Source organism: Micromonospora sp. NBC_01655 (genome assembly GCF_026339755.1).
Taxonomy (GTDB): Bacteria; Actinomycetota; Actinomycetes; order Mycobacteriales; family Micromonosporaceae; genus Micromonospora.
This window is the reverse complement of record NZ_JAPEQF010000001.1, coordinates 4,352,844-4,410,514: the sequence shown is the minus strand read 5'-3', so window position 1 is coordinate 4,410,514 and position 57,671 is coordinate 4,352,844. Positions and strand designations below refer to the sequence as shown.

General features: G+C 74.0%; 43 protein-coding genes (2 of these 43 cut by a window edge). 31 read left to right on the top strand and 12 right to left on the bottom strand.

Annotated elements, in window-relative coordinates; all coding sequences use genetic code 11:
• The 6 genes in view from OOK41_RS20200 to OOK41_RS20175 are tightly spaced (at most 36 nt apart) and all read left to right on the top strand, a layout consistent with a single transcriptional unit that may run on beyond the window.
• Positions 1-924, top strand: partial view of an amidohydrolase family protein gene (locus OOK41_RS20200; RefSeq protein WP_266266309.1) — the 3' portion only. 348 nt of this gene lie to the left of the window's left edge; the window shows 924 of its 1,272 coding nt (coding positions 349-1,272); its start codon lies beyond the left edge, outside the window; its stop codon occupies positions 922-924.
• Positions 921-1,331, top strand: a complete 411-nt coding sequence (locus OOK41_RS20195; RefSeq protein WP_266266308.1) for a DUF4440 domain-containing protein — start codon at positions 921-923, stop codon at positions 1,329-1,331. The genes OOK41_RS20200 and OOK41_RS20195 overlap by 4 nt, the downstream gene beginning before the upstream one ends.
• Positions 1,328-2,332 (top strand): NADPH:quinone oxidoreductase family protein, encoded by a 1,005-nt coding sequence (locus OOK41_RS20190; protein ID WP_266266307.1) that lies wholly within the window; start codon positions 1,328-1,330, stop codon positions 2,330-2,332. Before OOK41_RS20195 ends, OOK41_RS20190 begins: the two co-directional genes overlap by 4 nt.
• Complete coding sequence (locus tag OOK41_RS20185; RefSeq protein ID WP_117667253.1) at positions 2,329-2,658, top strand: TIGR04076 family protein; 330 nt, start codon at positions 2,329-2,331, stop codon at positions 2,656-2,658. The genes OOK41_RS20190 and OOK41_RS20185 overlap by 4 nt, the downstream gene beginning before the upstream one ends.
• Positions 2,658-3,656 carry an LLM class flavin-dependent oxidoreductase gene (locus OOK41_RS20180; RefSeq protein ID WP_266266306.1) on the top strand — a complete coding sequence of 333 codons (999 nt, stop codon included), beginning with the start codon at positions 2,658-2,660 and terminating at the stop codon, positions 3,654-3,656. The genes OOK41_RS20185 and OOK41_RS20180 overlap by 1 nt, the downstream gene beginning before the upstream one ends.
• 36 nt (positions 3,657-3,692) lie before the next feature.
• Positions 3,693-4,823 carry an alpha/beta hydrolase gene (locus tag OOK41_RS20175; protein WP_266266305.1) on the top strand — a complete coding sequence of 377 codons (1,131 nt, stop codon included), beginning with the start codon at positions 3,693-3,695 and terminating at the stop codon, positions 4,821-4,823.
• Between the two features lie 114 nt (positions 4,824-4,937).
• Here OOK41_RS20175 and OOK41_RS20170 read toward each other — a convergent pair whose 3' ends face one another.
• Positions 4,938-5,573 carry a helix-turn-helix domain-containing protein gene (locus OOK41_RS20170; protein WP_266267907.1) on the bottom strand — a complete coding sequence of 212 codons (636 nt, stop codon included), beginning with the start codon at positions 5,571-5,573 and terminating at the stop codon, positions 4,938-4,940.
• Positions 5,574-5,811: 238 nt separating this feature from the next.
• Between OOK41_RS20170 and OOK41_RS20165 the strand changes: the two genes are divergently transcribed.
• Positions 5,812-6,702, top strand: a complete 891-nt coding sequence (locus OOK41_RS20165; protein WP_266267906.1) for a helix-turn-helix domain-containing GNAT family N-acetyltransferase — start codon at positions 5,812-5,814, stop codon at positions 6,700-6,702.
• A gap of 55 nt (positions 6,703-6,757) precedes the next feature.
• On the opposite strand, the gene OOK41_RS20160 is transcribed toward OOK41_RS20165, so the two are convergent.
• A complete protein-coding gene (locus tag OOK41_RS20160) occupies positions 6,758-8,341 on the bottom strand; it encodes a DHA2 family efflux MFS transporter permease subunit (protein ID WP_266266304.1) in 1,584 nt (527 codons plus the stop codon).
• A gap of 511 nt (positions 8,342-8,852) precedes the next feature.
• Between OOK41_RS20160 and pruA the strand changes: the two genes are divergently transcribed.
• The 10 genes from pruA to OOK41_RS20110 all read left to right on the top strand — a co-directional run bounded on the left by pruA (position 8,853) and on the right by OOK41_RS20110 (position 27,854).
• Positions 8,853-10,487, top strand: a complete 1,635-nt coding sequence (gene pruA / locus OOK41_RS20155) for an L-glutamate gamma-semialdehyde dehydrogenase (RefSeq protein ID WP_117667245.1) — start codon at positions 8,853-8,855, stop codon at positions 10,485-10,487.
• A gap of 137 nt (positions 10,488-10,624) precedes the next feature.
• Entirely contained in the window at positions 10,625-11,494 is an 870-nt protein-coding gene (locus OOK41_RS20150; protein ID WP_117667243.1) for an ABC transporter substrate-binding protein, read from the top strand.
• A gap of 2 nt (positions 11,495-11,496) precedes the next feature.
• Positions 11,497-12,594 (top strand): amino acid ABC transporter permease, encoded by a 1,098-nt coding sequence (locus OOK41_RS20145; protein WP_117667241.1) that lies wholly within the window; start codon positions 11,497-11,499, stop codon positions 12,592-12,594.
• A gap of 3 nt (positions 12,595-12,597) precedes the next feature.
• On the top strand, positions 12,598-13,347 hold the full coding sequence (locus tag OOK41_RS20140) for an amino acid ABC transporter ATP-binding protein (protein WP_117667239.1): 750 nt from the start codon (positions 12,598-12,600) through the stop codon (positions 13,345-13,347).
• A gap of 40 nt (positions 13,348-13,387) precedes the next feature.
• Positions 13,388-14,167, top strand: a complete 780-nt coding sequence (locus OOK41_RS20135) for an acetoacetate decarboxylase family protein (RefSeq protein WP_117667237.1) — start codon at positions 13,388-13,390, stop codon at positions 14,165-14,167.
• A gap of 67 nt (positions 14,168-14,234) precedes the next feature.
• The gene (locus OOK41_RS20130) at positions 14,235-14,924 is read left to right on the top strand and encodes a GntR family transcriptional regulator (RefSeq protein WP_266266303.1); all 690 of its coding nucleotides are present in this window, start codon (positions 14,235-14,237) and stop codon (positions 14,922-14,924) included.
• A gap of 43 nt (positions 14,925-14,967) precedes the next feature.
• Complete coding sequence (locus OOK41_RS20125; RefSeq protein ID WP_266266302.1) at positions 14,968-15,753, top strand: SDR family NAD(P)-dependent oxidoreductase; 786 nt, start codon at positions 14,968-14,970, stop codon at positions 15,751-15,753.
• Positions 15,754-16,135: 382 nt separating this feature from the next.
• Positions 16,136-25,864, top strand: a complete 9,729-nt coding sequence (locus tag OOK41_RS20120; RefSeq protein WP_266266301.1) for an RHS repeat-associated core domain-containing protein — start codon at positions 16,136-16,138, stop codon at positions 25,862-25,864.
• A gap of 58 nt (positions 25,865-25,922) precedes the next feature.
• A complete protein-coding gene (locus tag OOK41_RS20115; protein ID WP_266266300.1) occupies positions 25,923-26,363 on the top strand; it encodes a hypothetical protein in 441 nt (146 codons plus the stop codon).
• Positions 26,364-26,366: 3 nt separating this feature from the next.
• Entirely contained in the window at positions 26,367-27,854 is a 1,488-nt protein-coding gene (locus OOK41_RS20110) for a hypothetical protein (protein WP_266266299.1), read from the top strand.
• A 40-nt stretch (positions 27,855-27,894) separates the two neighbouring features.
• Here OOK41_RS20110 and OOK41_RS20105 read toward each other — a convergent pair whose 3' ends face one another.
• The 5 genes from OOK41_RS20105 to OOK41_RS20085 all read right to left on the bottom strand — a co-directional run bounded on the left by OOK41_RS20105 (position 27,895) and on the right by OOK41_RS20085 (position 31,458).
• Positions 27,895-28,659, bottom strand: a complete 765-nt coding sequence (locus tag OOK41_RS20105) for a DUF427 domain-containing protein (RefSeq protein WP_266266298.1) — start codon at positions 28,657-28,659, stop codon at positions 27,895-27,897.
• Positions 28,660-28,824: 165 nt separating this feature from the next.
• Positions 28,825-28,962 carry a hypothetical protein gene (locus tag OOK41_RS20100; protein ID WP_266266297.1) on the bottom strand — a complete coding sequence of 46 codons (138 nt, stop codon included), beginning with the start codon at positions 28,960-28,962 and terminating at the stop codon, positions 28,825-28,827.
• A gap of 17 nt (positions 28,963-28,979) precedes the next feature.
• Complete coding sequence (locus tag OOK41_RS20095) at positions 28,980-29,756, bottom strand: NAD-dependent deacylase (RefSeq protein WP_266266296.1); 777 nt, start codon at positions 29,754-29,756, stop codon at positions 28,980-28,982.
• A gap of 204 nt (positions 29,757-29,960) precedes the next feature.
• Positions 29,961-30,923: a hypothetical protein gene (locus tag OOK41_RS20090; protein WP_266266295.1), complete on the bottom strand. Its 963-nt coding sequence runs from the start codon at positions 30,921-30,923 to the stop codon at positions 29,961-29,963.
• Positions 30,907-31,458: a hypothetical protein gene (locus tag OOK41_RS20085; protein ID WP_266266294.1), complete on the bottom strand. Its 552-nt coding sequence runs from the start codon at positions 31,456-31,458 to the stop codon at positions 30,907-30,909. Before OOK41_RS20085 ends, OOK41_RS20090 begins: the two co-directional genes overlap by 17 nt.
• 290 nt (positions 31,459-31,748) lie before the next feature.
• On the opposite strand from OOK41_RS20085, the gene OOK41_RS20080 reads away from it, so the two are divergent.
• The 3 genes from OOK41_RS20080 (at position 31,749) to OOK41_RS20070 (ending at position 34,433) form a co-directional block, all read left to right on the top strand.
• Positions 31,749-32,858, top strand: a complete 1,110-nt coding sequence (locus OOK41_RS20080) for a hypothetical protein (RefSeq protein WP_266266293.1) — start codon at positions 31,749-31,751, stop codon at positions 32,856-32,858.
• Between the two features lie 208 nt (positions 32,859-33,066).
• On the top strand, positions 33,067-34,110 hold the full coding sequence (locus OOK41_RS20075) for a sporulation protein (protein ID WP_266266292.1): 1,044 nt from the start codon (positions 33,067-33,069) through the stop codon (positions 34,108-34,110).
• 101 nt (positions 34,111-34,211) lie between these two features.
• The gene (locus tag OOK41_RS20070) at positions 34,212-34,433 is read left to right on the top strand and encodes a hypothetical protein (protein WP_117667213.1); all 222 of its coding nucleotides are present in this window, start codon (positions 34,212-34,214) and stop codon (positions 34,431-34,433) included.
• A 126-nt stretch (positions 34,434-34,559) separates the two neighbouring features.
• Here OOK41_RS20070 and fmdA read toward each other — a convergent pair whose 3' ends face one another.
• From fmdA to OOK41_RS20055, 3 genes are all read right to left on the bottom strand, one after another.
• Positions 34,560-35,816, bottom strand: coding sequence for a formamidase (gene fmdA / locus OOK41_RS20065; protein WP_266266291.1), 1,257 nt, complete (start codon positions 35,814-35,816; stop codon positions 34,560-34,562).
• Positions 35,817-35,865: 49 nt separating this feature from the next.
• A complete protein-coding gene (locus tag OOK41_RS20060) occupies positions 35,866-36,144 on the bottom strand; it encodes an FmdB family zinc ribbon protein (RefSeq protein WP_117667209.1) in 279 nt (92 codons plus the stop codon).
• A gap of 184 nt (positions 36,145-36,328) precedes the next feature.
• Positions 36,329-36,709: a YccF domain-containing protein gene (locus OOK41_RS20055; protein ID WP_266266290.1), complete on the bottom strand. Its 381-nt coding sequence runs from the start codon at positions 36,707-36,709 to the stop codon at positions 36,329-36,331.
• A 200-nt stretch (positions 36,710-36,909) separates the two neighbouring features.
• On the opposite strand from OOK41_RS20055, the gene OOK41_RS20050 reads away from it, so the two are divergent.
• Together OOK41_RS20050 and OOK41_RS20045 are read left to right on the top strand one after the other, a co-directional pair.
• Positions 36,910-38,226 carry a family 43 glycosylhydrolase gene (locus OOK41_RS20050; RefSeq protein ID WP_266266289.1) on the top strand — a complete coding sequence of 439 codons (1,317 nt, stop codon included), beginning with the start codon at positions 36,910-36,912 and terminating at the stop codon, positions 38,224-38,226.
• 474 nt (positions 38,227-38,700) lie between these two features.
• On the top strand, positions 38,701-41,136 hold the full coding sequence (locus tag OOK41_RS20045; RefSeq protein ID WP_266266288.1) for a M14 family metallopeptidase: 2,436 nt from the start codon (positions 38,701-38,703) through the stop codon (positions 41,134-41,136).
• Between the two features lie 69 nt (positions 41,137-41,205).
• On the opposite strand, the gene OOK41_RS20040 is transcribed toward OOK41_RS20045, so the two are convergent.
• A complete protein-coding gene (locus OOK41_RS20040; RefSeq protein ID WP_266266287.1) occupies positions 41,206-42,288 on the bottom strand; it encodes an SRPBCC domain-containing protein in 1,083 nt (360 codons plus the stop codon).
• A 451-nt stretch (positions 42,289-42,739) separates the two neighbouring features.
• Between OOK41_RS20040 and kdpF the strand changes: the two genes are divergently transcribed.
• The 6 genes from kdpF (at position 42,740) to OOK41_RS20010 (ending at position 50,926) form a co-directional block, all read left to right on the top strand.
• On the top strand, positions 42,740-42,829 hold the full coding sequence (gene kdpF / locus OOK41_RS20035) for a K(+)-transporting ATPase subunit F (protein WP_036343797.1): 90 nt from the start codon (positions 42,740-42,742) through the stop codon (positions 42,827-42,829).
• Complete coding sequence (gene kdpA, locus OOK41_RS20030; protein WP_266266286.1) at positions 42,829-44,484, top strand: potassium-transporting ATPase subunit KdpA; 1,656 nt, start codon at positions 42,829-42,831, stop codon at positions 44,482-44,484. Before kdpF ends, kdpA begins: the two co-directional genes overlap by 1 nt.
• 20 nt (positions 44,485-44,504) lie before the next feature.
• Positions 44,505-46,712 (top strand): potassium-transporting ATPase subunit KdpB, encoded by a 2,208-nt coding sequence (kdpB, locus tag OOK41_RS20025; RefSeq protein WP_266266285.1) that lies wholly within the window; start codon positions 44,505-44,507, stop codon positions 46,710-46,712.
• Complete coding sequence (locus OOK41_RS20020) at positions 46,712-47,593, top strand: potassium-transporting ATPase subunit C (protein ID WP_266266284.1); 882 nt, start codon at positions 46,712-46,714, stop codon at positions 47,591-47,593. The genes kdpB and OOK41_RS20020 overlap by 1 nt, the downstream gene beginning before the upstream one ends.
• 97 nt (positions 47,594-47,690) lie before the next feature.
• Positions 47,691-50,243: a DUF4118 domain-containing protein gene (locus OOK41_RS20015; protein ID WP_266266283.1), complete on the top strand. Its 2,553-nt coding sequence runs from the start codon at positions 47,691-47,693 to the stop codon at positions 50,241-50,243.
• Positions 50,240-50,926, top strand: coding sequence for a response regulator (locus tag OOK41_RS20010; protein WP_117667193.1), 687 nt, complete (start codon positions 50,240-50,242; stop codon positions 50,924-50,926). The genes OOK41_RS20015 and OOK41_RS20010 overlap by 4 nt, the downstream gene beginning before the upstream one ends.
• Before the next feature lie 15 nt (positions 50,927-50,941).
• Here OOK41_RS20010 and OOK41_RS20005 read toward each other — a convergent pair whose 3' ends face one another.
• The gene (locus OOK41_RS20005; RefSeq protein ID WP_266266282.1) at positions 50,942-52,141 is read right to left on the bottom strand and encodes a S8 family peptidase; all 1,200 of its coding nucleotides are present in this window, start codon (positions 52,139-52,141) and stop codon (positions 50,942-50,944) included.
• Positions 52,142-53,019: 878 nt separating this feature from the next.
• Here OOK41_RS20005 and OOK41_RS20000 point away from each other — a divergent pair.
• The 3 genes from OOK41_RS20000 to OOK41_RS19990 all read left to right on the top strand — a co-directional run.
• Positions 53,020-54,354, top strand: coding sequence for an SWIM zinc finger family protein (locus OOK41_RS20000; protein WP_266266281.1), 1,335 nt, complete (start codon positions 53,020-53,022; stop codon positions 54,352-54,354).
• Positions 54,351-56,984: a DUF6493 family protein gene (locus OOK41_RS19995; RefSeq protein WP_266266280.1), complete on the top strand. Its 2,634-nt coding sequence runs from the start codon at positions 54,351-54,353 to the stop codon at positions 56,982-56,984. The genes OOK41_RS20000 and OOK41_RS19995 overlap by 4 nt, the downstream gene beginning before the upstream one ends.
• An 85-nt stretch (positions 56,985-57,069) precedes the next feature.
• A protein-coding gene (locus OOK41_RS19990; protein WP_266266279.1) for a bifunctional 3-(3-hydroxy-phenyl)propionate/3-hydroxycinnamic acid hydroxylase crosses the window boundary here: on the top strand, positions 57,070-57,671 show its 5' portion. 937 nt of this gene lie beyond the right edge of the window; the window shows 602 of its 1,539 coding nt (coding positions 1-602); the start codon lies at positions 57,070-57,072; the stop codon falls past the right edge of the window.

Genomic DNA, 57,671 nt, shown 5'->3' with positions numbered 1-57,671 from the left:
TGTGGCGTCACCACCGTGCGCTGCGTCGCCGAGAAGGACCACGCCGACTTCGCGCTGCGCCGCGCCATCACCGCCGGCCGCACCGAGGGTCCCCGCATCCACACCGCCGGCCGCGCCCTGGTCTGCACCGGCGGGCACGGCCACGAGAGCAGCGACACCCTCGAATGCGACGGGCCCGTCGGCTTCCGCCACGGCGCGCGCAGCCAGATCCGGGCCGGCGCGGACCTGATCAAGGTGATGGTCTCCGGCGGCATCGCCGGTGAACACGAGCGCATCCACACTCCCCAGCTCTTCGCCGACGAACTCGCCGCCGTGATCGAGACCGCGCACGCCTGGGGACGCAAGGTCACCGCGCACGCCGGACCGGCGGAGGTGATCGGCGCGGCCGTGGACCTCGGCCTGGACTGCGTGGAGCACGGCTACCAGCTCACCCCGCAGGTCGCCGCGCGGATGGCCGAGCGCGGCACGGCCCTGGTGCCGACCCTGCTGGTGACCCGGTGCAAGGAGTTCTTCGACGAGTTGGGCGTGCCGGAATGGATGCAGTGCCGTTCGCTCGGCGCCGGCCCCCGGCACCTGGACAGCTTCGCGACGGCCGTCGCCGCCGGGGTGCAGGTGCTGCTCGGCAGCGACATGCCGCCGTTCTGGGACTTCGAGGGCACCAACGCCACCGTGCGGGAGCTGGAGTACATGGCCGAGGTGATCGGGCCCGCCCGGGCCCTGCACGCCGGCACCCTCGGACCCGTCCGGTGGCTGGGCGTCGAGGACGACCGCGGCACCGTGCAGGACGGCAGGCTGGCCGACCTGATCGCCATGGACGACGACCCGCTCGACGGCGCCGCCGCGTTCCGGGGCGTGCGCTGGGTGATGAAGGGCGGCCGGGTCGTCCGCGACGACCGGGCCGCCGCGCCGGGAGGTGCGTGGTGACGTTCGCCGAAGCCGGGTCGGCGGCCATCGCCGCCGGGATCGACGACATGTACGAGGCGTTCCTGGCCGGGGACCGCCCCCGGTTCGACGCCCACCTGCACGCCGAGGTGACCACCTGGGAGAGCCACCTGCCCGGCCCGCTGCGCACCCGTTCGCAGCTCGACGCGTACCGAGAGCAGCGCGACGCCGCCGGGCGGCCCCGGCTGGCGGTGCTCGCCGCCCGGGACAAGCACATCGACGTCTGGGGCGACTTCGGCGTCGCCCGCTACGTCCTCGTCGCCCAGGCCCAGGCCCAGGCCCCGCCCGCGCTCACCCGCGTCACCGACGTGCTGCGCCGGGTCGGCGGCCGGTGGCTGATCGTGCACCACCACGCCGAGCTGGTGCGCGAACCGGAGGAGGCTTCGTGATCCGGCGACTGGTCGCCCACCGCACGGGCGAGCCGGCCGACGTGCTGTCGGTGGCGGAACTGCCCGACGACCCGCCGCCCGGCCCCGGCGAGGTACGCCTCGCCGTCCGCGCGGTCGGCCTGAACTTCCTCGACGTGTCGCTGTGCCGGGGCGAGTACCCGGTGCGGCCGGACCCGCCGATGACCCCCGGCGTCGAGGCCGCCGGGCGGGTCGTCGCCGCGGGCGAGGGTGCCGCGCACCTGCTCGGCCAGGAGGTCGTCGCCTGCCCGGCGCTGCCCCGCGGCGCGCTCGGCTCCACGGTGACGGTGGACGCAGCCGTGGTCGTGCCCCGCCCGTCCACCGTCGACCCGGTGACCGCGGCGGCGCTGCCGGTCACCTACCAGACCGCGTGGTTCGCCCTGGAACGCGCCGGCGTCACCGCCGGGCAGACGGTGCTGGTGCACGCCGGAGCCGGCGGTGTCGGCATCGCCGTCACCCAGCTCGCCGTCGCCCGGGGCGCGCGGGTCCTCGCCACCGCCGGCGGCCCCGCCAAGACCGCCGTCTGCCGGGACCAGGGCGCGGCGGTGGCCATCGACTACACCACCGAGGACTTCGTGGCCGCCGTGCGGGACGCCACCGGCGGCGACGGCGCCGACGTCGTCGTCGACCCGGTCGGCGGCGACATCCTCGCCCGGTCGCTGGACTGCCTGGCCTTCGAGGGCCGGCTCGTCACCGTCGGCGCCGCCGGCGGCCCACCTCCGCCGGTCGACCCGGCCCGGCTGATCGCCGCCAACGCCACCCTGGTCGGCCTGTCCTGGGGCTCCCGGTATCCGTGGCGCCGCGCCCCCGAGGTGCGTGCCGCCTACCAGGCCCTGTTCGACCTGCACGCCACCGGCGCGGTCCGGCCGCCGGTCAGCCGGGTGGTGTCCCTGGAACAGACCCCGGCGGCGCTGGCCGAGTTGGCCGCCCGCCGGACCACCGGAAAGATCATCGTACGGGTCGAGGAGAGGGAGCCGGCATGACGGAAACCCCGGACGGCGACATGGACATCTACGACCTGCGGGTCACCGTCGACCGCATCGAGGGGCGGTCAGTCTGCGGCATGGCGGTCGGCGACCACTTCGAGCTGACCGACAGCGCCCACCTGAAGCTGCCCGATGGCCAGCACTTCTGCGTGTACGCGCTGGCCTCCGTGCTGCCGTTCCTCGCCGCGAAGCAGCGCGACCTCGCCGCCGGGGACTGGCTGGCCCAGGACTCGCACTTCGCCTGCCCCGATCCGGAGGAGCGGCTCGTCATGAAGGTGGAACGGACCTGTCGGCGGCGGATGAACTCGGCGGACCTGACCTGATGGCCGTCGAGATCGGACTCGGGCTGCAGAGCGACAAGCCCGCCGGCGCGTACGCCGCGCTGGCGGCGGCGGCCGAGGCCCACGGCTTCGACGTGCTGACCGTCTTCGGTGACCTGATGTACCAACCGCCCATCTTCCCGCTGCTGGAGATGGCCGCAGCGACCAGCCGGGTCCGGCTCGGGGCGGCCTGCCTCAACCCGTACTCGCTGGCCCCGTACGAGATCGCCGGCCAGCTCGCGGCCCTGGACCTGGCCTCGCACGGCCGGGCCTACCTGGGGCTGGCCCGCGGCACCTGGCTCGGGGCGGTCGGCCTGGCCCAGCCCCGGGCGCTGACCACGATCGAGGAGGCGGCGGCCGTCGTCTACCGCCTGTTGCGCGGCGACCGGGACGGCTACCCCGGTCGGGTGTTCACCCTGGCGCCCGGCACCGCGCTGCGTTACGCCGTGCACCGGCCCGACCCGCCGCTGCTGCTCGGCGCCTGGGGCCCGCAGGGCGCGGCCCTGGCCGGCCGGATCGCCGACGAGATCAAGGTGGGCGGCAGCGCCAACCCCGACATGGTGCCGGTGATCCGCGACCGGGTGCGGGTGGGCACCGACCGGGCCGGTCGCGACGTCGCGGACGTCGGCATCGTGTTCGGTGCCGTGACGGTGGTCGACACCGACGGCGAGGCGGCCCGGGCGAAGGCCCGCACCGAGGTCGCCATGTACCTCGCCGTCGTCGCGGAACTCGATCCGACCGTAGCGCTGCCCGACGGCCTGGTGCAGCGGGTCGGCGCCCTGGTGGACGAGGGCGCGCACGAGGCCGCCGGCCGCCTCATCCCTGACGACGTGCTCGACCGGTTCGCGTTCTCCGGCACCCCGGCGCAGGTGGCCGCGCAGGCCCAGGCGCTGATCGACGCCGGGGTCCGCCGGGTCGAGTTCGGCACCCCGCACGGGCTGACCGACGACCGTGGCGTGGACCTGCTCGGCTCCGCCGTACTGCCCCTGCTGCGCAGGTAACCCCGCCGTCCCGCCCGCGAGAGAGGAGCCCCGTCGGTGCGGATCGTCGTCGTGGCCGGCCCCGGACTGGTGGCCGACACCGCCCTGCTGGAGTCGCTGACCGCCACCACCTGCGCCGAACTCGGCGTCACCGGCGGGCTCGTGACCGCCACCTCCGCCGAGGAGGTGCGGGCCCTGGTCACGGGGGCCGGCCCGCTGGTCGTGGCGCTGCCCGGTCCGACCCCCGAGGTGCGGGCCCTCATCCCCACCGCGCCGCGCACCGTGGTCTGGTACGACCTCACCGTCGAGCCACCCGTCGACGGGGCCGCGCACCTGTCCGGCCGCGGCGCCTGGGGCCTGGTCTGGGCCGTCCGGCACGCCGTGCACCGCCACCGGTCCCCGGCCACCCGGATCGGCTACGGTCCGCACCCGCAGCAGTGGGGCGAGCTGCGGCTGCCGGTCGGGACGGCGGGGCCCGTCCCGGTCGCGGTGCTCCTGCACGGCGGGTTCTGGCGGTCGGTGTGGGCGGCCGACCTGATGGACGCCCTCGCCGTCGACCTCGTCGACCGCGGCTACGCGTCGTGGAACGTGGAGTACCGGCGTCCCGACCGGCACGGCTGGGACGCCACCACCGGCGACGTGGCGGCCGGCGTCGCGGCGCTGGGCGGCCTCGCCGCGGACGCCGGGCTGGACCTGGGGCGGGTCGCCGTCGTCGGCCACTCGGCCGGCGGCCAACTGGCCCTGCGGGTCGCGGCGGACCTGGCCGCCGGCACCGAACCCGGCCCGGCCCCGGCCGGCGGGGCGGCGGCCGGGGCACCGGCGGTGCGGGTCGCGCTGGCGGTGTCGCTGGCCGGCGTCCTCGACCTGGCGGAGGGCGAGCGGCGGTATCTCGGTGACGGCGCCATCCCCGCGGCCCTCGGCGGCACACCGGCGACCGTGCCGCACCGGTACGCCGCCGCCGATCCCATGGCCCGGCTGCCGATCCGGGTGCCGACCCTGTTGGTGCAGGGCGCGGCCGACAGCCCCGACCTGGTCGACGTCAACCGCCGGTACGCCGCAGCGGCCCGCGCGGCCGGCGACGACGTCAGCCACCTGGAGCGGCCCGGCGACCACTTCGACGTCATCGATCCCGGCTCGGCCGTCTGGCGGGACACCATGACCGCCGTGGACCGCCGGCTGGGCCGCTGAGCACCGGCGCCGCCACGCGGCGGGCCGCCGGCCATGTCCGCGATGTTTCACCAGCGTGAACAAGACGCGCTGCCGCCGCGGTCACCTTCCGGGCGCCGGATCGATCGACCGCCGTCAGAACAGCCGCGGCGTGACCACCGACACGACGGTCGTCACCGCGGCGGTGTCGTTGTACATCGAGTGCGGCACCGACGAGCGCAGGTGCACGCTGTCGCCCGGCCGCAGCCGGTGCTCGACGCCGTCGACCTCGTAGAGCAGTTCGCCGGAGATGACGTACGCGAACTCCTCTCCGGCATGGCCGTAGGCGGCCTCCCGGCGGCCCCCCGGAGCGATGTGCACCAGCATCGGTTCGAGCACCAGGTCCGGCCCCCGCTCCGACAGCATCCGGTAGGTCTGCTGGCCGGAGACGTACTGGGTGGCCGGGGTTTCCGCCCTGGTGAGGGTGAAGTGCGTGGGCGGCGGGCCGACCGCCCGGTCGGGGGAGTCCGCACCGGCGTCGAAGAACTCCGCCACCGTGCGGTCCAGGGCCTTCGCGACGCTGCCCAGCGCGGTCAGGCCGATGGAGGAGATGCCCCGCTCGACCTGGGACAGGAAGCCGATCGACAGCCCGGAGCGGGCGGCCAGCCCGCGCAGCGTCAGCCCGCGCTCCTTGCGGTACTGGCGGATGCGCGCGCCCGCCAGGCCGGCGGGGGTGGCGTCCTGCGCCCCCTCGTCGGGGCGGATCCGCTCCCGGACCGGGTTACTCTCCATCGACCGCACGGGGACCTCCTGTCGCGTCCCGGCGGGAGAGCCCGCCACGCTTGTTCGATGGTATCGAACTTCGGGGCATCCGCGATGTCCGGGCCGCCCCGTCGCGGCGGGCCGTCGGCGGGGCGGCCGGCGCGGGCGCGCCGGCAGGTGCTGCTGCGGGTGGACGAGACCTCGTGCGAGGGCGGCCACCCCGGTCGAGTGGTCGCGGATTCTCCTGACTAAAGTCAGGCATGTGGACATGGACCTGGTCGCCGCGGTGCGGCGGTTCAACCGGACGGTGACCCAGCGGGTGGGGGCGCTCGACGACGAGTACATGGCGCGTGGCCGGCCGCTCGCGCAGGCGCGCCTGCTGTGGGAGATCGGCCCCGGCGGCGCCGAGGTGGCGGCGCTGCGGTCCCGACTCGGGCTGGACTCGGGGTACCTCAGCCGGCTGCTGCGCACGCTGGAGGGCGACGGGCTGGTCACCGTGGGGCCGGCCGACCGGGCCGGCGGCGACGGGCGGGTGCGGGTCGCCGCGCTCACCGGGGCCGGCCGGGCCGAGTGGGCCGAGCTGGACCGGCGCTCCGACGAGTTCGCCCGGTCCATCCTCGCCCCGCTTCCCGGGCGGCGGCGGGAACGGCTCGTCGCGGCGATGGCCGAGGTCGAGCGGCTACTCGTCGCGTCGCTGGTGGTCATCGGGCCGTGCCCGCCGGGCGACCCGGCGGCGAGGGCCTGCGTGCGGGCCTACGCCCGGGACGTGGGCCGGCGGTTCGACGGGGGCTTCGACCCGGCGCTGAGCAGCCCCGTGCACGACGAGGCACTGGTGCCGCCCGCCGGGGTGTTCCTGCTGGCGTCCCTCAACGGCGAGCCCGTCGGCTGCGGTGCGGTCAAGCTGCACCCCGGAGCCCCCGCCGAGATCAAACGCGTGTGGGTGTCCGACCAGGTGCGCGGGCTCGGGGTCGGGCGGCGGATGCTCGACGAGCTGGAACGGTACGCCGCCGAGCGCGGCTGGGCCGCCGTCCGGCTGGACACCAACCGGGCGCTCACCGAGGCGATCGCGATGTACCGCTCGGCCGGCTACCGCGAGGTCGAGCCCTACAACACCGAGCCCTACGCCCACTACTGGTTCGAGAAGCGCCTCGCCCAGTGACCGGCGCGGCGGTGGCGGGCCTGCCGGCCAGCGCCACCGCCGCGCCGGTCACGGATCAGTGGATCAACACCGGGGCGGTGCGGTCGCCGCCCTGCTCGTCGTCGAGCAGGTGCGACTGCTGCCGCCTGCGCGGCAGGAAGTAGGCCGGGACGAACGTCACCAGCATCAGCGCGAAGCCGACCCAGAACGTGGTGCCGAACGAGTCGGCCACGAACTCCAGGCCCCGCTGGAGGATTCCCGGGTCGACCGGGAACTGTTGGGTCAGGTCCGGGTTCTGCTTGACGGCGATCGCGAGGCCGGCCTCGGTGACCGGTGCGCCGGTGTTCGGGTCGACCGCCCCCGGGATGACCGGCGAGTTGTTCAGCTCCTTGGTCAGGATCACCGACATCATCGCCGATCCGACCGAGCCGGCGATCTGCTGGAGGATGTTCAGCAGCGTGGAGCCACGGGCCACCTCGTGGTTCGTCAGCGTCTTCAGCGCGGACGTCATGATGGGCATCATCGTGCCGCCCATGCCCAGGCCCATGACGAAGAGCGAACCGCACAGCAGCCAGTACGAGGTGTCGGTGTCGACCTGGGTGAACGTGAAGAAACCGGCCGCGATCAGCACCAGTGCGAACGGCACCGTCCGGCCGACCGGGATCTTGTCGGCCAGCATGCCGGCGATCGGCATGGTGACCATCGCCCCGATGCCCTGCGGCGCCATCAGCAGGCCGGCGTCGAGCGTCGACTCGCCGCGCACCTGCAGGAAGTAGCTCGGGAACAGCAGACCGGCGCCCATGAACGCGATGGTGAACACGGCCAGCGTCACGGATGCGACCGTGAGGTTGCGGTCGCGCAGCAGCCGCAGGTCGAGCAGCGGGTGCTTCGGCTTGAACGAGTAGAGGACGAAGCTGATGACCAGCAGCCCGCCGACCAGCATCGGCAGCCACACCTTGTTGTCGGCGAACGTGCCGGTCTCGGGCAGCGACGACACCCCGTACAGGAAGAGGGCCAGGCCCGGCGAGAGCATCAGCATACCGACGAAGTCGAACGACTCGGACGGCTCGGGGTTGTCCTTCGGCAGCGCCCACTGCGCGTAGGCCAGGGCGACCGCGCCGATCGGCAGGTTGATCAGGAAGATCCAGTGCCAGCTGGCCACGTCGATCAGCCAGCCACCCAGGATCGGCCCGCCGATCGGGCCGAGCAGCATCGGGATGCCCAGTACGGCCATCAGCCGGCCGATCCGCTCCGGGCCGGCCGCCCGCGTCATGATCGTCATGCCGAGCGGCATCAGCATGCCGCCGCCGAGGCCCTGAAGCACCCGGTAGCCGATGAGCTCGCCGATCGAGTCGGCGGTGGCGCAGAGGGCGGAGCCGAGCGTGAACAGCACGAGCGCCGCCATGTAGAGCCGCTTCGTGCCGAACCGGTCGGCGGCCCAGCCGGTCAACGGGATGACCGTGGCCAGGGCCAGCGTGTAGCCCGTCATCGTCCAGGCGACCCGGGCGTACGACGCGTCGAATTCGGTCTGGAACGTGGGCAGCGCGACGCTGACCACCGTCACGTCGAGGATCGACATGATCGCACCGAGGACCACGACCCCGGCGATCTTCAATACGGCGCCGTCGAGCTTGGCCGGCGCCGCGGATTGACTGCTCACAGCGAATCTCCTGGTGAAACTTTGCGAATGACGCCGATCGGCCACGCGCCACACCGCGCGTGGCCGCACGTCTGAGTCAGAGGTCAGGCGGGGAGGTCGCAGACGACCGCCCGTGTCCGCGGGCCCGCACGCTGTCTCCCCCCTCGCGCGCCTGATCCCCCGCGGACGCACGCCGCGACGGTAACAAGGCCGACGCCCACCTCACCGCCCTTTATCGGGTCATCCGGCTGTGGTCACGATCACTGCTCCGGGCGCCGCCGTCCGGCGCCGCGTCGGGGGCCGGCCCGGGGGCTCACCGGCGCCGTGCGGGTGGCGGGGGACGTCCGGCGGCAGAGGGGGCCGCCGGGCCGCCGGGCGAGGGGTGGCGCATCTGAAATTTTAGTGTAATGTCAGCGGCCGGCCGGGGTGCCGACCCGATCCGGGCGCGCCCCGGCGCGCGTCGCCCGCCGAGCGAGCCCGCCGGCCCGGGCCCCGCCGAACCGTGATTCCCGTCGATGCGAGGAGGACCAGAGTGGATGCCGTGACGAGCCCGCCGTCCCCGGTCAACGAGCCGACCCTGAGCTACGCCCCCGGCAGTCCCGAGCGGGCGGAGCTGGAGCGGGAACTGGCGCGGCAGGAGAGCCAGCAGGTGGAGCTGACCGCCACCATCGGCGGTCGCCGCCGGATGGGCGGGGGGACGGAGATTCCGGTCGTGCAGCCGCACGACCACCGCCACGTGCTCGGGGTGCTGCGCAACTGCACCCGCGCCGACGCCGAGGACGCCGTCGCGGCGGCGGGACAGGCGGCGCCGGGCTGGCGCGAGCTGTCCCTCGACGACCGGGCCGCGATCCTGCTCAAGGCCGCCGACCTGCTGGCCGGCCCGTGGCGCCAGCGGCTCAACGCCGCCACCATGCTGGGCCAGTCGAAGACCGCCGTCCAGGCCGAGATCGACTCCGCGTGCGAGCTGGCCGACTTCTGGCGGTTCAACGTCCACTACGCCCGGCAGATCGTGGGCGAGCAGCCGGTGGCCAACTCCCGGGGGGTGTGGAACCGCACCGACCACCGCCCCCTGGAGGGCTTCGTCTACGCGGTCACCCCGTTCAACTTCACCGCGATCGCGGGAAACCTGCCGACCGCGCCGGCACTGCTGGGCAACACGGTGCTGTGGAAGCCCGCGCCGACCCAGCAGCTCGCCGCGAGTCTGATCATGGAGCTGCTGGAGGAGGCGGGCCTGCCGCCCGGCGTGATCAACATGCTGCCCGGTGACGGCCTCGACGTCTCGGCGGTGGCGCTGACCCACCGCGACCTGGCCGGCATCCACTTCACCGGCTCCACCGCGACGTTCCAGCACCTGTGGTCGACGGTGGGGGCGAACCTCGGGGGCTACCGGTCGTACCCGCGGGTCGTCGGCGAGACCGGCGGCAAGGGCTTCGTGCTCGCGCACGGCTCCGCCGACCCGGACGTGCTGCGGGTGGCGCTGCTGCGCGGCGCCTTCGAGTACCAGGGGCAGAAGTGCTCGGCCGCCTCCCGGGCGTACGTGGCCCGGTCGGTGTGGGACCGGGTGCGCGACCCGCTGCTCGCCGAGGTGGAGGCGCTCACCATGGGCGACGTCACCGATCTGGCGCACTTCATGGGGGCGGTGATCGACGCCCGGGCGTTCGGCCGGCACCGGGCCGCGATCGAGCGGGCCCACGGGCGGGACTCCCTGACGGTGCTCGCCGGCGGCGCGGTCGACGACTCGGTCGGCTGGTTCGTCCGGCCGACCGTCGTGCAGGGCACCGACCCCACCGACGAGATGTTCCGCACCGAGTACTTCGGGCCGATCCTGGCCGTGCACGTCTTCGACGACGACGCCTACGACGGCGTGGTCGACCAGCTCGACTCCGTCTCGTCGTACGCCCTGACCGGCGCGGTCGTCGCCCGCGACCGCGAGGCGATCGCCCGGGCCAGCCGGCGGCTGCGGTTCGCCGCCGGGAACTTCTACGTCAACGACAAGCCGACCGGGGCGGTCGTCGGGCAGCAGCCGTTCGGCGGCTCCCGCGCCTCGGGCACCAACGACAAGGCGGGCGCGGCGTCGAACCTGACCCGCTGGCTCTCGCCGCGGTCGATCAAGGAGACCTTCGATCCGCCCCGCGACCACCGCTACCCCCACCAGGGTGCCCGCTGAAGCACGGCGTTCACCAGGCAGAACTGCCTCTGGACCGACTCGCCGAGCAGGTGCTAGCGTCGTCCACACTTCACTAAAATTTCACTGAAATTCCTATTCACCCCCATGCTTCACGACCATCGACACGGAGGTGTCAGATGAAGAGGTCCCTACGCTCCCTCGGCGTCGCCACGGCCATCAGCGGGCTGATCGCCCTGGCCGGGTGCGGCACGGACACCTCGTCCGCCGGATCCGGGGCAGCCGACTTCGGCGACTGTGCGGTGACGGAGAACCCCACGGTGCACAAGTTGCAGACCAAGACCGAGGGCACCCTCACCGTCGCCGCCTCGCTGCCCTACCCCGCCGGCTACCGGGGCAACACCCTCGAATCGGTCGACGGCGGCTACATGTACTGCCTCGACGCCGAGATCGCCAACCGCGCCGGACTGGACCGGATCAAGCTGGTGAACGCCTCGTTCGAGGCCCTCGTCACCGCCAAGGCCTCGAACTTCGACTTCGCGGTCTGGGACATCTACGACACCCCCGAACGGCGCAGGGCCGTCGACTTCTCCACGCCCTACAACACCTACCGCACCGGCGTCCTCGTCAAGACCGGGTCCGACCTGACCAAGGACAGCATCAGGACCGCCACCGTCGGTGTGCTCGCCGGATCCGTCCAGCTCAGCTACGTCAACGAGACGCTCAAGCCCAAGCAGGTGCGGGTCTTCGCCTCCAACGACGACCTGTTCAACGCCGTCCTGGCCGGGCAGATCGACGCCGCGCTCAACGACACCGCCACCGTCATGCCCCGGGCGGCCAGCTCCGGCGGCAAGCTCGAGGTGATCGGGCAGTACCCGGTCGGTGGCGACGTGGCGGCGCTGTTCCCCAAGGGTTCGCCCAACGTCACCGTGGTCGACCAGATCCTCGCCGACATGAAGAAGGACGGCACCCTCGCCGCCATCATGGCCAAGTGGCTGAACCCGATCCTCGGCGGAGACCCTGACAAACTGGCCGACTGGAGTGCCTGACCATGACGGTGCAGGCACCCGAGACACCTGAGGCCCGGGCGACACCGCCCGGCGCCGGCTCCACCCCGACCAGGCCGCTGGCGACGACGGCCTACCTCACCGCCGCGGCCCTGCTCACCGTCCTGGCCACGACCCTGTGCCACCAGCTCGCCACCATGCTGGTCGACGGGCCGGCCGCGCGGCTCCTGCTCGGCGCCGTGCTGCCGCTCGCCGCGCTCGGCTGGCCCCTCTGGTCGGCCTACCGGCGCAGCCACCGGTCCCGACGGGACTGGGCGGCCGGCCGGTACGTCGAGGCCCGCCGGGCGGCGGCCGGCTCCCGGGACGCCGCGATCTCGTCCCTGGGACTCAGCGGGTGCCTGGCCATCGTGGCCCTGCTCGCCCTGATGGTCTTCACCAACGACGGGGCGGTGCAGAAGACCTTCTTCAACGGCGAGTACATGTCGCGCAGCTTCCTGGACATCGTCCGCGCGCTGTGGATCAACATCCAGATCGCGCTCGGCGCCCAGATCCTCGCCATGGTCTTCGGCCTCGTGCTCGCCATCGGCCGGCAGCTTCCCGGCCGGGGCTTCCGCCCGGTCCGGGCGCTGTCCATCGCCTACATCGACGTGTTCCGCGGCATCCCGTCGGTCGTCCTGATCTACCTCGTCTGCTACGGGCTGCCGCTGACCGAGGTGCCGTTGCTCAGCGGCGGGTCGCTGGTCGTCTACGCCATCGTGGCGCTGGCCATGACGTACAGCGCCTACAACGCGGAGCTGTACCGCGCCGGGATCGAGTCGATCAACCCCGGCCAGAGCTCGGCCGCCCTGTCCATGGGCCTGACCCAGACCGACGTGCTCAGGTTCGTCATCATGCCGCAGATGGCCCGCAACATCGCCGCTCCCATGCTGAGCACGTTCATCGGCCTGCAGAAGGACACCGCGCTGGTCATCGTCGTCGGCATCATCGACGCCTTCAGCCAGGCCAAGATTTACTCGGCGAACGACTTCAACCTCTCCGCGGTGACCGCCGTGTGCCTCGTGTTCGTCCTCATCACCATCCCGCAGACCCGGTTCGTCGACTACCTGCTCGCCCGCACCGGGGCCAGGAAGACAGGGGCGTGAGCCATGTCGCGACCGTTCATCGAGTTCGACCAGGTGACCAAGCGGTACGGCGACCTCACCGTGCTGGACAAGGTCGACCTGACCGTCGACCGGCACGAGGTGGTCACCCTGATCGGCGCCTCCGGCTCCGGCAAGTCGACGCTGCTGCGCTGCGTCAACGGGCTGGAGGACGTCCAGGGCGGGCGGATCCTGCTCGACGGTGACGTCGTCTCCGGCGAGGGCGTCGACCTGGTCGGACTGCGCCGCCGGGTCGGGATCGTCTTCCAGAGCTTCAACCTGTTCCCGCACATGACGGTGCTGCGTAACTGCACCCTCACCCCGGTGCGCGCCGGTGTGGCGAGCAGGCCCGAGGCCGAGGCCAACGCGCGGGCGATGCTCGACCGCGTCGGCCTGCGGGACAAGGCCGACTCCTACCCCGCGCAACTGTCCGGCGGCCAGCAGCAGCGCGTCGCCATCGCCCGGGCGATGCTCATGCGTCCGCAGGCTCTGCTGCTGGACGAGATCACCTCGGCCCTCGATCCCGAACTGGTGATCGAGGTGCTGAACTTGGTCCGGGAACTCGCCTCCGACGGCATCACCATGATGATGACGACCCACGAGATGCCCTTCGCCCGGGAGATCTCCTCGAAGGTCTGCTTCCTGCACCGCGGCACGATCCTCGAACAGGGCCCGCCCGAGCAGATCTTCGAAGCACCCACCTCGCCCGAGCTCCGGTCGTTCCTCCGCAAGATCCACGAAGCCGGCCGGGACTAGCCCCACCCCCTCCACGAGACAAGGTCAGGGACACCAACCGATGAGCAAGCCGTACGACACCAGGGACTTCTTCACCTACCTCGGGTACCCGAGCGGCGACCAGCCCTACTGGTGCAGGGACCTGCGCAGCCTGTCCGTCTACTGTCGCGGCGACCGGGCGAACCTGGAGGCGCTGCTCGCGCCCACCCCGTTCGAGCTTGCCGACGACCGGTTCGTCGTGCAGATCGCGGACTTCGGCAACGCCACCCCCGGCGCCTTCTACGACTCCGGGGTCGTCATTCCCGTCCGCTACGGCGACCACCGGGGGGTCAACTATTTCTTCGAGTACGAGGACCAGCCCTGGAGCGTCGCCTTCGGCCGGGAGGTCTGGGGCTACCCCAAGCAGTACGCCGACATCGCGCTGACCGACACTCCCGAGGCGGTCTCCGGCACCGTGCACCGCTCCGGCAAGCCGGTGTTCGGCATCTCCATGACGCCGGGGGAGGGACACGACAACGCCGCCTGGGCCGACCTGTCCCTGTACCCGCACCTTCAGGTGCACGCCCTGCCCGAGGCCGACGGGCCGGGGTTCCGGGTCTTCGAGATCATCTCCCGGGACACCTCGAAGGACTTCGTCCTCAAGCACCGCAGCTTCGGACCGGCAACCGTCGAGCTCACCGACGCGCTGTCGGTCAACGGCGTCGAACTGAAGGTGGTCGAGGTGCTGGGCGGCGAGTACTCCGTCGGGGACTACGCCTGCACCGTGCAGAACGGCGTCTCGACGGTCATCGACGATCTTCTCGGCAACCCGTCCCGCGGCGGAGCGGCGGAGCGGCCGTAATCGTCCGGTAGCTTGCCAGAGTGCGGGGCCGCTGCGCAGAAGCGGTGCACGACGTGGGGAGGAACAGATGTTGTCGGAGTACGTCGGGAAGGGCGCGCTCGTCGGCACCGAACAGGCGGGCAATGCCCTGCTCAGCGAGTCGGCCTACGCCAGCCTGTGCTCCCGGCTCGTCCGCGCCGAGATCATGCCCGGGGACCGGCTCGTCGAGAACGACCTGCGGGCCGACCTCGGCGTGGGCCTGTCCCCGGTGCGCGAGGCCATCAGGCGGCTGGAGTTCGAGAAGCTGGTCGTCATCTACCCGCGCAGCGGCACCTACGCCACCGAGATCGCGCTCAAGGACTCCCGCTCGGTCATGGAGTTGCGACTGGAACTGGAGTCCCTGGCCACGACGCTGGCCTGCGGGCGCGGCTCGAAGGCGGAGAAGGAACAACTCGTCGCGCTCGCCGAGGAGCAGGCCCGGACCACCGACCTGCAACGGTGCATCGACCTGGACGCCGCCTTCCACCAGTGCGTCTACCTGATGAGCCGCAACGAGTACCTCAACGCCACCGCCCGGATCTACTTCAACCTGGCCCTGCGGCAGTGGTACTTCTGCTCCAAGGTGGTCACCACCCCGGACTGGACCGCGGTGGACCACCGGCCCCTGGCGGTGGCGGTCGCCGCCGCCGACGAGGCCGCCGCCGCCGAGCAGATGCGCGAGCACGTCCGCCACGACTCCCAGAAGGTCTTCGAGATCCTCACCAACTACGGCCTGTAGCCCGCCCCGAGGGGCGCGTCCGGGCCGCCGGAAAGGACCCGCCGTGCCATCGGCCGCACTGACGTCCCTGTTCACCCTCGACGGAACACGCGCCCTGGTCACCGGGGCGCACGGCGGCCTCGGCCGCGCCCAGGCCCTCGCCCTCGGCCAGGCCGGCGCCGAGATCGTCGCCACCGACCTGACCACCGAACGCGCCGAGCAGGCCTGCGCCCACCTGCGCCGGCAGGGCGTCCGCGCGCTGCCGCTGGCGCTGGACGTCACCTCCGTCGACAGCATCGAGGCCGCGTTCGACGACCTCGAACGGCGGGGCCACGTGCCCGACGTGGTGGTGAACAACGCCGGTGTGTCGCTGCGCAACGCCGCGTTCGACGCCACCGCGGCCGAGTTCGACCTGACCCTGGGGGTCAACCTGCGCGGGACGTACTTCGTGGCCCAGCGCGCCGCGCGGGCGATGCGCCCGCGCGGCGGCGGCCGGATCATCAACCTCGCGTCCATCGGCGGCCTGGTCGTCGACGGCGAGCGGTCCTCGGTGTACGACGCGTCGAAGGCCGCCGTCGTGCAACTGACGAAGAACCTCGCCTACGAGTGGGGCGGCGACGGCATCCGGGTGAACGCCATCGCCCCGGGCTACATGCGCACGGAGATGACCGCGGACCTCATGCCCACCAGGGACGCCGAGGACGAACTGGTGGCCCGGCACATCCCCCTGGGCCGGGTCGGCGAGCCGGGGGACCTCGCCGGCGCCGTGGTGTTCCTCGCCTCGGCGGCGTCCGCGTACGTCACCGGGCACACGCTCACCGTCGACGGCGGCTGGGTCGTCTCCCTGTAGCCGCGGCACCGGAACCTGGAGCGGCACCACCTACCGATCCGCCGACCGCGCGGCCTCAGGCACCACGCAGCCGGGCGAGGAGTTCCCCGGCGCGGCGTAGCTCGTAGGCTCGCCCTGCCGCGCACCCGACGGGTGGGTTGCCATGGTGCGCGGCAGTTTCGGAGCTGCCCGCTGACCTGCCCGCTTTTGCCCCGGGATCAGGCAACACAATCAACTGTCCGATAGTCGACATCGCCGCGCCCGCGTCGGCCGTTTCGGCCGGTAGACGGCACCGTCACCGTGGGTGATCGGGGTGGGCTGCCACCCCGTTCACCTGGCGATCTATGCCCGTTGATGGAAACCGCCTACGTTGCCACCCAGACGTTCCGTCCTGGGAGGCAGCATGTCGGGACCGCTCGGCCCCCGCACCATCCGATCGAGGGTCTGGGCCGGCGCCCGACTCCGGTTCGGCGCGGCTCTCGCCGCACTCGTCCTGCTGCCGGCGCTCGCCGTCCGGGCGGACCTGCCGGACGTCGTCCCGGCCTCGGTCTCCTGCGACTCGGTCGGCTACGCGTACGACGCCGCCGGGCAGTTGGCCGGCGTGCAGGACCAGGCCGGTCGGACCGCCCGGTACCGGTACGACCCGGCGGGCAACATCACCTCCGTCGCCGGCGAGGGCAGCCCCGCCCTCGCCCTGCTGTCGGTGGTGCCGGCGCGGGCAGCCGTCGGCGCCGAGGTCACCCTGGAGGGCGGCTGCTTCTCCACCGTGCCGGCCGAGAACGCTGTCGCGTTCAACGGCGTACCGGCCACGGTCACCGCGGCCGCCGGCCGGCGGCTGGTCGCCCGGGTCCCCGCCGGCGCGACCACCGGCCTGGTCACCGTCTCCGTCGGCGGGGCCACCGCGAGCAGCCCGCAGTCCTTCGTGGTCGTCGGGCCGGACGAGTCCGCGCCGACCATCACCGGCGTCTCTCCGACCGTCGTCGCCCCCGGCGCGACGGTCACCGTCAGCGGCACCGGCTTCGCCGCCGAGGCGGCCGACAACGCCGTCACCCTGAACCGCACCCGGGCCTTTCCCTCGGCGGTCGCCGCCGGCAGCCTGACCGTCGACGTGCCCACCGGCGCCGGCTCCGGCCGGATCGGGGTACGCACCCGCCACGGCAGCGGCGACGGCGCCGCCGACGTCTTCGTCGCCCCCGCCCCCTACACCGTCGCCGACGTGGTGCACACCTCCCGGGTCGCGCTCGGCGGCACCGGGTCCGTGTCGATCCCGAGCGCGGGCGACATCGCGCTGGTCGTGTTCGACCTGACCGAGGGGCAGCGGGCGAGCGTGCAGCTCGCCGACGGCACCCTCGGCTCCTGCGGCATCTCCACCGCGAAGGTGCTCGACCCGTTCGGGCGCACTGCGGCGTCGTCCGGCTGTGTGGGCGCCACCGGCTTCCTCGACACGGTGACGGCCCGCACGGCGGGCACGTACACGCTGCTGCTGGCCGCGTCGAGCGCGGCCACCGGCTCGGTCTCCGCGACCGTGCGGGAGGTGCCCGCCGACGCTACGGCGGCCACCACGCCGGGCGGGAGCCCGGTCACCGTCACCACCACCGTGCCCGGCCAGAACGCCGCCGTCACCTTCCCCGGCAGCACCGGCCAGCGCGTCTCGGTCAAGCTCAGCGACGGCACGTACGGCACCTACAACGCCGCCGTCACGCTGCGCAAGCCGGGCGGCGGCACCGTCACGTCCAACGGGTCCTGTGGCACCGCCTGCTTCCTCGACACCACCGTGCTGCCCACCGACGGCACGTACACCCTCGCGGTGGACCCGCAGTCCACCACCACCGGGGCGATCACCGTCCAGGTGTACGACGTGCCGGCCGACGCCGCCGTGGCCACCACTCCCGGCGGCGGTCAGGTCACCGCAACCACGACGGTGCCCGGCCAGAACAGCGTCGTCTCGTTCCCCGGCACGGCGGGCCAGCGGGTCCTGGTCCACCTCACCGGCGGCACGTACGGGACGTACAACGCCTCGGCGGTGGTGCGCAAGCCGGACGGGTCGAATCTGACGGGCAGCGCGTACTGCGGCAGCTCGTGCCTGTTCGACACCACGGTCCTGCCGGTCGACGGGACGTACACCATCCTGGTCAACCCCGACACCAGCTACGTCGGCGCGGTCACCGCGCAGGTCCACGCCGTGCCGGCGGACGCGACGGCGAGCACCGCCCCCGGCTCCGCCCCGGTCACCGTGGCCACGGTCGTCGGGCAGAACGCGGTGGTGTCGTTCGCCGGCACGGCCGGGCAGCGGGTGTCGGTGCAGCTCACCGGCGGTACGTACGGGACGTACAACGCCTCGGGGGTGATCCGTAAGCCGGACGGGTCGAATCTGACGGGCAGCGCGTACTGCGGGGCGTCGTGCTTCTTCGACACGGTCGTGTTGCCGGTCGACGGCACGTACACCCTGCTGCTCAACCCGGACGGCGCCTACGTCGGCCAGGTCGCGGCGCAGGTCCACCTGGTGCCGACGGACGCCACGGCGACCGCGAGCCCGGGTGGGGCGGCGGTCACCGTGACCACCACGACGCCGGGGCAGAACGCGGTGGTGTCGTTCGCCGGTACGGCCGGGCAGCGGGTGTCGGTGCAGCTCACCGGCGGCACGTACGGGACGTACAACGCCTCGGGGGTGATCCGTAAGCCGGACGGGTCGAGCCTGACGGGCAGCGCGTACTGCGGGGCGTCGTGCTTCTTCGACACGGTCGTGTTGCCGGTCGACGGCACGTACACCCTGCTGCTCAACCCCGACAGCACCTACGTCGGCCAGGTCACCGCCCAGGTGCACGCCGTGCCGGCGGACGCCTCGGCGAGCACCACGCCCGGTGGGGCCGCGGTCACCGTGACCACCACCGTGCCGGGGCAGAACGCCGTCGTCTCCTTCCCCGGCACCGCCGGGCAGGTCGTCTCGGTCACCCTGGCAGGCGGCACCTTCGGCACCTACAACGCGTCCGTGACGGTGCGCGCCCCGGACGGCTCCACCGTCGTCAGCGAGAGCTACTGCGGCACGAGCTGCTCGTTCAACGCGGTCACCCTCCCGGCCACCGGCACGTACACGGTGTTCGTCAACCCGACCGGGACCACCCTCGGCGCCGTCACCGCGCGGGTCTACGACCTGCCCAACGACGCGGTCGCCAACACCACCCCGGGTGGCGCGACGGTGACGGTGACCAGCACCGTGCCCGGGCAGAACGCGGTGGTCTCCTTCCCCGCCACGGCCGGGCAGCGGGTCGCGGTGCAGCTCAGCGGCGGCACGTTCGGCGCCGCCGAGGCGGTGGTGACGCTGCGCCGCCCCGACGGCACCGCGATCGTGTCCAACACGACCTGCGGCACCTCCTGCTTCCTCGACACCCAGGCGCTGACCGTGGCCGGCACCTACACCGTCCTCGTCGACCCGAAGGGCACGGTCGTCGGCAGCATCACCGCGAAGGTGCACGACGTGCCCGCCGACGCCACGGCGGGCACCACCCCGGGCGGCGCGGCGGTGTCGGTGACCAGCACGGTGCCCGGGCAGAACGCGGTGGTGTCGTTCCCGGGCACCACCGGGCAGCGGGTGTCGGTGCAGCTCAGCAGCGGCACGTTCGGCGCCGCCGAGGCGACGGTGACGCTGCGCCGCCCCGACGGCACCACGGTCACGTCGAACACCGCCTGCGGGACCTCGTGCTTCCTGGACAGCACGGTCCTGCCGGCGGACGGCACGTACACCCTGCTGGTCGACCCGAGGACCACCGCGATCGGCGCGCTCACCGCCCGCGCGTACGACGTGCCCGCCGACGCCACGGCGGCCACCACCCCGGGTGGCGCGGCGGTGTCGGTGACCAGCACGGTGCCCGGGCAGAACGCGGTGGTGTCCTTCCCCGGCACCGCCGGGCAGGTCGTCACCGTCAGCCTCTCCGCCGGCGCGTTCGGCGGCGGCAACGCGACCGTGACGCTGCGCGCGCCCAACGGCAGCGCGGTCACCAGCTCCTCGTCCTGCGCGACGAGCTGCTCGTTCAGCTCGGTGTCGCTGGCCACGGCCGGCACCTACACCGTGCTGGTCGACCCGGTCGGGACGGCCGTCGGCAGCCTGACCGCGCAGGTGTTCGACGTGCCGGTCGACGCCACCGTCGGCACCACCCCGGGCGGCGACCCGGTCACCGTCACCACCAGCGTCCCCGGGCAGAACGGCGTGGTGACGTTCCCCGGCACGGCCGGGCAGCGGATCCTGGTCCAGGGCACCGGCGGCACGTACGGGACGTACAACGCGACGGCGATCGTGCGTAAGCCGGACGGGTCGAATCTGACCAGCAGCGCGTACTGCGGGGCGTCCTGCCTGTTCGACACGATGGTGCTGCCGGTCGCCGGCACGTACAGCCTCCTGCTCGACCCGGCGTCCACCTACACCGGCGCGCTCACCGTCCGGGTGTACGACGTGCCGGCCGACGCCACCGCCAGCACCACCCCGGACGGGACCGCCGCCACCCTCACCACCACGGTCCCCGGGCAGAACGCGGTGCTGTCGTTCACCGGGACGGCGGGTCAGCGGATCGTGGTGCAGGGGACCGGCGGCACGTACGGGACGTACAACGCGACGGCGATCGTGCGCAAGCCGGACGGGTCGAACCTGACCAGCAGCGCGTACTGCGGGGCGACGTGCTTCTTCGACGTCACGACGCTGCCGGTGGCCGGCACGTACACCATCCTGCTAAACCCCGACGCGGCCTACACGGGCGCGGTGACCCTGCGGGTGTACGACGTGCCGGACAACGCGGCGGTCAGCGCCACGGTCGGCGGTCCGGCCGTGCCGGTGACCACCACCGCACCGGGGCAGAACGCGGTGCTGTCGTTCGTGGGCGCGGCGGGTCAGCGGATCGTGGTGCAGGGCACCGGCGGCACGTACGGGACGTACAACGCGACGGCGATCGTGCGTAAGCCGGACGGGTCGAATCTGACCAGCAGCGCGTACTGCGGGGCGACGTGCTTCTTCGACATCACGACGCTGCCGGTGGCCGGCACGTACACGATCCTGCTGAACCCCGACGGCATGTACACCGGCTCGGTCTCGCTGCGGGTGTACGACGTCCCGGCCGACGCGACCGCCGGCACGACGCCGGGCGGCAGCGCGGTCACCCTGACCACCACCGGCCCCGGGCAGAACGCGGTGCTGTCGTTCCCCGGCACCGCCGGGCAGCGCATCTCGGTGCAGGGCAGCGCCGGCACCTACGGCACCTACAACGCGACGGCGATCATCCGCAAGCCGGACGGGACGAACCTCGGCAGCAGCGCGTACTGCGGGGCGACGTGCTTCTTCGACGTCACGACGCTGCCGGTGGCCGGCACGTACAGCATCCTGCTGAACCCCGACGGCATGTACACCGGCTCGGTCGCCCTCCAGGTGCACGACGTCCCGGCCGACGCGACCGCGGCCACCACCCCCGGCGGCCCGGGGGACACCCTGACCACCACCGTTCCCGGCCAGAACGCCACGCTCACCTTCCCCGGCACCGCCGGGCAGGTGGTCACCGTGGCGATCACCGCCGGCACCTACGGCCGCTACAACGCCACGGCGGTCGTCCGCAAGCCGGACGGGACGAACCTCGGCAGCAGCGTGTACTGCGGCGACACCTGCACCTTCACCTCGATCACCCTGCCGGTGGCCGGCACCTACACCCTGTTCGTCGACCCGGCGTCCAGCACCGTCGGCGGCCTGACCGGCGAGGTGCGGCTACCCGCGGCAGTCGCCGCCGCCAGGAAGGCGCCGACGAAGATCCCGGCCCGGCCGGCCGGCGACGTGACCGAGACCTGGACGCCGGACCGGTTCAACCTGGCCGGCGAGGACTGGCAGAGCCACCGCACCGGCGCGTACGGCAACCTCCAGCCGGCGCTGCGCGCCGAGCGGGGGGCGACCGCGCTGGCCGGGCAGGCCCTGCTGCTCAACGGCCACCCGCTCGCCGACGTCACCCTCGCGGTGGGCCGGCGCAGCACCCGCACCGACGCCACCGGCCGGTTCCTGCTCACCGGGCTCACCGCCGGCCACCACGTCCTGGTCATCGACGGCGCGACGGCGGGCAGCCCCGGCCGCGCCTTCGGCCGCTTCGAGACCGGGGTGGACCTGCGGGCGGGGGAGACCGTCGAGCTGTCGTACCCGATCTGGATGACCCGGCTCGACACCGCGCACAGCGTCCGGTTCCCGTCGCCCACCACGAAGCAGACGGTCATCACCACCCCGGCGATCCCCGGCTTCGAGGTGCGGCTGCCCAAGGGCTCGGTGATCCGCGACCGGGCCGGCAAGCGGGTCACCGAGCTGTCCATCACCGCACTGCCGGTGGACCAGCCGCCGTTCCCGCTCCCCGCCGGGGTGCGCACCCCGGTCTACTTCACCGTGCAGCCCGGCGGGTCGGTGATCCTGCCGAAGGGCGCGCAGATCATCTACCCGAACACCCAGGGCCTGGCGCCGGGCAGCCGGCTGGACTTCTGGGACTACGACCCGGAGCGGGCGCCGTGCACCAGGGCGCCGGTGAAGTCGTACCCGAAGAAGCCCGTGAAGGCGGCGAAGACCCCCGCCGTCTGCGCGGTGACCGGCGCGGAGGCCGGCTGGTACATCTACGGCCACGGCACCGTCACCCCGGACGGCCGGCAGATCGTGCCCGACCCGGACGTGCGGGTCTGGGAGTTCACCGGGGCCATGTTCAACGGCAGCGGCAAACGCCCCGCCGGCACCGGCCCCGGTGAGGACGGCGACTCCGGCGGCGACCCCGTCGACCTGGCCAGCGGCCTCTTCGTCGACGAGCACACCGACCTGGCCGTGAACGACGTGCTGCCGATCTCGATCACCCGCACCTACCGGCAGAACGACACCCAGAACCGGGAGTTCGGCATCGGGGCGAACTTCACCTACGGCATCTTCGTCTTCTCCAAACAGGAGTACACCGAGGCCGACCTGATCTTCCCGGACAGCGGCAAGGTGCACATGGTGCGGACCAGCCCCGGGACCGGCTGGACCGACGCGGTGTTCAAGGCCGTCGACACCACCGGCCCGTTCCGGGACGCCGTGATGACCTGGAACGGCGACGGTTGGGACCTGGTCCGCACCGACGGGATGGTCTACGTCTTCGGCGAGAACGCGCCGTTGCAGTCCATCCGGGACCGGCACGGCAACCAGATCACCCTGACCCGGTCCACCGGCGGCCAGTCCGGCGACATCACCCAGGTCACCTCGCCCAACGGCCGCTGGATCAAGCTCAGCTACAGCGGTGGCCGGGTCGTCCGGGCGCAGGACAACGCGGGCCGGGCCGTGCAGTACGGCTACGACGCCTCCGGCCGGCTGACCACGGTCACCTCGCCGGGCGGCCGGACCACCACGTACACCTACGACACCGCGCACCGGATGACCACGGTCACCGACCCCCGGGGCGTCACCTACCTGACCAACAGCTACGACGCGGCCGGGCGGGTGGCCGCCCAGACCATGCCCGGCGGGGTCACCTACGGCTTCGCGTACACCACCGACGCCGGCGGCAACGTCGTGAAGACGGCGGTCACCGAGCCCGACGGCAGCGTCCGGGAGACCAGCTTCGACGCCGAGCACCGGGTGGCCGCCGAGACCACGGCAGCCGGCACCGCCCAGGCACGCACCGCCACCACCGCCCGGGACCCGGTGACCCACCTGCCGACCGCGCTGGTCGACCCGTACGGCCGCCGGACCACCCTGGGATACGGCGCGACCGGGCAGCTCACCTCGCTCACCGCGCTCGCCGGCACCGCCGCCGCCCAGTCCGCCACGGTCACCTCCGGCGGGCCGTACCGGCAGCTCACCTCGGTCACCGACGACCAGGGCCGGACCACCCGGATGGGGTACGACGACACCGGCAACCTCACGGCGGCGACCGACGCCGCCGGCCGCACCCGCCGCTACACCTACAACCCGGCCGGCCAGGTCACCTCGTTCACCGACCCGCTCGGCAACACCACCCGCTACACCTACGAGCAGGGCGACCTCGTCGCGGTCACCGACCCGCTGGGCCGGACCACCCGCAGCTTCGTCGACGCCGTCGGCCGCCCCGTGGCGGTCACCGACCCGGCCGGCGTGCTGGAACACGTCCGCTACGACCCGGACAACCAGGTCCTCACCAGCACCGACGGCCTCGGCCGGGTCACCGCCTTCGAGTACGACGGCAACGGCAACCTGACGAAGGTCACCGACGCCCGGGGCAACAGCACCACCGTCGCCTACGACAGCTCCGACCGCCCGGTCACCGTCACCGACCCGCTCGGCAAGCAGGCCCGGCAGGCGTACGACGTGCTCGGCCGGGTCGTCTCCGCCACCGACCGGCGCGGCAGGACCACCGTCACCGAGTACGACGTGCTCGGCCGCACCACCTTCATCGGGTACGGCGCGACCGCCGGACCGAGCTACGAGAGCACCAAGCGGTTCGGCTACGACGCGCTGGACCGGCTCACCACCATCAACGACTCGGCCGGCGGGCTGCTCACCCTCGGCTGGAACGACCTCGACCAGGTCGTCGCCGTCACCGATCCGGCCGGCACCGTCGGCTACTCCTACGACGCCGCCGGCCGGCGGTCGGGGATGACCGTGCCCGGCCAGCCGGCCATCGCTTACCGCTACGACCAGACCGGCCTGATCGAGCAGATCACCCAGGGCGCCACCACCGCCACCTGGCACCGGGACGCCGCCGGCCGCACCGACCGGGTCGAGCAGGCCGGCGTCGAGACCCGGTACACCTACGACGCGGCCTCCCAGCTCACCGGGATGTTCTACGAGAGCACCGGCGGGGTGCCGATCGGCCACCTCGGCTACTCCTACGACGCCGCCGGGCGGGTGCGGGACCTGACCGGCAGCCTCGCCCACGTCACCATCCCGAGCACCGGCCCGCCGGCCAGCTACGACGCCGCCAACCGGCTGACCAGCCGAGGCGACCGCACGTTCAGCTACGACGACGAGGGCAACCTGACCGGCGACGGCGTGCTCGGCTACACCTGGAACGCCCGGGGCGAACTGACCGGGGTCACCGGGCCGGGCCTGACCACCGCGTACGGCTACGACGCCGCGGGGCGGCTCGCCAGCCGCGCGGCCGGCGGGGCCACCACCGGCTTCCTCTACGACGGCCCGAACCTGGTCCGCGAGCGGACCGGCGCGACGGCCGCCGACCGGCTCACCGCCGGGCTCGACCAGACGCTGGTCCGCACCGACGCCGCCGGCCCCCGGGTGCCGATCACCGACGCGCTCGGCAGCGTGCTGGGTCTGGCCGACTCCGCCGGCACCCTGAGCACCCAGTACGCCTACGATCCGTTCGGGGCGGTCACCGCCAGCGGCGCAGCCAGCGGCAACACGCAGCAGTTCACCGGCCGGGAGCGCGACGCCGCCACCGGGCTGACCTACCACCGGGCCCGCTGGTACAGCCCGGAGACGGGCCGGTTCCTCAGCCAGGACCCCGCCGGCTTCGGCGGCGGCAGCGCCAACCTGTACACGTACGCCCTCAACGACCCGGTCAACCTCTCCGACCCCAACGGCGACTGCCCGATCTGCGTGCCGATCCTGATCGGGGCGCTGATCGGTGGCGGCACCTCGGTCGGCATCGGGGCGGGCCTCGCGGCGCTGACCGGGCGCAAGTACAGCATGGGCGACGCCCTGAAGGACTTCGCCATCGGCGGCGCGCTGGGCGCGGTCAGCGGCGGCCTCGGCGCGTACCTGAAGGCCGGCAGCTCGGTGTGGAAGCTCAACCAGTTCGAGCGCGGGCTGGCCATCGAGGCGAAGCTCGGCGGCAACCTGCCGCGCAGTTTCCCGACCATCGACCGGTTCGCCAACGGCACCGCCACCAGCATCAAGAGCGTGGACCTGACCGCGAAGAGCTACCAGAGCGCCGGCCAGCTCACCAGCCGGTTGCAGGGCTACGTGGACAAGGCGGCCGGCTTCGCCAAGAGCAACCCGGTCACCTGGGACGGCGTCACCATCAAGCCGGGCCAGGTCGCCGTCCGGGAACTGGAGATCGCCGTCCAACGCGGCGCGGCCACCAGCGCCCAGCAGAACGCCCTCAACCAGATAGTCCAGTACGGCGCCCAGAAGGGGGTGACCGTTCGGATCATCCCGATGAGATAGACCATCGGGGACGCCCCACGGGTACCCTGGGGCGTCCCCCTCCCCACCGAGGACCCCGATGACCAGACTCGCCGCACTCGACCTGCGCAGAGGTCGGTACGTCGCGCACTCCTCCTCGCTGACCGGCGACGGCATGTGGATCGCCAACGGCGCCTTCGAACTCCTCGACGAGCCGGCCGACGCCCCGCTGGGCGCGGCGGTACGACGGATGCTCGACGCCTCGCGTACCGGCGTGCCCGCCCCCGACCTGCGGGGCGGGCCCTCGCCGTTCGCGCCGGTCCTCGACGCGCTCGGCCTGCGCACCTGGGCCACGTACGCCAAAGGCGCCCGGCACGTCGACGTCGAGCAGGACGGCGCGACGGTGCTGGTGAGCCCGACCCGCAACGGCGGCGCCCGGGAGGGCTTCGTCGGGCTGACCGGGCAGGCGGTGCGGCTGGCCGCGCCGGGCGACGAGGAACTCGGCGGGGCGCTGCGCGCCGCGCTCGACCGGTCGAGCTGAGGCATGGGCGACCAACCCCGGCTGCCCCGCCGGACGGTGCTGGCCGGTGGCGCCCTGGCCATGGCCGCGTCCGCGTTGGCGGCCTGCTCGGCCGGCGCCCGTACCCCGGACCGCCCGGCCGCGCCCGACCCGGGGCAGGGGCTGCCCGACATCCAGTTCGACGTCGCCCGGTACAGCGCGCCCGAGCAGACCTCGCCCACCGGCGGGCCGTTCGTCATGCCGCCGGTGCACACCGTCTACCTGACCGCCGCGCTGTCCCGCAGTCCCGGCCGCGACGACCAGCGGGAACTGGCCCGGGTGCTCGCCGCCCTGGAATCCCGGTACCCGTTCGGCGCGGCCGGCCTGATGACGTTCGTCTCCTACGGCCTGCCGTACTTCCGGCGGCTGCCGGGCGGCCTGGCCGGCGGCCTGGTCGGCGCGCACCTGCCCCGGCTGCTGGCCGACCCGTCCCGGTCGGTGCTGGAGGAGGCGGAGCCGGGGCCCACCGACGTCCACCCGGACAACCCGGGGGTCACCAAGCGGCGATTCACCGTGCCCGTCCGCATCGAGCAGAACGACCTGCTGTTCACCTTCCGCAGCGACCGGGCCACCGTCGTCCAGGACGTGCTGGCCTGGTTCGATGGCAGCGGCACGCTGGCCGGCCAGCCGACGCCCCCGCCGGCCTTCGCCGGGCTGCTCACCGTCACCTCCAGCCGGCACATGTTCACCCAGACCGGCCTGCCCCGCTCGGTGGCCGAGCAGAACCGGCTGCCGTACGCCCGGTTCATCCAGCCCGACTCGCCGATGTGGATGGGCTTCTCCGACCAGCAGTCCAACGCCTCCGGCCCGCCGGCGATCTGCACCTTCGCCGGCCACCCCTCGGCGCGGCTGACCACCGCCCGCCCCGGCGACTACCTGGACAACGGCGGCGTGCAGCACCTGTCGCACATCATCCTCGACATGCTCCAGTTCTACGACATGGCCTCGCCGGACACCCCGCCCAGCGACAACGGCAACTTCACGAAGCGGGTGCAGTACATGTTCCACGCCCCGCCGGTGCACCCCGGCAACACCGACCAGCTCACCGACGGCGGCGGGCCGTCGTTCCTGCCCGCCGACAATCGTGGCCCCGACTACGCCGAGCGCACCGCCCGGGGCGTCGGCCTGCCCCGGGGCGAGCGCCGGATGGGGCACCTGTCCACCCTCCAGCGCAGCTCCCGGGCGCCCGACGGCACCCCGATGCACCTGCGGGTCGACGGCCCCGGCTTCGACTCCCTGGACGTGCCCGACGGCAGCAGTCAGCCGAAGCTGCACTTCAGCGTGTTCGTGCCGACCGCCGACTTCTTCGCCCGGATGCGGCGCAGCCAGGCGTCGGTGGACCTGGCGCGCAAGCACCGGGTGACCGAGCAGGACAACGGCCTGGAGCGCTTCCTGACCTGTACCCGCCGGCAGAACTTCCTGGTCCCGCCCCGCCGGCACCGGGCGTTCCCGCTCGCCGAGCTGGCCGGCTGAGCCCGGGGGCCACCGGTGTCGCCCCGGCCGGGCGGTGGCCTCAGGAGAACGCCGTCCTCGGCCGGTCCAGCCGCCGCCCGTCCACGACGAGGTCGACGTGCTCGTTGTAGAAGGCGATCAGCCCGGCGACGGGACCCAGCGCGCCGGTCGGGAACCCGTAGGACCAGGCCAGGTCCGGGTGCACGGCGGTGTCGGTCCGCACCGACCAGTAGTCGGTGGTGCGCCCCTTGTACGGGCAGGCGGTCCGGGTGTCCGACGGGACCAGGCGGGTGAGGTCCACGTCGGTGCGGTCGAGGTAGTAGCGGGTCGGCAGGCCGGTCTCGAAGACCAGCACCGGGGCGGCTGACTCGGCCAGCGGCACCCCGTCCAGCTCGACCCGCACCCGCCGGGTGGACCGCAGCGCGTCCACCCGGCTGTAGGGGCTGCGGGGGTGGACGAACACCTCCTCGTCCTCCTCGAACCACGCGTCCAGCGCGGTCCACTCGAACCGCACCGTGCCCGACAGCGCCGCCGGCCCGTCGTCGCCGAGCACCCGTGCGGCCGACGGCCGTACCGTGTCGCCCGCCCGGATCCCGTGCACCCGGGCCGTCCCGCGCGGTGTGCGCTCGACGCGCCCCTCGTCGACCAGCAGCCTCCGGTCGACGTCGGCGAGGGGCACGTAGTACTGCGGGTAGGGCGGCATCTCCCACACGTACCGGGCCCCGGTCGTGTCCAGCAGCGGGACGCCGCCGACGTACGCCCGGATCCGGCGTGGCACCGGCTCGACGTGGCCGACGGGAACGATCGCCTTCGGGTAGCTCTGCACGTGGTCCTCCGGTTCGGGTGCGCGCGTGCGGGCTGCGACGACCGGGTCGACCCGCCCGCGCTGGCCGTCCGGCGGAGCCGTCGCCGGCCCTGTCTGCTCAAACGAGCCGGGTGCCCTGTGGTGGTGAGCGCCATGCGGCCCGGCTCTGCCGTCCCGGGCGGGCGCTCACCCCGCCCAGTCGTCGACGTACCGGTCGAGCAGGGCGTGGAAGCTGGGCGCGAGCACGGTGCTGGTCGCCGAGTCGTGCTCCGGCCGGCGGATCACCCCGTCGGCGTCGAGGACCGTCGCCGGCCGGGCTCGCACATCGCCGCCGGTGGCCCTCACCCCTGCCCCGGGTCGCCCCACGCCGCCTCGACGAGGGCGGGGAGGACCCGGGCGGCCGGTCCGCGCAGGTTCACGGCACAGACCGGATCCAGCGGCGTCTGGTGCGGGTTGACCTGGATCACCGGAGCGCCCCGGCGGGCCGCGACCTGGGGGATCTCGGCGGCGGGATGGACCAGGCCGGAGGTGCCCACCGTCACCAGCAGATCACAGGAGGACGCGGCCTCGACCGCGGTCGCCAACGCCGCCTCCGGCAACGCCTCGCCGAACCACACCACGCCCGGCCGGACCGGCGCCCCGCAGCGCGGGCACCCGGGCGGTGGCACCCGGCGGCCGTGCGCCGGCTCGTCCGACGGCGCGTCCGACGGCGACACCGGCCGGGAGCAGGCCGAACAGCGCGGCGCGAACAGGCTGCCGTGCAGGTGCAACGGCGCGGCCGACCCCGCGCGCTCGTGCAGGTCGTCGACGTTCTGAGTGATCAGGACGCTGTCCGGGACGCGTCCCTCGATCGCGGCCACCGCCCGATGTCCCGCGTTCGGCCGGGCCGCCCGGACGGCGCCCCGTCGCCACTCGTACCAGCCCCACACCAGCGCGGGGTCGTCGCGAAACGCCTTCGCCGTGGCCAGCGTCCGCGCGTCGAACCGTTCCCACAGCCCGGTGAGAGCGTCGCGGAAGGTCGGCACACCGCTCTCGGCCGAGATGCCCGCGCCGGTGAACACCACCACCCGGCGCGCCCGGCCCAGCAGCGCCGCGGCCTGCCGTACGTCCTGCTCCATGTCGTGCCTCCCTCCGTGCGCGGGCGGACCGCGCGGGGACGAGTCTCACAGCCGCCCCGAGCCCGGGTCGCACGGGACCCGCCTGCGGCGCACCCGCCGGCGCACCCACCCGCCGCCGCGATCGCCCGGGCCGGCGCGGCCGTCAGGTCGGGCTGCGGACGAAGCTCTCCTCGCCCCACGACCCGTCGTCGTTGTCCTCGCGGATCACGAGTCCGCGCGGGCCCGGGCCAGCGGGTGGAACCGGAAGACCGCTCCCACCCGGGCCCACCGGCCGGCTTGCCTGCGGTCGGCGGCGAGCAGCGCCCGGACGGCCCCGATGTCGTCGCCGGTGAGCCGGGCGTCGGCGGCGAACTCCCGGGCGCGCAGCACCGACCAGGCCGACACCTGCACGATCAGCGCGAACGCTGCCAGCCGCCAGGCGTCGTCGAACAGGTGCCGGGCGGGAACCGATCCGACGTAGTTGACCGCGACCGGGACGAGCACGGCGAGCGGGAACGCCCATGCCTGGGCGATGGTCAGCCGGGTGAGGTGGACGTCGGCGTTGCGAACGTGGGCCAACTCGTCCAGGACGACGGCCCGGAACAGGTGCGGCGCCGTGCGGTGGGCGTGCACCAGCCCCAGGTCCAGCCGGACGTACCGGACGGGCCCCGCGCCGAAGGTGTTGCCGCTGATCCGCGCCGACCGGGACACCACGAACGTCGGTGGGCGGCGCAGCCCCGCCTCCCGGACCAGCCCGGCCAGGTCGGACCGCAGCGCCTCGGTGCCGGGGGTCCGGTCGAGGCGGCGCAGGCCGCGCAGCCGGCACTCGCACCAGGGCGCGGCGAGGTAGACGACGGCGGCCACCGCCGCGAGCACGGCCAGCCCGATGACCATCTGCCGGAGCAGGTCCCCGTGCAGGGTGCCCAGGCAGCGCTGCACCGCCGCCAGGGAGTCCTCGTCCACCGTCCCGGCGCGCACGTCGATCGGCGGTGCGGCCCCGCGCAGCCCGCTGAGGCACTCCGCCCGGGCGCGGGTGGCGTCGCCGTCGACGAGGACGGTCTGCCAGCCGAACATGCTGGTGCCCACGACCGCGGTCACCGCGGCGACGAACCGGCCGAGGGTGGTGGAGGGCAGCGGGGGCGACCCCCCGCCGGCGGGTGGGTCGCCGACCTCAGCCGCCGTCGACATCCGGGCCGGCGACGCCGAACCGTTGGGCGAACGCGTCCCGCACCGCGTCCCGCAGCACCGCGACCTGGTCCTCGGTCAGCTCCCAGCGCGGGTCCCGGGCGGCGGCGGTGACCGCCTCCTCGATGCGCAGCAGCTGGCCGGGCCCCAGGCGCACCGTGGCGGCCGGCGGAAGCCCGGCCGGGGACGGGCGGTCCCGCCACCGCCGGCCGAGGCCACGCAGGCCGCCCCGGACCGCCTCCGTGGCGTGCTCCCGCACCCCGTCGCGCAGCGCCTCCAGCCCGATGCCGGTCAGCACCAGCAGGTACGGCAGGAGCGGCTCGACGGCCGCCTCGAAGCCGCCGCCGCCGGCCTCGCCGCCGCCCACCCGCACCAGCCGGGCCGGGTCACGGCGCCAGCGGCCGGGGCGGCGCCGGTAGGCGGGTGTGAGGAACGGCAGCAGCGGCTCCTCGGCGGGGGCCACGGCCCGGACGGCCAGCCGGACCAGTTCGTCCTCGATCCCGGCCGGGCAGGGGTGCGTCGACGTGGTCCGGGCCATCGTGCTCCTGCCTCCGGCGGGTCACCCGTGGGTCCTCGCCGTCACCGTACGGGGGACGGCGGCGGGTGGCGGTCGGCAACCGGACAGTCGCGGCGGTCGTCGTCGGGACCGGCCGTCGACGAAAACCCCGCGCGGTCCTCAGTCGCCGGGTCGACAGCCGGGCCGGACGGCCCGCCCGGGGAATCGACTAGAGTCGCTGCGGAACCGGGCATCCGGGCGGGGCTGGCGGGTCGTCCCGGGACCTGCGGCGCGGTTGCCCCCTGGACGACGACGGACACACGGGCGGACGGTTGACGGACATTCGGCTGCGCGGGTCGCTCCGGCGGCGGTGGTGGTGGGCGGCGGGGGCCGCGCTGGCCGCAGTGAGCACCGTCGGCATGCCGCCGGTGGCGGCGGCGAACTCGTCCACCGTGCTGTCCCCGGCCGCGGGCACGCCGGTGTGTCAGATCCGCGACGGCCGGCTCAACGAGATCTCCGGGATGGCCGCCATCGGCGGCGGGTTCGTGGTGGTCAACGACGGCGCCGACGAGGAGGCCCGGCGTCGGATCTTCTTCCTCGACGCCGACTGCGCGGTGGCGCGGACGGTGCGCTACCCGTCGCGTCCCCGGGACACCGAGGACCTGGGCGTCGGCGCGGACGGCACGGTCTGGGTGGCCGACGTCGGCGACAACGACCGCTCCCGCCGGACGGTCGCCCTGTGGCGGCTGCGGCCCGGCAAGGACCGCCCGGTGCTGTACCGCCTGGCGTACCCGGACGGCCCGCACGACGCGGAGGCCCTCCTGGTCGCCGGTGACGGACGCCCGGTGATCGTGACCAAACAGGGCGGCGGCGCCGGCCTGTACCGCCCGGCCGCGGCGCTGCGGCCGGGCGCGACGGTGCCGCTGGTCCGGGTGGGTCAGGTGCGGCTGCCGTCCACCAGGACCCGCAACCCGTTCTCCTTCGTCGGTCGGGCGGTGGTCACCGGCGGCGCGACCGCGCCGGACGGGCGTCGGGTGGTCCTGCGCACCTACGCCGACGCGTTCGAGTTCGACGTGACCGGCGGCGACGTGGTCGCCGCCCTGACCACCGGCGCGCCGCGGGTCGTCCCGCTGCCGGACGAGCCGCAGGGGGAGTCGGTCACCTACAGCCGTGACGGCCGGTTCCTGCTCACCGTCTCCGAGACCGCGGGCCAGCCGCCCGGCACGCGGCCCACGATCCTGCGCTACGCGCTGACCTCGGCGCCGCCTCCCACCGGGTCCCGGGGCGATCCGGCCCCGACCGCCTCCCGGGGTGCCGGTGCCCCCGCCCGCGGCGACCGTGGCGGTGCCACGTCCCCGGCCGTGGGGGCGGCGGTCGCGGCGCTGGCCCTGCTCGTGCTGGGGATGATCATGGCGAGGGGCGCGGGTCGCGCGGGCCGGTAGGTCGCCGACGGCGCGGGCGCACCGGGCGTCGGCCTGGCTCACCGTGTCTGGCCGAACTCGTCCAGCTATCTCACAGGTGGCGTTGCTAGGTTGCCGGGCCAGCGGCATCCATCATGGACGCCGCCGATCACGTTGTGCCGCAAGGGCTCTGCCGGCGATTCACCGCCGACGGGCGCCGGCGCGACCGAAACTGGCGAGGGAGTGGTTCGTGGTGTTCAAGAAGATGCTGGGAGCGTTCGGGGTGGGCGGGCCCAGCGTCGACACGGTGCTGTCCAACCCGGGTACCCGACCGGGGCTGGTGCTGGCGGGGCAGGTGAACCTGACCGGCGGCGGGCACGATGTGGAGATCGACCACATCACCCTCGGCCTCGTCACGAGGGTGGAGGCGGAGGGCGCGGAGGAGGAGTACGACGCGCTCGTCGAGTTCCACCGCACCCAGGTCGCGGGCGGCCTGCGCCTGTCCGAGGGGCAGCGGTTGTCGCTGCCCTTCCAGCTGCCGGTGCCGTGGGAGACCCCCGTGACGACCGTGTACGGGCAGCACCTGCACGGCATGACCATGGGCCTGCGTACCGAGGTGGCCGTGCGTGGCGCGGTGGACAAGGGTGACCTCGACCCCGTCCACGTACACCCGCTGCCGGTGCAGGAACGCATCCTTGAGGCCTTCGGCCGACTCGGTTTCCAGTTCAAGGGCGCCGACCTGGAACGCGGGCACATCGCCGGCCTGCACCAGACCATGCCCTTCTACCAGGAGATCGAGTACTACGCCGCCCCGCAGTACGCCCACGGCGTCAACGAGGTCGAGTTGACCTTCGTGGCGAACGAGTACGGGGTGGACGTGGTGCTGGAGTTCGACAAGCGCGGCGGCCTGTTCGCCGGCGGTCACGACTCCTTCGGTCGCTACCGGGTCGACCACGCCGACGCCGACCACGTCGACTGGGCCGCCCAGGTGGACACCTGGCTGCGCCAGGCTCTCGACGGGTACCAGAGCCGGCACGCCGGGCACGGCTACGGCCAGGTCGGGTACGGCTACCCCGTGCCCGGTGGCTACCCGCCCGGCCCCGGCGGGTACGCCCACGGCGACCACCACGAGGAGCACCACGAGCGGCGCGGCCCCGGCATGGGTGCCGTCGCGGCCGGCGTGCTCGGCGGCGCGGCGCTCGGCTTCGCCGGCGGCATGGTCGCCGACGAGGTCTTCGACTCCTTCGGTGACGACGACGAGGGCGGCGACGACGAGGGCGGCGACGAGGACTGAGGGAGCCCGGTCCGGAGTGGACCGTCGGCGTACGAGATGATCTAATTCAGGTAGTTGTTCCGTTTCGGCCGGAATGTCCGGCCGAGTGTGAAGGAGAGTGCATGCCCGTCACCGCCGACCTCACCAAGCTGGTCGACAAGGCCTACCAGGACAAGACCCTCGCCGAGCTGGTCGACGCCCCGGTGTCCGCCCTCGCCGGGGTCAGCAACGGCGACGCCAAGCTGCTCAAGGACGCCTTCGGTATCACCACCGTCGGCGACCTCGGCCGCAACCCGTACTTCCACACGGCCAGCGCCCTCGTCGCCCTGACCGGCACCAAGTAGAACCCCCGGTGCCCGGCGACTGCGGTCGCCGGCCACCGGCCGGCCGGTGGCGCTCGGGTCGTCCGGGCCCGCGCGTCCGGCCGGCGGGCGTCCTCGCCGGCCCCGGTGCGGACCGGGGCCGTGCGGTCAGGACATGCTGGCCCGCGGGGCGCCCGGGCCCGGGTCGATCCTGGCCGGGCCGCCGGCGGACGGGCGCACGTCGAAGTTGAAGATCTCGGTGGGCAGGTACACCGTCGCGCAGGAGTTGGGGATGTCCACCACCCCGGAGAACCGGCCCTCGATCGGTGCCGCGCCGAGCAGGAGGTACGCCTGCTCGGGCTGGTAACCGAAGCGGGTCAGGTAGTCGATGGCGTGCAGACACGCGCGTTGGTAGGCCAACTGCGAGTCGAGGTACCGCTGCTGGCCGTCGAGGGTCACGGAGATTCCGGAGAAGGCCAGCCACTGGCTGAACTGCGGCGGGGTGTTCCCCGGCAGGAAGATGGCGTTCTCGGCGACGCCGTACGTCTGCATGCCGTTCTTGATCAGGTCGACGTGCAGGTCGATGAAGCCGCCCATCTCGATCGCGCCGCAGAAGGTGATCTCCCCGTCGCCCTGGGAGAAGTGCAGGTCGCCCATGGACAGGTTCGCGCCGGGCACGTAGACCGGGTAGAAGACCCGGGTGCCCGCGGTGAAGTTCTTGATGTCCTGGTTCCCGCCGTTCTCCCGGGGCGGGGCGGTGCGCGCCGCCTCCGCCGCCACCCGGTCGAACTCGGCGCCGGTGAGCGTGCCGAGGATCGCGTCGCGGGGCTCGGGCGGCAGGGACAGGGGCGGTACCCGGTCCGGGTCGGTGGCGCGCAGCGCGCCCTCGCGTCGGTTCCAGGTGGCCAGCATCCCCGCGGACGGGGCGGTGCCCATCAGCCCGGGATGGGTGATCCCGGTGAACTCGACGCCGGGGATGTGCCGGGAGGTGGCCCGCTGACCGGTGAAGTCCCAGATGGCCTTGTAGGCGTCGGGGAACTGCTCGGTGAGGAATCCGCCGCCGTTGCCGGTGGGGAAGACGCCGGTGTACCCCCAGCCCTGGCCGGCCAGCGGCCCGGAGTCCTCCTGCGGGATGGGCCCGAGGTCGAGGATGTCGACGACGAGCAGGTCGCCGGGTTCGGCGCCCTGCACGGCGAAGGGGCCGCTGAGGGCGTGGACCGTGGTTAGCGGGGCGTCCCGGACGTCCTCGGCCGAGTCGTCGTTGTGGATCGCCCCGTCGAACCACTCCCGGCAGTGGACCCGGAACGTCTGGCCGGGCCGGACGGTGGCCACGGGTGGGATGTCCGGGTGCCACCGGTTGTGGCCGATCTTCTCCTGGTCGGTGAACTTTCTGCCGGAGTCGAGCGGGAACAGCAGTTCGGGCATGTCGTTCTGCCTTTCGATCGTCCTGGTGGGACCGGCCGGTGTGGGCTGATCACCAGCGGGGCAGGCGGGCGTGGGCCGGGTTCGGTGACCGCCGGATCGGAGGCCGGCCCGGGACGCGCGTCACGACGTCCGGCGCCTCCGCGCTACGCTCCGCGCGGTCGATGGCTTGGCGCAGGGGCGCCGGCGTGCGGCTGAGCCGAGGCGCTGAGAAGACCCGGGCGGCCCGGCCCCCGCACCGTGGGCAGCGCGCCGCCGGGCCGGCGGCGCCGATCGGCAGCGTGGTGTCGAAGCTGCCGTCCTGCTGGCATCGGTACTCGTACGTGGCCATCCACCGCCCCCTCGCAGTCCTGCGGGCGGCGACCGGCCTGCGGCTGAATCGCCCGCATGCTGATTCTCCGCCCTTTTTGCCCGCAGAATGGCACGAAGTCACCAACGGGGGACGCCGGCGGTGGCGTCTACGGGGTGCCGGCTGACCGCGCCCTCAGCTCGGGGTCGTCGCGTCCGCCAGCGCGCTACGGCGCGTCGACGACCTCGCGCCCGAGGGGCCAGAACGCGGCGGGTACGAGCTTGAAGTTCGCGATGCCGAACGGGATCCCGACGATCGTGACGCAGAGCGCGATGCCGGCGAGGACGTGGGACAGCGCCAGCCACCAGCCGGCCAGCACCACCCAGAGGAGGTTGGCCAGGCCGGAGGGCACGCCGGCGCCGGACTTGGGCACGAGGGTGCGGCCGAAGGGCCACAGCGAGTAGCTGGCCAGGCGTAGTGAGGCGACCCCGAACGGGATCGTGACGACCAGGACGAAGCAGATCAGCGCGGCGATGCCGTATCCGACGGCGAGGACGAGGCCGCCGCCGAAGACCAGCCACAACACGTTGAGCACAAAGCGGATCACCCCTCCAGCATGACTCCCGCCCGCCACCGGAGCGCCCCGGCCCGGGCCGCGCCCAGGCGAGGCTGGCCGTCACGCCCCACGGCGGCCCGGGCGAGCGGGGCGGCGCCAACGGCGACACCGGCGGCGCCGGCAGTCCACCACCGGTGCGAGGGACGGTTCGTCGACCCCCTTGGCATCGATGCACGTGGTTATACTCGGTCATGCGCCGACTCCTTGCCTGCCTGGTCGCCGTGCTCGTGGCCAGCCCTGTCGTCAGCACCGCACAGGCGGCCTCCGCGGCGACCACGCCCGCGGCGCTCGTCATCGGCGGCGACTTCCCCGACCCGGACGTGATCAAGGTCGGGAGCACGTACTACGCCTACTCGACCAACAACGGCTTCGGTAACGTGCCGGTCGCCACGGCCGCCTCGCTGGGCGGGCCGTGGACGCGGCGGCCGGACGCGTTGCCGACCCTCGGCACGTGGGCCGACGGGGGCCGCACCTGGGCTCCCGACGTGTCCCCGCGTGCCGACGGTCGGTACCTGCTCTACTACACCGCCCGGAGTCGGGCTGCCGGCCGGCAGTGCATCGGCGTGGCCCTGGCCAGCTCGCCGTTGGGCCCGTTCGCTCCCGTCGGGACCGGGCCGCTGGTGTGCAACGGCGGCGAGGGCGGCGATATCGACGCGTCCAGCTTCGTCGACGGCACGGGGCTGCGGTATCTGCTCTACAAGGACGACGGCAACGCCGTCGGCCAGCCGACGAGCCTCTGGCTCCAGCGGGTGGCCGCCGACGGTGTGACGCTACAGGGCGCCCGGGTGGAGCTGCTGCGTAACGACCGCCCGGAGGAGGCCGGCATCGTCGAGGCGCCGGTGCTGACCAGGGTCGGGGCGCGCTACGTGCTGTTCTACTCCCTCGGCGGGTACGGCGGGGACGACTACCAGACCAGCTACGCGACCGCGACCTCGCTGACCGGGCCGTACACCAGGGCGTACCGGTCGCTGCTGACGACGGCGAGCGTGGACGGCGCGGTGCGGGGTCCCGGCGGCGCGGACGTCGTCCGCGAGGCCGGCGGCGACCACCTCGTCTTCCATGGCTGGATCAACAACTACACGGCGCGGGGGATGTACGTGGCCGCGCTCGGCTGGGCGGGGGAGTATCCCGTCGTCCGGGGCAGCCGGGTGCGCTACGAGGCGGAGCGCGGGACGCTCAACCACTGCGCGGTGCGGAACACCGCGAGCGCCTCGCAGGGGCAGGTGGTGGCCTACCTCGACTACGCCGACAGTTGGGTCGACGTCACCGTCTTCGCCCCGCGGGCCGGCGGCTACACGGCCCACCTCGCCTACGCCGCCGGGTACGGCGACGCCACCCACACGCTGACCGTCAACGGCGGGGCCGCCCAGGTGGTCAGCTACCCCAACTCCGGGTGGGAGAACTGGCGGCAGGTGCGCGCCGACGTCACCCTGAACGCCGGCTTCAACACCCTGCGGCTCACCCACCGTGACGGCTGGGCGGAGCTGGACTTCGTCGAGGTCGCGTAGGCCGACGGGTGGCGGGGTGCGGCAGGGCGGCGGGGTCGTTGGGCGACCTTCTCCTCCAGCGTCATCAGCGGGACGAGCGCGTCGGCCGGCGATCCGCGCCGGCGCCCGCCAACCCGGCGCGGGCGGGGGTCGGGGACGTGGGACATGTGACAGTCCAAGGCCAACCATGCAGGTCATTGACAGATCGAACTGGGTCCGGCCAGGATTGGCCAACCGATCGGAAAGACCTGATCGACCGCCCGTCACGTCTACCCACGGCCCTCGCCACATCGTCCGGACCGGAGCGGCGCCGGTTCACCACCCCGCACGGTTTCGCGTGTGCCTGCGTGTCCACTGTGCGCGCGGGGTCGATGTAGCGATCCGTGCGTCACCCAGCTGCGCGCAGTCGGTGACGCGTACCCTCACCCCCCGCGCGGACCGGCGACCGCCCATCGGCCGCCGGTCCGCCAGCTCCATACAGGAAGGTGGCCACAGATGTCCCGATCCGCCCTGCCCCGTTGGCGAAGGCGACTGCCCGCCGCGACCGCCGCAGGCGTCGCCCTGCTTCTGCTCGCCGGCCCGGCCACCGCCGTCACGGCCGCTCCACCCACGGCCGACGAGGGCGCACCCGCCGTCCTCGAACGGTTCGCCGACGAGCAGGCCGACGTCGTGGAGGTGACGGTCGCCGACAGCGCCCAACTCGACGAGCTGGTCGCCACCGGCGTCGACCTCGACCACCACGTCACCCGCGTCGAACAGGGCATCGTGGTGCACGCCGTGGTCACCCCCACCGAGGTCGCCGCGCTGAAACGGATGGGCTACCGGGTCGGCGGCGTGCTGTACGACTCGGCGGACTCCGCGCAGCGGGTCGCCGAACGCGAGGCGACCATCGCCGCGCACCGGGCCGAGAACCAGGCGTACTCCGCCACCCTCGCCCAGACCGCGACCGTCTCCGACGTGAAGATCATCCGGGCTGACTACTACACCTCCGGCGCCAACCAGGTGCTGTCGGTCGAGGCGAAGTGGGCCCAGGGGCAGACCTCCACCAGCACCCTGACCGTGGCCCGCGACAGCGGCCCCGGCACGGAGATCGGCTCCGGCGGCACCCAGACCATCAACCGGTTCGTCGACGCCGGGGTCTACCTGTACCACCGCGGCGCCGCCTCGGTCACCACCCGGCCGCACCGGATCCAGATCACCAGCCCGACCGGCGACGTCGCGGTCGTCGAGGTCAAGGAGTGGCTGCCGATCCCGGAGACCAACCCGGAGGGCCCCGGCTACCAGAAGGACTTCGTCACCAGCTACCTCACCCCGACCGAGCTCTACGCCCGGATCAAGCAGCTCGCCGCCGAGTTCCCGCAGCTCGCCGAGGTCGTCGAACTGCCGTACAAGACCAACGGTTACCGCCGCAAGGCCCAGGTCGTGCTCGGCGCCGCCAACGCCAACCGGGTGGCCGTCGACTCGCTCGCCTGGGGCCACGAGGGCGGCAACGACATCTCCGTCGAGCTGGCCGACCCGGGGGCGGCCGACCGGCCGCTGTCGGTGACCGTGACGGACAAGGCCATCCGGGTCGCCCTGGCCACCGACGCCGCCGGGGCGGTCACCAGCACCGCCGCCGAGGTCGCCGCCGCGCTGAACGCCCAGGCCGGCGCGCTGGTCAAGGCGTACACCTACCGGGGCGAAGCCGGCGCCGGCGTGGTCGCGCCGGCCGTGCGGACCCCGCTGTCGGACAACCTCAAGGCGCCCGCCGGCGTGTCCCGCGACCCCCACCCGGTGTACGCCATCCGGATCGGCAAGTACCGGGACGGTTCCCGCACGGGCGTCTTGGCGTACGCCCAGGAACACGCCCGGGAGTGGGTGCCGCCGCTGGTGACGATCGAGACCGCGGAGCGGCTGCTGCGCAACCACGCCACCGACGAGAACACCAAGCAACTGCTGCGCACCCTGGACATCTGGATCGTTCCGTCGATCAACCCCGACGGCGGGCACTACTCGTTCTACGACTACGCCTCGCAGCGGCGGAACATGACCAACCACTGCGCGCCGGGGGGAGCCACCGACGCCCTCGCCCGCAACTCGTGGGGCGTGGACAACAACCGCAACTACACCGAGTACAGCCTGTTCGACGGGTACTCGGGCGCGTCGCCGAGCTGCACCAGCGACACCTACGCCGGGCCGAGCGAGCTGTCCGAGCCGGAGAACAAGAACGTCGACTGGCTGGCCCAGCGGCCGAACATGAAGTTCTCGATGAACCTCCACTCCTCCGGCAACTACTTCATGTGGTCGCCGGGCGCCTACGCCACCCCCGGGCGGCTCTCCGCCCCGCGACCGACGCTGGCCGAGGAGTCGTTCTTCTGGGGCGCGTCGTCGCGGATCCTCACCGCCATCAAGCGGCACCGCAACATGGCGGTCACCCCGGCGCGGACCGGCCCGATCTCCGACGTGCTCTACTCGGCGGCCGGGAACTCCGGGGACATGCTGTGGTACAAGTACGGCATCTACGCCTGGAACTTCGAGGTCGGCACCAGCTTCCAGCCCACCTGGGACGAGGCGCACCAGGAGGCGCTGGAGTTCAGCAACGGCCTGGTCGAGCTGATGCGGGTGGCCCGGGACTTCGACAAGGACAAGCACCGGCCGACGAGCACCCTGTCGGTCGCCCCTGGTGACACCCCGGGCACGGTGAGCGTCCGGTTCGACGTCAGCGAGCCGGCGGCGGTGTTCTACACCCTCGACGGCGGCCGGCCCAGCTACACCTCCACCCTGTACGCCTCGGCGGGCATCCGGGAGGGGGCGGAGACGCTGACCGTCCCGGTCGGCACGAAGATCCACTGGTTCTCGGTGGACGCGGCCGGCAACGTGGAGAAGAACTACCGCCCGGACGGCGACAGCAAGAACTTCAACCGGGGCTGGGCGACGCTGCCCACGGGCTGAGGCAGCCCGACCCCGGTGACCGGCGGCCCGTAGACGCTCGTCTGCGGGCCGCCGGCCCGTTCCCCATGCTCACAGGCCCGCGCACGGGTCGTCGTCCACGGTGCAGCCCGCGGGCGCCTTGCTGAGCGGATCGGCGTCGCGGACCTCGAACCGGATGGTCTGCGACCGTCGGGGCGGCACGGCCGGCCCGGTGAAGACGACGGACTGCCCGTCCTGCCGCCAGTCGGCCCCGTTCACGTCCGACACCGAGCTGCCCGGGGGCAGGGTGACGACCACCGCCCAACCCCGGGCCGCCGCCCCGGCCCGGTTGTCGACCACCACCTCGCCGGTGTAGCCGAAGACCCGGGTCGACACCGTCTCGTACCGGGCGCGCAGCGCCGCCGACGGCGACGGGCCCGGCGTACGCGACGGCCCGGCCGTGGCGGTGCGGCCCGGCCGGGCACTGCTCCTCGGGGCGGTCCGGGTCGGCCGGGCGGACGGGGTCGCCCGCGACGGGCCGCTCGTGGCGGGCGTGGCGCTCGCACCGGTGGGCAGGGGCAGCGGGTCGGGCGCCGCCCCGCGTTGCGGCTCGCCGGGCAGCAGGGCCCACGCGGCCAGCCCGGTGGCCAGTACGGCGCCGCCCAGCCCCGCGACCAGCGCGATCCGACGGCGGCCGGCCGGCGCCGGCCGGTCGCCCGACACCTCGGTCACCGGCAGCACGGCGGTCGCCGCGAGGTCGTCGCGCCGCAGGTCGACCTGCTGGAAGGCCAGCCAGTCGAGGATCGCCGGCAGCCGGCCGGTCAGCGCCTGCTGGTAGCACTGCTCGCGGCGCACTCGCTGCTCGACGGGCCAGGCGCCGCGCTCCAGGGTCTCCCGCACCGACAGCCGGCACCCCTCGGCCGTGCGGGTGATCGCGCAGGTCAGCAGGGTGTGCCGGCCGGCTTCGTGGCAGCGCAGGGCGATCAGCTCCGGCTCCCGCCGGTCGGCCACCTCCGCGTCGACGGCGGCGTCGAAGCCGGGCAGTCCCGCCGTGTACAGCAGCAGCCGGCCCGGCCGGCCGGTGACCGCCTCGGCCTCGGCGAACCACCGGGCGAGCAGTCCCGGCTCCGTCACCGCCCGCCAGACCCGGTCGGCAGGGTGGGACAAATCGATCTGGGCGCCGATCTCGATCACGGCGAGACTCTACGGGTCTCGATGTCCGATGCAGGCCCGGCCCCTGGTGGGCCGGCTCGGCACGCCTTCCTGAGCAGTGGCTGGTCATCGGCGTCGCCGCGCGCCTGACGGGCCTGCCGGGCCAGCAGGAGGTGCTGGGCGGGCCCGGTCCGACTCGCCGCCCAGGCGACCCGGCCCGGCTCAGGCGGGCAAAGCGCGCCGGTGACCGCCGTCACCGGCGCGGCCGGGCGCGTGAAAACGGCGTCAAGAAACGGCCCGTCGCCGTCATGGTCGCGTGAAGGACCCTGTCCGGACGGCGCCGGGGGCGTTGTGATTGCCCGGCGTGACCGGAAGGCGGTCGCGGCAACCGAGTCGGGTAAGAGGAGCCAGCCGTGTCTGACATGGTGTTCGTGCTGGGGACGGTGGCGCTGTTCGCGGCGCTCGCCCTCGTGGTGAGGGGCGTGGAGAAGCTGTGAGCGCCGTCAACGCCGTCGGCCTGGTGCTGGCGATCGGCCTGGGTGTGTTCCTGGTGGTCGCCCTGCTGTTCCCGGAGCGCTTCTGATGACCATGACGACAGCCGGTGTGCTGTTCATCCTCTCCCTCGTGGTGGCGCTGGTCGCCGTCCACAAGCCGTTCGGCGACCACCTGTACCGGGTGGTCTCGGGCACCCGGCACTCCCGCGTCGAGCGGGGTGTCTACCGACTGGTCGGGGTCGACCCGTCCGCCGGGCAGGCCTGGGGCGTGTACGCCCGCGCGGTGCTGGCCTTCTCGGCCGTGTCGATCCTGTTCCTGTACGCGTTCCAGCGGTTGCAGAACCACCTGTGGCTGTCCCTCGGCTTCGACCCGGTCGTGCCGCACGGGGCGTGGAACACGGCGGTGTCGTTCGTGACCAACACCAACTGGCAGTGGTACTCCGGCGAGTCGACCATGGGCCACCTGGTGCAGATGGCCGGGCTGGCGGTGCAGAACTTCGTCTCCGCCGCCGTCGGGATCGCCGTCGCGGTCGCCCTGGTCCGCGGGTTCGCCCGCAGCCGTACGGGCGACCTAGGCAACTTCTGGGTCGACCTGACCCGGATCACGTTGCGGGTCCTGCTGCCCGTCTCGGTGCTCGGGGCGCTCGCCCTGATGGCCGGGGGAGTGGTGCAGAACCTGTCCGCCGGCACCGACGTGACCACCCTCACCGGTGCGGCCCAGACGATCACCGGCGGGCCGGTCGCCGGCCAGGAGGTGATCAAGGAACTGGGCACCAACGGCGGGGGCTTCTACAACGCCAACAGCGCCCACCCGTTCGAGAACCCGACGGCCTGGACGAACTGGCTGGAGATCTTCCTGATCCTGCTGATCCCGTTCAGCCTGCCCCGGGTCTTCGGCCGGATGGTCGGCCAGCACCGGCAGGGATACGCCGTGGCCGCGGTGATGGCGGTCCTGGCGGTGGCGAGCGTCGCCCTGACCAACGTCTTCGAGCTGACCGGGCACGGCACGGTGCCGCAGGCGGTCGGCGCGGCGCTGGAGGGCAAGGAGGTGCGGTTCGACGTGTCGAACTCGGCGACCTTCGCCGCCGCGACGACGCTGACCTCCACCGGGGCGGTGAACTCGTTCCACGACTCGTACACCGCGTTCGGCGGGATGATGCCACTGGTCAACATGATGCTCGGCGAGGTGGCGCCCGGCGGTGTCGGCGCGGGCCTGTACGGCCTGCTGATCCTCGCGGTGATCACGGTCTTCGTGGCCGGCCTGATGGTCGGCCGGACCCCGGAGTACGTGGGTAAGAAGATCGGCTCACGGGAGATCAAGTTCGCCTCGCTGTACTTCCTGGTCACCCCGGCCCTGGTGCTGACCGGCACGGCGGCGGCCTTCGCCACCGGCAACGCGGCGACCGCGCTGAACGCCGGCCCGCACGGACTGTCCGAGGTGCTCTACGCGTTCACCTCGGCGAGCAACAACAACGGCTCCGCGTTCGCCGGCATCACGGTGAACACCCCGTGGTGGAACACCGCCCTGGGGTTGTGCATGCTGCTCGGCCGGTTCCTGCCGATCATCTTCGTTCTCGCCCTGGCCGGCTCCCTGGCCCGCCAGGCGCCCACCCCCGCCTCCGAGGGCACCCTGCCGACCCACCGCCCCCTGTTCGTCGGGATGGTCGTGGGCGTCACGGTGATCCTCGTGGCGCTGACCTTCCTGCCCGCGCTCGCGCTCGGCCCCCTGGCCGAAGGGCTGTGACCACCATGAGGAACGACGACATGACCCTTTCCCCGCAGGCGCCGCACGGCGGGGTCGACCAGGCCACCCCCGGCACGCCCGCCACCAGGGGCGACCGGGCCGGTGGCCTGTTCGACCCGAGGCAGCTGCTGACCTCCCTGCCGGACGCGCTGCGCAAGCTCGACCCGCGCACCCTGTGGCGCAACCCGGTGATGCTGATCGTCGAGATCGGCGCGGCCTTCACCACCGTCCTCGCGGCGACCGACCCGTCGGTCTTCGCCTGGGCCATCACCGGCTGGCTCTGGCTGACCGTGCTGTTCGCCAACCTCGCCGAGGCGGTCGCCGAGGGGCGGGGCAAGGCCCAGGCCGCCACCCTGCGCCGGGCCAAGCAGGACACCATCGCCACCCGACTGGTTGGCTGGACCCCGGGCGCCCCCGCCAACGCCTACCGCGACGAGGCGGTGCCCGCGCCCGAGCTGCGCCGGGGCGACGTCGTCCTGGTCTGCGCCGGCGGGATCATCCCCGGCGACGGCGACGTCGTCGAGGGCATCGCCAGCGTCGACGAGTCGGCCATCACCGGCGAGTCCGCCCCCGTCATCCGGGAGTCCGGCGGGGACCGCAGCGCGGTCACCGGCGGCACGCGGGTGCTCTCCGACCGGATCGTCGTGCGGATCACCCAGAAGCCGGGGGAGAGCTTCATCGACCGGATGATCGCCCTGGTCGAGGGGGCGAACCGGCAGAAGACGCCGAACGAGATAGCGCTGAACATCCTGCTCGCCGCGCTCACGGTCGTCTTCCTGCTCGCCGTGGTGACGTTGCAGCCCCTCGCCGCCTTCTCCAAGCAGTACCAGGCCGCCGCCCCGGACAGCGGCGCGATCACCGACGCGGGGGTCAGCGGCGTGGTGCTGGTGTCGCTGCTGGTCTGCCTCATCCCCACCACCATCGGCGCGCTGCTGTCGGCGATCGGCATCGCCGGCATGGACCGCCTCGTCCAGCGCAACGTCCTGGCGATGAGCGGCCGGGCGGTCGAGGCCGCCGGCGACGTGAACACCCTGCTGCTGGACAAGACCGGCACCATCACCCTGGGCAACCGGCAGGCCGCCGAGTTCCTGCCGGTCGAGGGGGTCACCGCCGCCGAACTGGCCGACGCGGCGCAGTTGGCCAGCCTCGCCGACGAGACCCCGGAGGGCCGGTCCGTGGTGGTCCTGGCCAAGAACGAGTTCGGGTTGCGGGAGCGGGAGCCCGGCCTCGTGCCGCACGCCACGTTCGTGCCGTTCACCGCCCAGACCCGGATGAGCGGCGTCGACCTCACGCCGGACGCGACGGTCGACGGCGGCGCCACCGGGCCCGCGCGGCGGGTCCGCAAGGGCGCGGCGGCGGCCGTGATGAAGTGGGTCCGCGAGCACGGCGGCCACCCCACCGAGCAGGTGGGCCAGGTCGTCGACGAGATCAGCGGCATCGGCGGGACCCCGCTGGTGGTGGCCGAGCACGTCGACGGTGAGCCGGCGCGGGCCCTCGGCGTGATCCACCTCAAGGACGTCGTGAAGGCCGGCATGCGGGAACGGTTCGACGAGATGCGCCGGATGGGCATCCGCACCGTCATGATCACCGGCGACAACCCGCGGACGGCGAGGGCGATCGCCGACGAGGCGGGCGTGGACGACTTCCTCGCCGAGGCCACCCCGGAGGACAAGCTCGCCCTGATCAAGCGCGAGCAGCAGGGCGGCCGGCTGGTCGCGATGACCGGGGACGGCACCAACGACGCCCCGGCGCTCGCCCAGGCCGACGTCGGGGTGGCCATGAACACCGGCACCTCGGCGGCGAAGGAGGCCGGCAACATGGTCGACCTCGACTCCGACCCGACCAAGCTCATCGAGATCGTCGAGATCGGCAAGCAACTGCTCATCACCCGGGGCGCCCTGACGACCTTCTCGATCGCCAACGACATCGCGAAGTACTTCGCCATCATCCCGGCCATGTTCGCCGGCATCTATCCCAGCCTGGACACGCTGAACGTCATGCGGCTGGCGAGCCCGCAGTCGGCGATCCTCTCGGCGGTCGTCTTCAACGCCCTGGTGATCATCGCGCTGATCCCGCTGGCCCTGCGGGGCGTCCGCTACCGCCCGGCGGCGGCGGCCAAACTGCTCAGCCGCAACCTGCTGGTCTACGGCCTCGGCGGCATCATCGTGCCGTTCGTCGGCATCAAGCTCATCGACCTGCTCATCCAGTTCATCCCAGGGATCTCGTGATGCGCCTACCCACCTGGCTCGCCCAACACCTGGCCGCCCTGCGCGCCCTGCTCGTGTTCACCGTCCTGCTCGGCCTGGCGTACCCGCTGGCCCTGGTCGCCGCCGGCCGCCTGCCCGGCCTGGCCGCCGGGGCGGACGGCTCGCTCGTCGCCGCCGGCGGCCGGACCGTCGGCAGCGCGCTGATCGGCCAGTCCTTCACCGACGCCGACGGCAATCCCGTCCCGCGCTACTTTCAGTCCCGCCCCTCGGCGGCCGGCGACGGCTACGACCCCACCTCCACCGCCGCCTCCAACCTCGGCCCGGAGAGCATCGTCGACACCCTCGCCGCCGACCCGGCCGAGTCGACCGAGAGCCTGCTCACCCAGGTCTGCGCCCGCAGCCGGGCGATCGGCCGGCTCGACGGCGTGGACGGCCGCCGGCCGTACTGCACCGCCGACGGCGTCGGCGCCGTCCTGGGCGTGTTCCACCGCGACGGGCTGACCGGGCCGGTCACCCGGGTGGTGAGCGTCAACCAGGCCGCCCCCGCCACCCCGTTCGTGACCACGTGGCAGGGCGTCCCGGTGGAGCCGGCGCGACCGGGCGTGGACCACGTCGCCGCCGGGGCGGTGATCGTCCCCGTCCGCGGCGACGCCCCCGCCGAGCCGGCCGTGCCGGCGGACGCGGTCACCGCCAGCGGCAGCGGCCTCGACCCGCACATCAGCCCCGCGTACGCCGAGATCCAGGTCGCCCGGGTGGCCCGGGAACGCGGCGCGGACCCGGCCGCGGTCCGGCGGCTGGTGGCCGCGCACACCACCGGCCGGGCGCTCGGCTTCCTGGGCGCCCCCGGCGTTAACGTGCTGGAGCTGAACCTCGCCCTCGACCAGCAGTTCGCCGCTCGTTGAACCCCTCGCCGGGCGGGCCACGACAGGCCCGCCCGGCGGTCACCGCCCCGACCACGGCCGCGCCGCCGGACGGCCCGCCCACCGGAAGGACCCGCCCGTGCCCAGAGGGGAACTGCGCATCTACCTCGGGGCCGCGCCCGGCGTCGGCAAGACGTACGCGATGCTCCAGGAGGCCCGGCGGCGGGCCGAACGCGGCACCGACGTGGTGATCGGGCTGGTCGAGACCCACGGCCGCCCGCACACCGCCGCCATGATCGGCGACCTGGAGCAGGTGCCCAGGCGCGCCCTCGCGCACCGGGGCGTCGAGTTCACCGAGCTGGACCTCGACGCGCTCCTGGCCCGCCGGCCCGAGATCGCGGTCGTCGACGAGCTGGCCCACACCAACGTGCCCGGCTCCCGCAACGACAAGCGCTGGCAGGACGTGCAGGAGCTGCTGGACGCCGGCATCTGCGTGCTGTCCACGGTCAACGTCCAGCACCTCGAATCGGTCAACGACGTCGTCGCCCAGATCACCGGCACCACCCAGCGCGAGACGATCCCCGACGCCGTCGTCCGCGCCGCCGAGCAGGTCGAGCTGGTCGACATGACCCCGGAGGCGCTGCGCCGCCGGATGGCCCACGGCAACATCTACCGCCCCGACAAGATCGACGCCGCGCTCGGCAACTACTTCCGGATCGGCAACCTCACGGCCCTGCGCGAGCTGGCCCTGATCTGGCTCGCCGACAAGGTCGACGACCAGCTCGGCGCCTACCGCGCCCAGCAGGGCATATCCGACACCTGGGAGGCCCGGGAACGGGTCGTCGTCGCGCTGACCGGCGGGCCGGAGGGCGACACGCTGATCCGTCGGGCGGCCCGGGTGGCCGCCCGGGGCCGGGGCGCCGACCTGCTCGCCGTGCACGTCGCCCGCAGCGACGGCCTGGCCGGCGTCGACCCCGCCCGGCTGGCCCGCCAGCGGGTGCTGGTGGAGAGCCTCGGCGGCACGTACCACCAGGTGCTCGGCGCGGACGTGCCGGCCGCGCTGCTCGACTTCGCCCGCGGCGTCAACGCCACCCAGCTCGTCCTGGGCGCCAGCCGCCGGGGCCGGTTCGCCCAGCTGCTCAGCCGGGGCGTAGGGGTGACCACCACGGCCCTGTCCGGGCCGATCGACGTGCACCTGGTCACCCACCCGCAGGCGGGGCGGGGCCGGCGGACCGGTGGGTTGCCGGCCGCGCTGTCCCGGCGGCGCCGGCTGCTCGGCTTCGCCCTCGCCGGGCTCGGTATGCCGGCGCTCACCGGGGCGCTGAGCGCGCTGCCCGACCTCACCCTGACCAACGACATCCTGCTGTTCCTCGCCGGCGTCGTCGGGGTGGCGCTGGTCGGCGGCCTGTGGCCGGCGCTGGTCGCCGCCCTCGGCGGGTCGCTGCTGCTGAACTGGTTCTTCACCCCGCCGTTTCACACGCTGACCATCGCCGAGGCGGACAACCTGCTCGCGCTGGGCGTCTTCGTCGGCGTCGCCCTGGCGGTGAGCTGGGTCGTCGACGTGGCCGCCCGGCGCACCCGGGAGGCGGCGCGGGCCTCCGCCGACGCGCAGACCCTCGCCACCGTCGCGGGCGGCGTGCTGCGCGGCGAGCGCCCGCTGCCGGCGCTGCTGGACCGGCTGCGGGAGACGTTCGCGCTGCGCGCCGTCAGCGTCCTGGAACTGGCACCGGACGCGCGGGGACGCCCCAACCGGGCCTACGAGCGGGACGCCTGGCGGCTGGTTGCCGCCGTCGGGGAGGCACCGGCGACCAGCCCCGACGCCGGGGAGACGGCGGTACCGGTCGACGACCGGCTCACCGTCGTGCTGGCCGGCCGGCGGCTGGAGGCCGCCGACCGGCGGGTCGTCGAGGCGTTCGCCGCCCAGGCCGCCGTGGCGCTTCGCCAGGAACGCCTCGCCGAGGAGGCGGCGACCGCCCGGCCGCTGGCGGAGGCCGACCGGATGCGCACCGCGCTGCTCGCCGCCGTCAGCCACGACCTGCGTACGCCGCTCGCCTCGGCGAAGGCGGCGGTGAGCAGCCTGCGCAGCCACGACGTCGAGTTCGACGCCGACGACCGGGACGAGCTGCTGGCCACCGCCGACGAGTCCCTGGACCGGCTGGGCCGCCTCGTGGCGAACCTGCTGGACATGAGCCGGTTGCAGGCCGGCGCGCTCGGCGTGGCCGCCGCCGCGATCGGGTTGGAGGACGTGGTGCCGCGGGCCCTGGACGAGCTGGGCCCGGCCGCCGCCGACGTCGCCACCGACATCCCCGCCGACCTGCCCGCCGCGCTGGCGGATCCCGGCCTGCTGGAACGCGTGCTGGTCAACGTCGTCGCCAACGCCCTGCGGCACAGCCCGCCCGGCCGGCCGCCCACCGTCACCGCCAGCGCCCACGCCGGGCAGGTGGAGCTGCGGGTCATCGACACCGGCCCCGGCATCCCCGAGGACCAGTGGGAACACGTCTTCCTGCCCTTCCAGCGCCTCGGCGACCGGGACAACCAGACCGGAGTGGGGCTCGGCCTCGCCCTGTCCCGCGGCCTCGCCGAGGCGATGGGTGGCAGCATCACCCCCGAGACCACCCCGGGCGGCGGGCTGACCATGGTGCTGCGCCTGCCCGCCGCCACCCTTACCGGCACCGAAGGGCCGCAGGAATGAGTCGCATCCTCGTCGTCGACGACGAACCGCAGATCCTGCGGGCCCTGCGCATCAACCTGCGGGCCCGCGGGTACGACGTGCAGGTCGCCGAGACCGGCGCCGCCGCGCTGCGGGCCGCCGCCGCCCATCCGCCGGACCTGGTGGTCCTCGACCTGGGCCTGCCCGACCTCGACGGCGTCGAGGTGATCCGGGGCCTGCGCGGCTGGACGACGGTGCCGATCATCGTGCTGTCCGGCCGGGCGGGCAGCGAGGACAAGGTCGCCGCCCTCGACGCCGGCGCCGACGACTACGTCACCAAGCCGTTCGGCGTCGACGAGCTGCTCGCCCGCATCCGCGCGGTCACCCGACGCCTCGCCGCCCCGGCGGCCGACGGGGCGACGGCGGCCCCCCGGGTGGGCCGGCACACCGTCGACCTCGTCGACCGCACGGTGACCCGCGACGACGGCGCGGAGGTCCGGCTCACCCCCACCCAGTGGGCGGTGCTCGACCGGCTGCTGCGCCATCCGGGCAAGCTCATCAGCCAGCGCCAGCTGCTGCACGAGGTGTGGGGACCGGAGTACCAGAACGAGACCAACTACCTGCGCCAGTACATGGCCCAACTGCGGCGCAAGCTGGAGGACGACCCGGCCCGCCCGCGACACCTCATCACCGAGCCCGGAATGGGCTACCGCTACCGGCCCTGACAGGCCGCCGCGACCTCAGCCGCCGCAGTAGAGCAGGCGGTTGGGCGAGCCGGCTCCCGGAGCGCCGACGACGCCGGTGGTGGCGGTGCCGGTGAGGTGGGCGGCGACCTGGGCGGGGGTCCAGGTGGGGTGGTCCTGGAGGACCAGGGCCGCGCACCCGGCGGTGTGCGCGGCGGCCATCGGCCCGCCGCTGATCGTGTTGGTGGCGGTGTCACTGGTGTGCCAGGTCGAGGTGATGCCCTGGCCGGGGGCGAACAGGTCCAGGCAGGAGCCGTAGTTGGCGGAACTCATCCGGGCGTCGGTCGGCGTGGTGCCGGCGACGGTGAGCGCCGCCGGCACCCGCGACGGGGAGTAGTTGCAGGCGTTGGTGGCGGAGCTGCCCGAGGTGACGGTGTAGGTCACGCCGGAGTTGATGGAGGCGGTCACCGCGCTGTCGAGCGCGGTGCTGGCGCTGCCGCCCAGGCCCATGGTGGCCACCGCGGGTTTCACCGCGTTCGCGGTGACCCAGTCGACCCCCGCGATGACCTGCGCGTAGGTGCCGCTGCCGGCGCAGTTGAGCACCCGTACCGGGACCAGGTGGACGTCCTTGGCGACCCCGTGCTGCTGGCCGCCGACGGTGCCGGCGAGGTGGGTGCCGTGGCCGTTGCAGTCGTCGGCGGGCAGGGCGCCGTCGACCGCGTCGTACCCGCCTGCGGCGGAGCCGGTGAAGTCGACGTGGGTGGCGCGGATGCCCGTGTCGACGACGTACGCGTGCACGCCGGGCGCGGTGTTCGGGTAGGCGTAGCGCTGGTCCAGCGGCAGCAGGCGCTGGTCGATGCGGTCCAGGCCCCACGACGGCGGGTTGAGCTGGACCCCGGCGGCCAGCGACACCACGTGGTTCTGCTCGACGTACGCCACGGCCGGGTCGGCGGCCAGTCGCCGGGCGGCCCGCTCCGGCAGCCGGGCCTCGAAACCGTGCAGCGCGGCACCGTAGACCTGGCCGACGGAACCGCCGTACCGGGCGGCGAGCCGCGTGGCCGAGTCGGCGGCGGTTCGCCCGCTGTCGGCGAGCACCACCACGTAACTGCCCTCGACGGCGCTGGCCCCGCCCGCCCGCAGAATGTCGCCGGCGGCCGGTGCCGCGCCGGCCGGAGTCCCGGCCATGGCGGCGGCCACGACCGGGGCGAACAGGACGGCCAGGGCGGCGGACCGGCGGCGGTTGCGTGGCGGCGTCATCCCGGCCTCCCGTGCTCTGGCCGTCTCCGGGGCCAGATGCCGCCGGGGAGACGACGCGAACGGACTGGGCCGAGCCTACCCATCATCCAGGGAGACGAATATATATCGGATGCCTCATACCGTGGCCCGATGCCTCATCGGGCCGTCGGGAGCTGAGACCGCGCTCGCGGGTGAGGGCTCGGGAGTTCGCATGACCTTGTTCACGAGCGAGACGGCCCTAGTCTCGCGTGTGTCCGGTGCGGGCGGCCGGTAGCGACCCGCGTCGACGACTTCGGACGCTGGCAGGCGGTGTGGCTGGACCCAGAGGCGGTCCGTCACCGGCGATGCCTCCCCGCGTCAGACGCCGCTCGGGTGGGAGGCTCTGCGAGAGGGGCGGCCCGGCATACCGCCGGTCGAGCCGCCTGGGCGGTGGAATCCGCGGTGGGAGGCCGCCGTCGCGGTGGCGCTGGCCCGCCTGCTGGCCGTGTCGGCCCGTACTGTCCCTGACGGCCCTGTAGCCGACCCCTTCCGCCGAGCGCTTAACGCGCCGTACGAGCGCACACGATCGCGCTGGATGACACGCGCCCTAGCGCCGCCCCTCCCATCGTTGGGGGGCGACTCTCCATGATCGTTTGCTGTCTATGGAGAACTCGCCCGGCGTGTCGTCTCACAAATCAGCAGACGATCACGCCGGGCCTGTGTCGAAGCCGGCCGTGGGTGCAAGGGCGCGCCGACGGGGGCGATCCGGCCAGGTTGTGCTTGATCACGACGGTCCGGCGCAGGGCCGGCTCGGCGGCCAGGGCCCGCTGCCGGGCGGCCAGCTGTCCACGCCGAGGCCGACCGGTCCGCGTGATCCGCCCGGCGAGAACTGTCGGAGCGATCTTGTATCGTCCGGGCCCGTGAACGCCCAACAGACGTACCGGTACCTGGGGTCCTCGGCGCTGAGCCGTACCGGCCTCGCGTTGCAGACCAGCGGCGGCCCGGCGCCGAACCCCCGGTTCTTCACCGGCTTCCTCACCACGCCGCAGGCCGCCGCCGTCGGGCTGCTCGCCGTGGCCGAGGTGGCCCGCACCCGCTACTACCGGCCGGTCAGCCCGGCGAGCCTCGACCCGGTCGTCACCGGCAGCCGGGACCGGCTGCGGTTCGAGTCGTTCTCCGGCTGCTGCGGGGTCTACGCCCGCCTCGACGCCCTGCCGGAGGGCCTCGACGGCGACGTGGTGGAGCACGGCACCACCAACGTCGACGTCAACAACCCGCTGCGCCAGTCGCTCGCCCGGGTCGGCGGCCTCGACCCGCTGCACCTGTCGGTCGGCCCCGACGACCTGACCGTCTCCACCATGGACGGCGCGGTGGTGGAGAAGAAGGTGCCGCTGCCGGTGCGCTGGCTGCGCGGCTTCGCCGAGGTGCAGGTCCTGGCCGCGGCGTTCGAGCCGCGGGCGGAGATCCCGGCGGTCGAGGCCGCCGCGTTCCTGCGCCGGCTGCCGGCGTCGAACGACCGGTCGGTGCTCTGGGCGGTGCCCGCCGGGCGTGGCCTGCGGCTGACCTCGCGGCCCGTGCCCGGCGCGGTCTGCCTCGCCGGCGCGGGCCGACTGACCGCCCTGCGCGGCCTGCTGCGTTTCGCCCGGACCCTGCGCGTGTACGGCCCGACCGCCACGCCCGGCTCGGCGCCGCTGCCCAGCACCTGGGAGCTCGACACCGGGGCCCTGCGGCTGTCGCTGACCCTGTCCCCCGAGCCCTACCGCGGGTTCTCCGGCGAGGGCGCCGCTCTCACCGCGCTGGCCGGCGACGACGTCGTCGACGACGCCGAGCTGATCTCCGCCCTGCTGTCCTGGGACCCGACCGTCGACGTCGACGCGCTGGCCGCCTCCGCCGGCATCGACGCGGCCCGGGTCCGGGGCGCCCTCGCGCAGCTCGGCACCGCCGGGCGGGTCGGCTACGACGTCTCCGAGGCGGCGTACTTCCACCGCGTCATGCCGTACGACGCGGGCCGGGCCGAACGGGACAACCCGCGGCTGGTCGGCGCGCGGGCGCTGCTCGACGCCGGCGCCGTCGCGTCCGACGAGGCCGGCGCCACCGTGCGCAGCGGCGACGAGGTCTACCGGGTCCGCCGGCTGCCCGACGGCGGGTTCACCTGCACCTGCCCCTGGTGGGCCAAGCACCGCGGGCAGCGCGGGCCGTGCAAGCACGCGCTGGCCACCCGGATGGCCACCGCCGACGTGCGGGAGCGGGTGTGAAGACCACGATCCGGCGCCGGTGGGAGCTGGCCGCCGGCGGCACCAGCGACCTGTTCGACCTGATCGACGCCGGATCGGCCGGGCTGATCGTCGACGCGCTGGCCGGGCTGCCCGAGGACCGGCGGCGCGCCGTCGGCGCCGAGCTGACCGACTGGCTCAAGGCACGGCGGGCCACCTGGTGGGGTATCGGCAAGGGCACCGCGCTGGCCGTGGCCGTGGTCGGCTGCCTGCCCAGTGCGGCCCAGGCGGCCCCCGTCCTGAGCCGTCGCGTCGTCGCCGTGGACGGCGAGCGGGCCGCGGCGCTCGTGCGCCGGGCCGCCGAGGACCGCGGGATCACCTGGCTCACCGACCTCGCCCTGCGGATGGCCGGGAAGCTCCAGCGCGACACCCAGGTCGAGCACTGGCGGTTCATCGCCGCGCTGCTGCACGCCGGGCAGGCCGAACCGCCGCCCGGGGACCGGTTCGTCGAGCTGTGGGTGCTCGCGCTGTCGCGGCCCGACCGGCCGGGGCGCGCCGCGCCCGTGCCGCTGCTCGACCGGCTACGCGCCGACCCGTTCCTGCCGGCGCTGCTGCCCCGGCTGTTCGAGGTCGACGGTCTCGGCTCGCCGATGATGTTCGACGAGATCGTCACCGACTGGAAGGACCGCCGCCCGCACGCCCTGCCGACCGCGCTCGCCCAGCTCGCCGCCGAGGGGCTGGTCGACCGCGCCGCCCTGCTCGACGGCGCGGTCGGCCGGCTGCTGCGCGGCGACCGGCCGGCGGCGCTGCGCGCCTTCACCGTGCTGCTCGACCTGCTCCAGCCGACCACCGACGAGGTCGCCGCCCGCGCCACCGACTACCTGCGACTGCTCGCCGACGCCCCCGGCGCCGTCGCCACCTCGGCGCAGAAGGCGCTGCGCGCGGTGCCCGACCTGGAGCTGGACGCGGTGCTCGACACCTCCCGCGAGGTGCTGGTGCGGCCGGACAAGGCGCTGGTGCGCGGCCAGCTCGCCTGGCTCGACCGGCTCGCCCGCCGGCACCGGGACCGGGCCGCCGAGATCGCCGAGGTGATCGCCGTCGCCGCCGAGCATCCCGCCGTCGACCTGCGCGAGCGCGCCACCGCCCTGGCCGCCCGCCACGGCCTCGACCCGGCCGCCGGCGCGGGCGCGACGGTCACCGCCCCGCGCGGCGACGACCTGCCCCGCCCCGGCCCGCCCCCGGCCGCCCCGCCGCCGATCACCGACGTCGACGAGCTCGCTGAGGAGGTCGCCGCGCTGCTCGGCACGGAGAGCCGGGACGAGCCGCTGGACCGACTCCTCGACGGGCTGGTCCGGCTCGCGGCGACCGACGGCGACCGGGTGCGCGCCGCGCTCGACCCGGTGCTGAGCCGCCGGCACTGGTCCTGGGCCAGCGAGCACCGCTGGGACCCGTGTTGCCTGTGCGGCCTCGTCGGCGACGTCCTGGAGGGCGCCGGCGGACCCACCCCGGCCGCCCAGCCCCGCAGCCGGTGGAGCGCGTTGCTGGCCGCCGTGCGGCGCACCAACCGGTCGCCGTCGCAGCCGGAGCTGGTCAGCACCGACCCCCGGGTGCCGGCGCCGCACGCCCTGCTGCGGGCCCGCGTCGCGGAGGTCGGCCACCACCTCGGCGAGCCGGGCCACCCCGGCCTGCTCGCGAGGCCGACCTCGGCCAACGGCGCGCTCGACCCGCTGGCCCTGCTGGAGCGGCTCGCCGCGCTCGGCGACCGCGAGCCGTGGCACTGGGACCTCACCCAGGCGCTGCTGCGCCTGCCCACCGCCGTCGACGACGGGCTGGCCGGCCGGGCCGAGGCGCTGCGCACCCCGGCCGGTGACCGGCTCGCCGCCTGGCTGCGCGGCGGCGGGCTGCCCGATCCCGTCATCCGGGTCACCACGCTCGCCCGCCGGGCCCGCAAGATCGGCTACGACTGGGAGTACGACCAGCTCCCGGCCCGCCGCGTCGCCGTCGAGCTGCGCCCACCGGACGGCTACGACGACCGGTACGGCCTGCTGACCGCCGACCCCGCCCCGATGCAGACGGACCACTTCGGCTGGACCCGGATGTGGCCGTCGGTGCTGCCCCACCACCTGGGCGTGGTCGCCGCGCACCTCCTGCCGGACGTGGCCGCCGCCGCGGACCTGGACCGCCGCGACGGTGCCCGGGCGCTGCCGCTGCTCGCCGAGTGCGGCGGATCCGGCGGGGCCTCCGTCGACCTCGCGCTGGCCTACGGCCTCGGGGCCCGCCACGGCGCCGACCGGGTCGCCGCGCTGGACGCCCTGCTCGCCCTGGCCGGCGCCGGCCGGCTCGACGCCGCCGCGGTGGGCGGGCAGCTCGGCGAGTTGGCCGCCGGGCAGGTGGTGAAGCTGACCCGGGCGGTCGAGCCGCTGCGCGACGCGGCGACGGCCGGGGCGCCGCTGAGCGTGTGGCGGCTGCTGGCCGCGGCGCTGCCGCCGCTGCTCGCCGCCCGCACGCCGCCACGGGGCCTGCCCGACCTGCTGACCCTGGCGGCCGAGACCGCCACGGGCACCGGGGTCGCGATCGAGGTGGCGGGGCTGGCCGAGGTGGCCGGCCGCAGCGGGACGACCCGGATGGTGACCGAGGCGCGCCGCCTGCACCGGGTGGTCACCGCCGGCTGACCGGGCGGTCGGTACCGTCGGACCGGGCGGGTCCGGCGCGCCGGCCGCCCGTATCCGGGTGGCGCGGGCCGGGCGAGGGGGACCGATGGAGGATCCGTGGCCCGTCGTCGTCGTGGGCGCCGGGCCGACCGGGGTGACGGCGGCCCGGCTGCTCGCCGTCCACGGTGTCCGTTGCGTTGTGCTGGACCGGTGGCCGGCCGTCTACCCCCGGCCGCGTGCGGTCCACCTCGACGACGAGGTGTGCCGGATCCTGCACCGGGCGGGGGTGCACGAGCAGTTCGCGGCGATCTCCCGGCCCGCCGAGGGGCTGCGGCTGCTGGGCCCCGACCACCGCGTCCTGGCGCAGTTCAGTCGCGGCACGGCGGCCGGGATCCACGGCCACCCGCAGGCGAACATGTTCGACCAGCCGCGGCTGGAGGCCATCCTGCGCCGCGCCGTCGCCGATGATCCCCTGGTCACCCTGCGCGGCGGCGTCGAGGTCACCGCGGTTCACGCCGACGGTGCCGGGGCGGTGGCCGTCGCGGTGACCGACCGGGGGTCGGGGGAGCGGGCGGCGCTGCGCGCGCGGTACGTCCTCGGCTGCGACGGCGCCAACAGCACCGTCCGGACGCAGGTCGGGTCGAGGATGCGCGACTTCGGCTTCGCGCAGCGCTGGCTCGTGGTCGACGTCGACACCGACGCCGCGAT

What these genes read in the sequence shown, in the direction of transcription:
- OOK41_RS20185 (WP_117667253.1), top strand. Translation starts at nt 2,329, where the DNA reads ATGACGGAAACCCCGGACGGCGACATGGACATCTACGACCTGCGGGTC.
- OOK41_RS20180 (WP_266266306.1), top strand. Translation starts at nt 2,658, where the DNA reads ATGGCCGTCGAGATCGGACTCGGGCTGCAGAGCGACAAGCCCGCCGGC.
- OOK41_RS20170 (WP_266267907.1), bottom strand. Translation starts at nt 5,573, where the DNA reads ATGGAGAGTAACCCGGTCCGGGAGCGGATCCGCCCCGACGAGGGGGCG.
- OOK41_RS20165 (WP_266267906.1), top strand. Translation starts at nt 5,812, where the DNA reads ATGGACCTGGTCGCCGCGGTGCGGCGGTTCAACCGGACGGTGACCCAG.
- OOK41_RS20150 (WP_117667243.1), top strand. Translation starts at nt 10,625, where the DNA reads ATGAAGAGGTCCCTACGCTCCCTCGGCGTCGCCACGGCCATCAGCGGG.
- OOK41_RS20145 (WP_117667241.1), top strand. Translation starts at nt 11,497, where the DNA reads ATGACGGTGCAGGCACCCGAGACACCTGAGGCCCGGGCGACACCGCCC.
- OOK41_RS20140 (WP_117667239.1), top strand. Translation starts at nt 12,598, where the DNA reads ATGTCGCGACCGTTCATCGAGTTCGACCAGGTGACCAAGCGGTACGGC.
- OOK41_RS20135 (WP_117667237.1), top strand. Translation starts at nt 13,388, where the DNA reads ATGAGCAAGCCGTACGACACCAGGGACTTCTTCACCTACCTCGGGTAC.
- OOK41_RS20130 (WP_266266303.1), top strand. Translation starts at nt 14,235, where the DNA reads ATGTTGTCGGAGTACGTCGGGAAGGGCGCGCTCGTCGGCACCGAACAG.
- OOK41_RS20120 (WP_266266301.1), top strand. Translation starts at nt 16,136, where the DNA reads ATGTCGGGACCGCTCGGCCCCCGCACCATCCGATCGAGGGTCTGGGCC.
- OOK41_RS20115 (WP_266266300.1), top strand. Translation starts at nt 25,923, where the DNA reads ATGACCAGACTCGCCGCACTCGACCTGCGCAGAGGTCGGTACGTCGCG.
- OOK41_RS20110 (WP_266266299.1), top strand. Translation starts at nt 26,367, where the DNA reads ATGGGCGACCAACCCCGGCTGCCCCGCCGGACGGTGCTGGCCGGTGGC.
- OOK41_RS20095 (WP_266266296.1), bottom strand. Translation starts at nt 29,756, where the DNA reads ATGGAGCAGGACGTACGGCAGGCCGCGGCGCTGCTGGGCCGGGCGCGC.
- OOK41_RS20090 (WP_266266295.1), bottom strand. Translation starts at nt 30,923, where the DNA reads ATGTCGACGGCGGCTGAGGTCGGCGACCCACCCGCCGGCGGGGGGTCG.
- OOK41_RS20085 (WP_266266294.1), bottom strand. Translation starts at nt 31,458, where the DNA reads ATGGCCCGGACCACGTCGACGCACCCCTGCCCGGCCGGGATCGAGGAC.
- OOK41_RS20070 (WP_117667213.1), top strand. Translation starts at nt 34,212, where the DNA reads ATGCCCGTCACCGCCGACCTCACCAAGCTGGTCGACAAGGCCTACCAG.
- fmdA (WP_266266291.1), bottom strand. Translation starts at nt 35,816, where the DNA reads ATGCCCGAACTGCTGTTCCCGCTCGACTCCGGCAGAAAGTTCACCGAC.
- OOK41_RS20060 (WP_117667209.1), bottom strand. Translation starts at nt 36,144, where the DNA reads ATGGCCACGTACGAGTACCGATGCCAGCAGGACGGCAGCTTCGACACC.
- OOK41_RS20050 (WP_266266289.1), top strand. Translation starts at nt 36,910, where the DNA reads ATGCGCCGACTCCTTGCCTGCCTGGTCGCCGTGCTCGTGGCCAGCCCT.
- OOK41_RS20045 (WP_266266288.1), top strand. Translation starts at nt 38,701, where the DNA reads ATGTCCCGATCCGCCCTGCCCCGTTGGCGAAGGCGACTGCCCGCCGCG.
- kdpA (WP_266266286.1), top strand. Translation starts at nt 42,829, where the DNA reads ATGACCATGACGACAGCCGGTGTGCTGTTCATCCTCTCCCTCGTGGTG.
- kdpB (WP_266266285.1), top strand. Translation starts at nt 44,505, where the DNA reads ATGACCCTTTCCCCGCAGGCGCCGCACGGCGGGGTCGACCAGGCCACC.
- OOK41_RS20020 (WP_266266284.1), top strand. Translation starts at nt 46,712, where the DNA reads ATGCGCCTACCCACCTGGCTCGCCCAACACCTGGCCGCCCTGCGCGCC.
- OOK41_RS20010 (WP_117667193.1), top strand. Translation starts at nt 50,240, where the DNA reads ATGAGTCGCATCCTCGTCGTCGACGACGAACCGCAGATCCTGCGGGCC.
- OOK41_RS20005 (WP_266266282.1), bottom strand. Translation starts at nt 52,141, where the DNA reads ATGACGCCGCCACGCAACCGCCGCCGGTCCGCCGCCCTGGCCGTCCTG.